The 43,830-nt window shown below is 66.7% G+C and carries 42 protein-coding genes and 1 pseudogene (1 of these 43 running past the window's edge); 29 read left to right on the plus strand and 14 right to left on the minus strand.

The window, feature by feature from the left end; genetic code table 11:
• From Q1W68_RS17565 to Q1W68_RS17600, 8 genes and pseudogenes are all read left to right on the plus strand, one after another.
• A protein-coding gene (locus Q1W68_RS17565) for a pseudouridine synthase (protein WP_366146722.1) crosses the window boundary here: on the plus strand, positions 1-249 show its final stretch. Its footprint begins 954 nt before the window's first position; only the last 249 of its 1,203 coding nucleotides appear in the window; the start codon falls outside the window, past its left edge; its stop codon occupies positions 247-249.
• 103 nt (positions 250-352) lie between these two features.
• Positions 353-1,624 carry an alpha/beta hydrolase gene (locus tag Q1W68_RS17570; protein ID WP_300654305.1) on the plus strand — a complete coding sequence of 424 codons (1,272 nt, stop codon included), beginning with the start codon at positions 353-355 and terminating at the stop codon, positions 1,622-1,624.
• A gap of 101 nt (positions 1,625-1,725) precedes the next feature.
• Entirely contained in the window at positions 1,726-3,588 is a 1,863-nt protein-coding gene (htpG, locus tag Q1W68_RS17575) for a molecular chaperone HtpG (protein ID WP_300717190.1), read from the plus strand.
• 113 nt (positions 3,589-3,701) lie between these two features.
• Positions 3,702-5,108, plus strand: a complete 1,407-nt coding sequence (locus Q1W68_RS17580) for a class I SAM-dependent methyltransferase (protein ID WP_300649163.1) — start codon at positions 3,702-3,704, stop codon at positions 5,106-5,108.
• Between the two features lie 14 nt (positions 5,109-5,122).
• Complete coding sequence (locus Q1W68_RS17585; protein ID WP_300649165.1) at positions 5,123-6,448, plus strand: ATP-binding protein; 1,326 nt, start codon at positions 5,123-5,125, stop codon at positions 6,446-6,448.
• The gene (locus Q1W68_RS17590) at positions 6,445-7,653 is read left to right on the plus strand and encodes a hybrid sensor histidine kinase/response regulator (protein ID WP_300649166.1); all 1,209 of its coding nucleotides are present in this window, start codon (positions 6,445-6,447) and stop codon (positions 7,651-7,653) included. The genes Q1W68_RS17585 and Q1W68_RS17590 overlap by 4 nt, the downstream gene beginning before the upstream one ends.
• Positions 7,650-8,606, plus strand: a complete 957-nt coding sequence (locus tag Q1W68_RS17595; RefSeq protein WP_300649168.1) for a response regulator — start codon at positions 7,650-7,652, stop codon at positions 8,604-8,606. The genes Q1W68_RS17590 and Q1W68_RS17595 overlap by 4 nt, the downstream gene beginning before the upstream one ends.
• 116 nt (positions 8,607-8,722) lie before the next feature.
• Positions 8,723-9,055, plus strand: a pseudogene (locus Q1W68_RS17600) (hypothetical protein); the annotation flags it as partial.
• An 84-nt stretch (positions 9,056-9,139) separates the two neighbouring features.
• On the opposite strand, the gene Q1W68_RS17605 reads toward Q1W68_RS17600, so the two are convergent.
• The 3 genes from Q1W68_RS17605 to Q1W68_RS17615 all read right to left on the minus strand — a co-directional run bounded on the left by Q1W68_RS17605 (position 9,140) and on the right by Q1W68_RS17615 (position 11,224).
• Positions 9,140-9,568 carry an organic hydroperoxide resistance protein gene (locus Q1W68_RS17605; protein WP_300649170.1) on the minus strand — a complete coding sequence of 143 codons (429 nt, stop codon included), beginning with the start codon at positions 9,566-9,568 and terminating at the stop codon, positions 9,140-9,142.
• A gap of 71 nt (positions 9,569-9,639) precedes the next feature.
• Positions 9,640-10,089, minus strand: coding sequence for a MarR family transcriptional regulator (locus Q1W68_RS17610; RefSeq protein WP_300649171.1), 450 nt, complete (start codon positions 10,087-10,089; stop codon positions 9,640-9,642).
• 94 nt (positions 10,090-10,183) lie between these two features.
• Positions 10,184-11,224, minus strand: a complete 1,041-nt coding sequence (locus Q1W68_RS17615; RefSeq protein ID WP_300717191.1) for a serine/threonine protein kinase — start codon at positions 11,222-11,224, stop codon at positions 10,184-10,186.
• A gap of 57 nt (positions 11,225-11,281) precedes the next feature.
• Between Q1W68_RS17615 and Q1W68_RS17620 the strand changes: the two genes are divergently transcribed.
• From Q1W68_RS17620 to Q1W68_RS17630, 3 genes are all read left to right on the plus strand, one after another.
• Positions 11,282-12,184 carry an SAM-dependent methyltransferase gene (locus Q1W68_RS17620; protein ID WP_300717192.1) on the plus strand — a complete coding sequence of 301 codons (903 nt, stop codon included), beginning with the start codon at positions 11,282-11,284 and terminating at the stop codon, positions 12,182-12,184.
• Positions 12,185-12,330: 146 nt separating this feature from the next.
• On the plus strand, positions 12,331-13,518 hold the full coding sequence (locus Q1W68_RS17625) for a cation:proton antiporter (RefSeq protein ID WP_300717193.1): 1,188 nt from the start codon (positions 12,331-12,333) through the stop codon (positions 13,516-13,518).
• Positions 13,519-13,521: 3 nt separating this feature from the next.
• Positions 13,522-14,652 (plus strand): YbdK family carboxylate-amine ligase, encoded by a 1,131-nt coding sequence (locus tag Q1W68_RS17630; protein ID WP_300662428.1) that lies wholly within the window; start codon positions 13,522-13,524, stop codon positions 14,650-14,652.
• 19 nt (positions 14,653-14,671) lie between these two features.
• On the opposite strand, the gene Q1W68_RS17635 is transcribed toward Q1W68_RS17630, so the two are convergent.
• The gene (locus tag Q1W68_RS17635; RefSeq protein ID WP_300653623.1) at positions 14,672-16,639 is read right to left on the minus strand and encodes a hypothetical protein; all 1,968 of its coding nucleotides are present in this window, start codon (positions 16,637-16,639) and stop codon (positions 14,672-14,674) included.
• A 264-nt stretch (positions 16,640-16,903) separates the two neighbouring features.
• Between Q1W68_RS17635 and Q1W68_RS17640 the strand changes: the two genes are divergently transcribed.
• Positions 16,904-17,158 (plus strand): hypothetical protein, encoded by a 255-nt coding sequence (locus tag Q1W68_RS17640; protein ID WP_300653621.1) that lies wholly within the window; start codon positions 16,904-16,906, stop codon positions 17,156-17,158.
• A gap of 3 nt (positions 17,159-17,161) precedes the next feature.
• Here Q1W68_RS17640 and Q1W68_RS17645 read toward each other — a convergent pair whose 3' ends face one another.
• Complete coding sequence (locus tag Q1W68_RS17645) at positions 17,162-17,980, minus strand: ABC transporter permease (RefSeq protein WP_300717194.1); 819 nt, start codon at positions 17,978-17,980, stop codon at positions 17,162-17,164.
• A 2-nt stretch (positions 17,981-17,982) separates the two neighbouring features.
• Positions 17,983-18,909 carry an ATP-binding cassette domain-containing protein gene (locus Q1W68_RS17650; protein ID WP_300717195.1) on the minus strand — a complete coding sequence of 309 codons (927 nt, stop codon included), beginning with the start codon at positions 18,907-18,909 and terminating at the stop codon, positions 17,983-17,985.
• Positions 18,910-19,007: 98 nt separating this feature from the next.
• Between Q1W68_RS17650 and asd the strand changes: the two genes are divergently transcribed.
• Together asd and purT are read left to right on the plus strand one after the other, a co-directional pair.
• Positions 19,008-19,859 carry an archaetidylserine decarboxylase gene (gene asd, locus Q1W68_RS17655; protein WP_300717196.1) on the plus strand — a complete coding sequence of 284 codons (852 nt, stop codon included), beginning with the start codon at positions 19,008-19,010 and terminating at the stop codon, positions 19,857-19,859.
• Positions 19,860-19,884: 25 nt separating this feature from the next.
• Positions 19,885-21,087: a formate-dependent phosphoribosylglycinamide formyltransferase gene (gene purT, locus Q1W68_RS17660; protein ID WP_300717197.1), complete on the plus strand. Its 1,203-nt coding sequence runs from the start codon at positions 19,885-19,887 to the stop codon at positions 21,085-21,087.
• Between the two features lie 10 nt (positions 21,088-21,097).
• On the opposite strand, the gene Q1W68_RS17665 is transcribed toward purT, so the two are convergent.
• On the minus strand, positions 21,098-21,865 hold the full coding sequence (locus Q1W68_RS17665; RefSeq protein ID WP_300653610.1) for an ABC transporter ATP-binding protein: 768 nt from the start codon (positions 21,863-21,865) through the stop codon (positions 21,098-21,100).
• 166 nt (positions 21,866-22,031) lie between these two features.
• Here Q1W68_RS17665 and Q1W68_RS17670 point away from each other — a divergent pair, with 166 nt between their 5' ends.
• The 3 genes from Q1W68_RS17670 (at position 22,032) to Q1W68_RS17680 (ending at position 23,979) form a co-directional block, all read left to right on the plus strand.
• Positions 22,032-22,574, plus strand: coding sequence for a DUF3455 domain-containing protein (locus tag Q1W68_RS17670; protein ID WP_300653608.1), 543 nt, complete (start codon positions 22,032-22,034; stop codon positions 22,572-22,574).
• A 137-nt stretch (positions 22,575-22,711) separates the two neighbouring features.
• Positions 22,712-23,278 (plus strand): sigma-70 family RNA polymerase sigma factor, encoded by a 567-nt coding sequence (locus tag Q1W68_RS17675; RefSeq protein ID WP_300717198.1) that lies wholly within the window; start codon positions 22,712-22,714, stop codon positions 23,276-23,278.
• On the plus strand, positions 23,275-23,979 hold the full coding sequence (locus Q1W68_RS17680) for an anti-sigma factor (RefSeq protein WP_300653604.1): 705 nt from the start codon (positions 23,275-23,277) through the stop codon (positions 23,977-23,979). Before Q1W68_RS17675 ends, Q1W68_RS17680 begins: the two co-directional genes overlap by 4 nt.
• Before the next feature lie 25 nt (positions 23,980-24,004).
• On the opposite strand, the gene Q1W68_RS17685 is transcribed toward Q1W68_RS17680, so the two are convergent.
• Positions 24,005-25,507 carry an AMP nucleosidase gene (locus Q1W68_RS17685; RefSeq protein ID WP_300717199.1) on the minus strand — a complete coding sequence of 501 codons (1,503 nt, stop codon included), beginning with the start codon at positions 25,505-25,507 and terminating at the stop codon, positions 24,005-24,007.
• 42 nt (positions 25,508-25,549) lie between these two features.
• Between Q1W68_RS17685 and Q1W68_RS17690 the strand changes: the two genes are divergently transcribed.
• Positions 25,550-26,791: a DUF4010 domain-containing protein gene (locus tag Q1W68_RS17690; protein WP_300717200.1), complete on the plus strand. Its 1,242-nt coding sequence runs from the start codon at positions 25,550-25,552 to the stop codon at positions 26,789-26,791.
• A gap of 88 nt (positions 26,792-26,879) precedes the next feature.
• Here Q1W68_RS17690 and gorA read toward each other — a convergent pair whose 3' ends face one another.
• Positions 26,880-28,289, minus strand: a complete 1,410-nt coding sequence (gene gorA / locus Q1W68_RS17695) for a glutathione-disulfide reductase (RefSeq protein WP_300717201.1) — start codon at positions 28,287-28,289, stop codon at positions 26,880-26,882.
• On the minus strand, positions 28,286-29,188 hold the full coding sequence (locus tag Q1W68_RS17700) for a LysR family transcriptional regulator (protein WP_300717202.1): 903 nt from the start codon (positions 29,186-29,188) through the stop codon (positions 28,286-28,288). Before Q1W68_RS17700 ends, gorA begins: the two co-directional genes overlap by 4 nt.
• Positions 29,189-29,289: 101 nt before the next feature.
• Here Q1W68_RS17700 and Q1W68_RS17705 point away from each other — a divergent pair, with 101 nt between their 5' ends.
• From Q1W68_RS17705 to Q1W68_RS17735, 7 genes are all read left to right on the plus strand, one after another.
• Complete coding sequence (locus Q1W68_RS17705; protein WP_300662518.1) at positions 29,290-29,913, plus strand: glutathione S-transferase family protein; 624 nt, start codon at positions 29,290-29,292, stop codon at positions 29,911-29,913.
• Entirely contained in the window at positions 29,910-30,851 is a 942-nt protein-coding gene (locus Q1W68_RS17710; protein WP_300717203.1) for a pyridoxamine 5'-phosphate oxidase family protein, read from the plus strand. The genes Q1W68_RS17705 and Q1W68_RS17710 overlap by 4 nt, the downstream gene beginning before the upstream one ends.
• A gap of 7 nt (positions 30,852-30,858) precedes the next feature.
• Entirely contained in the window at positions 30,859-31,605 is a 747-nt protein-coding gene (locus tag Q1W68_RS17715; protein ID WP_300717204.1) for an SDR family NAD(P)-dependent oxidoreductase, read from the plus strand.
• Between the two features lie 611 nt (positions 31,606-32,216).
• Positions 32,217-33,083, plus strand: coding sequence for a hypothetical protein (locus Q1W68_RS17720; protein WP_300654822.1), 867 nt, complete (start codon positions 32,217-32,219; stop codon positions 33,081-33,083).
• A gap of 23 nt (positions 33,084-33,106) precedes the next feature.
• Entirely contained in the window at positions 33,107-33,739 is a 633-nt protein-coding gene (locus tag Q1W68_RS17725; RefSeq protein WP_300654820.1) for a hypothetical protein, read from the plus strand.
• A gap of 13 nt (positions 33,740-33,752) precedes the next feature.
• Positions 33,753-34,301 (plus strand): hypothetical protein, encoded by a 549-nt coding sequence (locus Q1W68_RS17730; protein WP_300654823.1) that lies wholly within the window; start codon positions 33,753-33,755, stop codon positions 34,299-34,301.
• 472 nt (positions 34,302-34,773) lie between these two features.
• Positions 34,774-35,232: a hypothetical protein gene (locus Q1W68_RS17735; protein WP_300654818.1), complete on the plus strand. Its 459-nt coding sequence runs from the start codon at positions 34,774-34,776 to the stop codon at positions 35,230-35,232.
• 18 nt (positions 35,233-35,250) lie between these two features.
• On the opposite strand, the gene Q1W68_RS17740 is transcribed toward Q1W68_RS17735, so the two are convergent.
• Positions 35,251-36,102, minus strand: coding sequence for a 3-hydroxybutyryl-CoA dehydrogenase (locus tag Q1W68_RS17740; RefSeq protein ID WP_300717205.1), 852 nt, complete (start codon positions 36,100-36,102; stop codon positions 35,251-35,253).
• A 180-nt stretch (positions 36,103-36,282) separates the two neighbouring features.
• Between Q1W68_RS17740 and Q1W68_RS17745 the strand changes: the two genes are divergently transcribed.
• Together Q1W68_RS17745 and Q1W68_RS17750 are read left to right on the plus strand one after the other, a co-directional pair.
• Positions 36,283-37,983 carry a choline dehydrogenase gene (locus Q1W68_RS17745; RefSeq protein WP_300654814.1) on the plus strand — a complete coding sequence of 567 codons (1,701 nt, stop codon included), beginning with the start codon at positions 36,283-36,285 and terminating at the stop codon, positions 37,981-37,983.
• On the plus strand, positions 37,928-38,227 hold the full coding sequence (locus tag Q1W68_RS17750; protein WP_300654812.1) for an antibiotic biosynthesis monooxygenase: 300 nt from the start codon (positions 37,928-37,930) through the stop codon (positions 38,225-38,227). Before Q1W68_RS17745 ends, Q1W68_RS17750 begins: the two co-directional genes overlap by 56 nt.
• On the opposite strand, the gene rocF is transcribed toward Q1W68_RS17750, so the two are convergent.
• Entirely contained in the window at positions 38,228-39,145 is a 918-nt protein-coding gene (gene rocF / locus Q1W68_RS17755; RefSeq protein ID WP_300654809.1) for an arginase, read from the minus strand.
• 236 nt (positions 39,146-39,381) lie between these two features.
• On the opposite strand from rocF, the gene Q1W68_RS17760 reads away from it, so the two are divergent.
• Positions 39,382-40,650, plus strand: a complete 1,269-nt coding sequence (locus Q1W68_RS17760; RefSeq protein ID WP_300654806.1) for a hypothetical protein — start codon at positions 39,382-39,384, stop codon at positions 40,648-40,650.
• A gap of 109 nt (positions 40,651-40,759) precedes the next feature.
• On the plus strand, positions 40,760-41,842 hold the full coding sequence (locus Q1W68_RS17765) for a DUF6352 family protein (RefSeq protein ID WP_300659057.1): 1,083 nt from the start codon (positions 40,760-40,762) through the stop codon (positions 41,840-41,842).
• Here Q1W68_RS17765 and Q1W68_RS17770 read toward each other — a convergent pair.
• Positions 41,839-42,720 (minus strand): diacylglycerol kinase family protein, encoded by an 882-nt coding sequence (locus Q1W68_RS17770; protein ID WP_300659056.1) that lies wholly within the window; start codon positions 42,718-42,720, stop codon positions 41,839-41,841. The genes Q1W68_RS17765 and Q1W68_RS17770 overlap by 4 nt on opposite strands.
• Before the next feature lie 31 nt (positions 42,721-42,751).
• Positions 42,752-43,830 (minus strand): methylmalonyl-CoA mutase family protein (locus tag Q1W68_RS17775; RefSeq protein ID WP_300717206.1); only part of this gene is annotated, 1,079 nt, incomplete at its 5' end.

Raw genomic sequence — 43,830 nt, forward strand, 5'->3', positions numbered from 1 at the left:
CAGCTGGCCCGGCTGCGCCACGGTCTGAGCCTGGACGACCAGCCTTTGAAGCCCGCGCAGGTCGAGTGGCAGAACCCGGAGCAGTTGCGCTTTGTGCTGGTGGAGGGCAAGAAGCGCCAGATCCGCCGCATGTGCGAGCAGGTGGGCTTGCACGTGGTGGGTTTGAAGCGGGTGCGCATCGGGCAGGTGGTGCTGGGCAACCTGCCGGTGGGGCAGTGGCGGTACTTGCGGGCCGACGAGGGCTTCTGAGCCTCCAGGTTTCGCTGCGAGACCTCGCCGGGACATCGGCGCGAATCCCGAGCAAGCCGATCTCTTTCACGCAAAAGGTGGGACACCGGGGCCACAATGCCCCATGACCCGCGCCAAACCCTCCACCACCCGACAGGCCGTGCTGCGCCACCTGCGGCCCAGCGACCTTCAAGCCGCGGTTCGGCTGGCCACGCAGGCCACCACCGGCGTGATCGGCATCGCCGAGGGGGTGCACCAGTCGGTGCGCCGCAAGCTGGGCCTGTCGGCAGGCACCGAGCCCGACCGCACGGGGGGGTTCACCGGTCAGATCTACCGCGGCATCCGTGGCGTCACCGAACTGGTCGGCCATGGGCTGGACGGGGCGCTCGCCACCCTGCTGCCGCTGCTGGACGACCCCTCCACGCACCCCGAAGCCTCGCCGGGACGCGAAGCCGTGCTGGCCGCGCTCAACGGCGTGATGGGCGACCGCCTGCTGGCGCAGGACAACCCCCTGGCCCAGCGCATGGAACTGCGCCTGGCCGGACAAGCTTTGCCGATGGAACGCCCCGCGCCCTTGCGCGAGCGGCTGGCGGGCGCCTCGCCCCACCTGCTGCTGCTGGCCCACGGCCTGTGCATGAACGACACGCAGTGGCTGCGCAACGGCCACGACCACGGTGCCCATCTGTCCCAGGCGCTGGGCTGCACGCCGGTTTACCTGCGCTACAACAGCGGGCTGCACACCTCCATCAATGGCCGCGAACTTGCCGGTCAGCTCGAACGCCTGGTGGTCCAGTGGCCCGCCATCGAGTCCATCACCGTGCTGGGCCACAGCATGGGCGGTTTGCTCGCGCGTGCGGCCGTGTTCTACGGCCGCCAGATGGGCCATCGCTGGCCCGCACAGCTCAAGCACCTGGTGTTTCTGGGCACGCCGCACCACGGCGCGCCGCTGGAGCGCGCGGGCCACGGGGTGGACGTGTTGCTCGCCGCCTCGCCTTTCACCTTGCCGTTCACGCGCCTGGGCATGCTGCGCAGCGCCGGCATCACCGACCTGCGCCACGGCCATGTGCTGGACGACGACTGGCAGGGCAGGGGCCGGTTCGACTCCCCGCACGACCACCGCGTGCCGCTGCCCTTGCCCGAGGGTGTGGCCTGCTTCGCCGTGGCCGCCACGCTGGCGCCCCAGCGCGGGCTGCTGGCCGACCGCCTCACGGGCGACGGCCTGGTGCCCTTGCGCAGCGCGCTGGGTCAGCACGACGAGGCCGCGCGCCGGTTGGTGTTTGCCAAGGACAGCCAGCGCACGGTCTACCGCACCGGGCATCTGGAGCTGCTCTCCAGCCCGGTGGTGGCGCAGCAGCTGGTGCAGTGGTTGGCACCATCGGTGGTGGAAGTCGACTGAGGTCCACACCCGGCGCGGCTTGAAATCGCCGCGCCCGCCCATAATTCCGCCTCGCGACCGCCCCTCCAGGGCTTCCCCGTCTTTCTTTTTCACGAACTCCCATGAGCAAACAAACCCTGTCGTTCCAGGCCGAGGTGGCGCAGCTGCTGCACCTGGTCACCCATTCGCTGTACTCCAACCCCGACATCTTTTTGCGCGAGCTGGTTTCCAACGCATCGGACGCCTGCGACAAGCTGCGGTTTGAAGGCCTGAACAACGCCGCCTTGTTTGAAGACGCGCCCAACCTCGACGTGCGCGTGGCCTTCGACACCGAGGCCCGCACCATCACCATCACCGACAACGGCATCGGCATGAGCGCGCAGGAGGCCATCGACCACCTGGGCACCATCGCCAAGAGCGGCACCAAGGATTTCATGGGCCGCCTCAGTGGCGACCAGAAACAGGACGCCCAGCTCATCGGCCAGTTCGGCGTGGGCTTCTACTCGGGCTTCATCGTGGCCGACAAGATCACGGTGGAAAGCCGCCGCGCCGGCTTGCCAGCCGCCGAGGGCGTGCGCTGGGTCAGTGGCGGCACGGGTGACTTCGAGGTGGAGACCATCGAGCGCGCCGCGCGCGGCACCAGCGTCATCCTGCACCTGCGCGAGGATGCGGGCGACTACCTCGACCGCTGGAAGCTCAAGTCCATCATCGCCAAGTACTCCGACCACATCAGCCTGCCCATCCTGATGCAGAAAGAGGAATGGGACGCCGAGAAGAGCGCGTATGTGAAGCAGGACGAGTGGGAAGCGGTGAACTCGGCCAACGCGCTGTGGGCGCGCAGCAAGAAGGACATCAGCGACGAGCAGTACGCCGAGTTCTACAAGAACCTGAGCTACGACACCCAGGCCCCGCTGGCCTGGAGCCACAACCGGGTCGAGGGCAGCACCGAATACACCCAGTTGCTCTTCATTCCGGCCAAGGCGCCGCAGGACCTCTGGAACCGCGACCGCAAGGCCGGCATCAAGCTGTATGTGAAGCGCGTGTTCATCATGGACGAGGCCGAGGCGCTCATGCCGGCCTACCTGCGCTGGGTCAAGGGCGTGGTGGATTCGGCCGACCTGCCGCTCAACGTGAGCCGCGAACTGCTGCAGGAAAGCCGCGACGTGAAGGCGATCCGCGAAGGCAACACGCGCCGCGTGCTGGCCATGCTGGACGAGATGAGCAAGGACGTGGAGAAGTACACCGGCTTCTACGCCGAGTTCGGCGCGGTGCTCAAGGAAGGCCTGGGCGAAGACTTCGCCAACCGCGACAAGCTGGCCAAGCTGCTGCGTTTTGCCAGCACCGCCGGCAGCGAGCTGACCTCGCTGGCCGACTACAAGACCCGCATGAAGGACGGCCAGGCCACGATTTACTTCATCACCGCCGACAGCCTGGCCGCGGCGAAAAACAGTCCGCAGCTGGAGGTGTTCCGCAAGAAGGGCATCGAGGTGCTCCTGATGACCGACCGCGTGGACGAGTGGGCCTTGAGCTTCCTCACCGAGTTCGATGGCACGCCGCTGCAAAGCGTGGCCAAGGGCGCGGTGGATCTGGGCAGTCTGCAGGACGAGGATGAAAAGAAGGCCGCCGAAGCCGCTGCGGAAGTCTTCAAGCCGGTGCTGGAGCGCCTGAAGGACAGCCTGAAAGACAAGGCCAAGGATGTGCGTGTGACCTCGCGGCTGGTGGATTCGCCGGCCTGTCTGGTGGTGGAAGACGGTGACCTGTCCACGCAACTGGCGCGCATGCTCAAGCAGGCCGGCCAGCCCGCGCCCGATGTCAAGCCCATCCTGGAGGTGAACGCCGAGCACGCGCTGGTGAAGAAGCTGGAGACCAGCGAACACTTCGACGACCTGGCCCACATCCTGTTTGACCAGGCGCTACTGGCGGAAGGCGGGTTGCCGGACGACCCGGCGGCTTATGTCAAGCGGGTGAACAGCCTCTTGATTTGATCGAGTGACCCCCGGACGGAGGGCGGGGGGTTGGTTGACTACACTGTGCCCCGGGGGTTCTTCCAGGGACAGGGCACTGCCCCGGTTCCTCAACACAGTCAACCGGTCCTACCGTGTACCTTCAGCGTCCATTCGATCACGTCGTCACCTTCCGCAACAGCCAGGGCGAGAGCGCTCGCGGAACCCTGACCAGCCTGCAGCGCCGCTCTCTGGTGATGGAGATCTACAACCCGTACTCCATCGTGCAGGTCAGCGAGGTGCTCGGCGAGCTGACCATCCGCTCCGGCGACAGCAACCTCTACAAGGGCAAGGCGGTGGTGGTGAGCCTGCTCAACACCGGGCTCATGGCGGTGGTGTCGGTGGCACTCATCGACGAGTGGTCCGACCTCAACGCGATTCGCGGCGACGTCAGCAAGGTGCATGACGAGGCCATGCGTTTTGTCGCCGATTGGGAGTCGCGCTTCAAGGTCAAACAGAGCTACCAGGTCACGATCAGCGAATTCCGCGCTTTTCTCGCCGAGACCGCCCGCTGGGCGGACCAGGCAGACATGTCATCTGTCTTGCCCCGTGAAGCAGATGGGCGACTGCGATCCGATGTCTTCGACGAGCTTGCCGAGCCGATCATGAAGAAGGGCGCAGAGTATTTCGTCTGGCTGGAGGAAGAGGGCTCGCGCATACCGGAAGAAGATGCCGTTGCCCACCGCAACTTTGCGCAGACGGCGCTGCACCCGTTGCTGTTGCGGGCGCCTTTCGTGTACCGAACCTTTGCCAAGCCGCTGGGGTACGCTGGCGACTACGAGATGGTCAATCAGATCCTGGCCGATCCGCGTCAGGGCAACAGCACCTATTTCCAGATCATCAACGCCTTTTTCCTGAAGGCGGCGGTCGCGCAGGCGCACCGCAACCGGATCGACATTCTGGTCGAATACCTGGGCCGCGTTGCTGCCGATGCAAAGCAGGCGGGGCGCAAGGCGCGTGTGCTCAACGTCGCCTGCGGGCCCGCAGTCGAGATTCAGCGCTTCATCGCGTCAGATCCCAACGCCGAGAGCCTGTCATTCACCCTCCTGGACTTCAGTGAGCCTACGTTGGAATACACCCGGTCCTGCATTGAGCGCGCGGGCAAAGAGGGTGGAAAGAAGGTCGAGGTCGAGTACGTGCAGGAGTCCGTGCACCAATTGCTCAAGAGGGCGTCCAAGCGCGAGGACGGGCTGGATGAAGGTGTCTTCGATTTCGTCTACTGCGCGGGACTCTTTGACTACCTCTCCGACAAGGTCTGCTCACGGTTGCTGGAGTACTTCGTCGCGCGAACACGTCCGGGTGGCTTGGTGATGGTCACCAACGTTCATTCGTCCAATCCCCAGAAGAATGTGATGGAGCATCTCCTGGAGTGGCATCTCATTTACCGCGACGAGGCTGGCCTCGAAGCGGTGTTGCCGCCGCTGCGAGAAGAGACCCGCCTTTTCACGGACGCCACGGGCGTCAATGTCTTTGCCGAGTTCCGCGTCCCGGGGTCGACGTGAGCGATCAATCGCCGATGAATCCACCCCAGCTGTCTCACTACCACCAGGAACTCAGCGAGTTCCGGCTTTCTTACAGCAAAGCCGGTGCGGTTGTTTCCATCGTGCTGGTGTTGATGGGCCTTGGGCTGGACTACACGCTGTATCCCGAAGCCTTCTCCACCCTGGCGCCCGCGCGCTTCGTGATTGCCGCCCTGACGCTGGCCATCCTGGCGTTGTTGCACTCCAGCAAGGGGCTGGGCTGGGTTCGCCCGCTCACGTTGGTGTGGCTCGCGCTGCCGCAGGCGATGATCGCCTGGATGATCGGGGTCACCGATGGCGTGAATTCCATTTACTTCGTCGGGTTGCATCTCGCCTTGTACGCCACCGGTATCATCCTTCCCATTGCGTTCATCGAGAGCCTCGCCTTCGGACTGTTCACCTACGCGCTGTACGCCATTGCCTGTTACTTCCACCCCTTGGGACTGCAGGACTTCAACCGGTTTGCAGGCGTCTCGCTCTTCATTTTGTTTTCGGCCACGATCAGTTCTTTCTGTACCTACTTCAATGAGCGCGGGCGCTACAACATGTTCGCGCTGCAGCGGCAGGTGGCGGAGAAGAACGAAGCCTTGCTGAAGACAAACGCGGCGTTGGCCGAAGTCAAGGGCCAACTGATCCAGCGCGAAAAAATGGCCGCCATCGGCACGTTGTCCGCCGGCCTGCTGCACGAGCTCAACAACCCGGTGAACTACAGCCTGATGGCGATCGACATGGGCCTGACCTGCCCCGGCGTGGAGGTCGATCCCATGCTCAAGGAGAGCCTCGGCGATGCGCGCGAAGGCATGCAGCGCATCCAGAACATCGTCTCCGACCTCAAGACCTTTGCCTATCAGAAGCCGGGGCAGGACGCACAGCGCCCATTTTTGCTGGGCAACGCCCTGCGTTCGGCCTTGCGGCTGGCCGGCTACGAGCTCAACGGCATCGACGTGCCGGTGGAGCTGCCGCAAGACACCCATGTGCTGGGCGACGAGCCCGCCATCATCGGTGTGCTGATCAACTTGCTGAGCAACGCCGCCCATGCCCTGCAGGCGGTCAAGCGCGACCAACCGCAGATCGCGGTGACCGTGGTGCCGCTGGACCAACGCCTGCTGGTGAAGGTGCGAGACAACGGAACCGGCATTGCACCCGAGAACCTGGGTCGGGTGTTCGAGCCCTTTTTCACCACACGCGATGTGGGTGCCGGCCTCGGGCTGGGCCTGAGCGTGAGTTACGGCATCGTCCAGCGTCACGGCGGCACCCTGGCGGTGGACAGCGAGCCGGGCGCGTGGACCGAGTTCAGTTTTGATTTGCCGAGACCACCATGAGCATGCAAGCCCCCGACGCGCACCGGGGTCCCCGGGGACCCCACGCGATCCTGATGGTGGACGACGAGCCGCAGGCGTGCAAATGGTTTGCCCGCCTGTACGGCACGGAATTCAACGTGTTCACCGCCGCCAGCGTGGACGAAGCGCTGATGTTGTTGCGCGAGCGCGGCCACGAAGTGGCCGTGCTGCTCACCGACTACTCGATGCCGGTGCGCGATGGCGTGGCCCTGCTCAGCGAAGTGCGGCGGCTTTATCCGCATGTGGCGCGCTTGCTGGTGTCGGCTTATGCCGACAAAGACGTGGCCATGTCGGCGGTGAATGAAGGCCATGTCGAGAAGATTCTGGAGAAACCACTGGACGACGCGATCACGCGCCGCGCCCTGCGCGAGGCGCTGGAAGCCAGCGTGCGCCGCTGGCGCGACCAGTCGGTGGTTGCGCGGCGCGAGTCGGCCTTGCGCGAGACGCTGGGTTTTCTGGCGCACGAGGTCACCTCCCCGCTGGCCACGGTGCGTGGTTACCTCTCGGCCATGCGCGAGAACCACCGCTCTAGCCCGGAGAACAGTGAGGGCATGGCCCACATCGCACAGCAGAAGCCCGGCGATGTGTTGTTCATGATCGAAGCCGCGCAGCGGCGTGCCGAGTACGCGCAGTCGCTGGTGTCCACCTTCGTGCAGACGGCGCGTGACGCGACCCAGGGTGATGCGTCGGCCAGTCTGTGCGCCAGCGATCTCGTGCGCGCGGTGCAGGCCGAGTATCCGTTTGAAGCGGCTGAGGCCGGCTGGTTGTCGACTGAACTGGCGGCCGATTTCACGCTCCCCGGACGGCGCGACCTGCTCTATCTCGTGCTGTGCACACTGGTCAAGAATGCCCTCATCGCCCTGCGTGCCGAGCCACCACCACACCCCCAGGTGCACATGACGCTGGACCGCCTGGCCATGTTGCCTGGCCTGAGCCCGCAGCCGTCGTTGCGCGTGCGTGACAACGGCCCAGGCATTCCGCCCGAGGTGCTCATGAAGCTCACCCGCGAGCCCGTGACCACGCGCGCCGGCAGCGGCGGCAGCGGCATGGGCCTGTTGTTTTGTCAGCGCGTGATGACCACCCTGGGTGGCGACATTGCCGTGCACTCCACCCCGGGCCAGGGCACGGTCGTGACCCTTTATTTCCCACCGTCGTCCGACGACACCCCGGCCGAGGAGAACCGATGACCCCCACGAAAATTCTGTATGTCGACGACGAGGCCATGGCGCTGAAGTATTTCGAGCGCCTCGTCAGCCCGCTGGCGCCGGTGCTCACGGCGGGCTCGGTCGAGGAAGGCCGTGCCGTCCTGCTGGCGCACGGAGCCGACGTGGCCGTGCTGGTGTGCGACCAGCGCATGCCCGGCGAGCGCGGCAACGAGCTGCTGCGCCACGCCCGCGAGTACTACCCCGGCGTTGTGCGCATGCTGACCACCGCCTATTCGGAACTGGGCGATGCGATAGAAGCCATCAACACCGGTGAGATTTACCGCTACATCAACAAGCCCTGGGAGCTGGAGAGCCTGCGGGCCGACCTGAAAAACGCCCTGGAGCTGGCCGTCTTGCGCAGCGAGCGCGACAGCCTGATGCGCGACCGCTTGCTGGCGCAGCAAAGCCGCCTGCTGGCCAACCGTCTGTCGGCCTTGTACATGGTGAGTTCGGCCGTGCACGCCGGTGGCCATGAGCAGGCGATCCACCGTTTTGCCGAGGCCGCGTGCGCGGTGGGTGGCGCCGAGCCTCTGGTGGACTGGAACCGATGGGACCACGCCGATCTGCTGCAAGCCGAAGCCCAGCGCGGCGCGGCCATTGCGTCGCACCTGCGCGATGCCTTGCAGGCCTTCGGTCCCCGGGGCGAGAGCGGCGACGCCTGGGCGGCGCTGGCGCGGGCCTTGGGCGGCGAGCCGCACGGTGACGGGGTGCTCGTGGCCGATGCCACCGTGTTCACCGCGTTGCTGGTCTCACCCGCTGGTGAATCGCCCACCGCGGCCCAGGTTGCGTGGCTGGCCTGGCTGCTGTGGCAGGACGGCTGCGCCCGTGTGACGCCGGCTCAGGGCGGGTGGTGGGTGGGGGCTGCCGAGCCCGACGCGCTGCGCGCCGACTGGCTCGCCGATGCGATGGAGCGGCTGGGCAAGGACCCGGCTTGAGGCCTGGGTCTTGTTTTGCATGCCTCGGCCCGCGCCGTGGAACCCCGGCGTATGAAAATGGTCTGTCCACGAGGGGCTTGAATTCACCCTGCCCCTGCATCACCCGGAGCCACCTCATGAACGCACCACGATCCCTTTCCCCTCTGTCCCGGCACGCCGCTCGCCTGGCCGCCTGTCTGTGCGCGGCAGCCTTGCTCGCCGGCTGCTCCGCGGGCGTTGGGGTGGGCATTCCGATCGGTCCGTTTTCCATTGGCGTGGGCGTGGGCACGGGCGGTGTGAACGCCGGCATCAGCACCGGTGTGGGCCCCGTGGGCGTGGGCGTCGGGGTCAACCAGCGCGGTGCGGTGAGTGCCGGTGCCGGCGTGGGCACCAGCACCCCGATCGGCAACAGCAACGCGCGGGTGGGTGTCGGTGTGGGCACCAGCACCACCATTTACGATCCCGATCGCGTTCCCCGGTGAGCACCGATTGCCAGAATGAAAAAAGCCCGTCCGGCTCGCGCCGGACGGGCTTTTTGCCTGGTGAGCCGAGGCTCAGACCAGCGTGATGGTCACGTTGATGTTGCCGCGGGTGGCGTTGGAGTACGGGCACACCTGGTGGGCGGTGTCCACCAGATCCTGTGCCACGGCGCGGTCCATGCCGGGCAGGCTCACGTTCAGGCGGGCCGCGATGCCGAAGCCGGCCGGGATGGGGCCGATGTCCACTTCGGCATCGATGGCGGCATCGGCCGGGACAGCGATTTTCTTCATGCCGGCCACGTGTTTCATGGCGCCCATGAAGCACGCCGAGTAACCGGCAGCAAACAGCTGCTCGGGGTTGGTGGCCGCGCCCGAGCCGCCCATGGCCTTGGGTGGCGAGAGCTTGACGTCGAGCATGCCGTCGTCGGAACGCGAGGTGCCTTCGCGGCCGCCGGTGGTGTGGGCGCGGGCGGTGTAGACGACTTTGTCGAGGGAAGTGGGCATGGTGTGGCTCCTGGGGGTTGAATCGCTTGCGGGAAGCGGGTGGGTGAAATGGGCTGAACTTGACATCGGGATCAGGCGGTCAGTCGGTCGCGCAGGGCCTGCACCTGCCGCGTGAGCGCGAGCACCTCGGCCACGTCGCATTGGGTGGCTTGCAGCACACAGCCGGGAATGCGCGCGGCGCGTGTTTTGAGTTTTCGACCTGCCGCCGTGAGGCGGATCAGCACGCGGCGTTCGTCTTGCACGTCGCGCAGGCGGGTCACGAGTTCGGCGGCCTCCAGCCGTTTGAGCAGCGGGGTGAGGGTGCCCGAATCAAGGTGCAGGCGTTCCCCGAGCTCGGAGACGGCCACGCCGTCGTGTTCCCACAGCACCAGCATGGCCAGGTACTGCGGGTAGGTCAGTCCGATCTCCTCGAGCAGCGGCTTGTAGAGCTTGGTCATGGCCAGCGAGGCCGAGTACAGGGCAAAGCAGAGCTGGTGGTCAAGCTGCAGGGCCTGGTCGCTGGAGAGGCGTGGGCTGTTCATGGGTATGGACTGTAGCGATCAATTAAATTGTGTGCAATTTAATCGCGAGCAGCCACATTGCCGTCAAGGACATCGCGAGCCCGTTGGACAGGGTTCAAGCCATCAGGGGTTCGCCCTGCATCTCTTCGATCTGCTCCACCAGCATGTCCACCTGCCCCTGCCAGTAGTCGCGGCTGCCGAACCAGGGGAAGTTGATCGGGAAGGCCGGGTCGTCCCAGCGCCGCGCGACCCAGGCGCTGTAGTGGATGAGCCGCAGCGTGCGCAAGGGTTCGATCAGCGCGAGCTCGCGCCGGTCAAACGCACGGAACTGTTCGTAGCCGTCGACCAGCGCACCGAGTTGCTGCGTCTGCTGGCGGCGATCGCCGCTGAGCAGCATCCAGAGGTCTTGCACGGCCGGGCCGGTGCGTGCGTCGTCCAGGTCCACAAAATGCGGGCCGGCACCGGGCTGGCCCTCGGGTGTCCAGAGGATGTTGCCGGGGTGGCAGTCCCCGTGCAGGCGGATGCGCCGGATGCTGTCTTCGTCCAGCACCGCGCCGGGTTTGAGCACCGGGTGCGCTTCGATCAGGGCCAGCGCTTCTTCCAATGCGGCCGACCAGGCGGTGCGCACCTCGGGCGCCACGGCGGCGTGTTCCATCAACCAGTCGCGCGGCTCATGCGCAAAGCTCGCACTGTCCAGTGCTGGGCGCACCTGAAACGGCTGGCTGGCGCCCACGCTGTGGATGCGTGCGAGAAAGCGACCAATCCACTCCAGCACCTCGAAGTTGTCGAGCTCGGGGCGGCGCCCGCCGCGGCGCGGGCTCACCGCGAAGCTGAAGCCGCCGAAGTGGTGCAGCGTCTCGCCTTGCACACGCAGCGGTGGCACGGCCGGTATCTCGGCGGCCACCAGCTCTTCGGCGAAGGCGTGTTCTTCGGCAATCTGCGCGTCGCTCCAGCGGCCGGGGCGGTAGAACTTGGCGACCACCTGGTCCACGCCGTCCAGGGGCGACTCCAGGTGGATCTGGTACACGCGGTTCTCGAAGCTGTTGAGCGCGGCCATGCGCCCGTCGCCCCACAGGCCGATGCTGGCCAGCGCGTCCTGCACCACGTCGGGGGTGAGGGCGCTGTAGGGATGGGTGCTGGTGGGATCGGAAGTCATGGTGGATTGTCACTGCTGCCGGGCCGCGCGCGAGGGGCACGCACCTATCATCGGGAGATGGCCAAACACAAATCACCCGCTCGCCCGGCGCCCACGCTGCAGGAGCAACTGCCGGAGCTGCGCGAAGGCCAGTCGGTGGCTCTGCTGCAGGAGCTGCACATCCTCACCCGCGAGGGCAAGCTCAACCAGGACACACGCCGCAAGCTCAAGCAGGTCTACCACCTGGTGCAGTTCATCGAGCCGCTGCTGGCCGAGGTGCTGGCCGCGCGCGGCGATGTGACCCTGGCCGACCACGGCGCGGGCAAGTCCTACCTGGGATTCATCCTGTACGACCTGTTCTTCAAGTCGAAAACCGTGGGCCGTGTGATCGGCGTGGAGACCCGGGCCGAGCTGGTGGCGAAATCGCGCGCGCTGGCGGCCAAGCTGGGCTTCGAACGCATGGACTTTCTGGCCACCACGGTGCAGGAAGCGCTCACGCACCCGGGCTTGCCCGCGCGCATCGATGTGGTGACTGCGCTGCACGCCTGCGACACCGCCACCGACGACGCGATTGCGTTTGGCCTGGCCAAACACGCCAGCCACATGGTGCTGGTGCCGTGCTGCCAGGCCGAGGTGGCCGGTGTGCTGCGGCAGCACAAGGCGCTGAGCCTGTCCCGCTCGCCGCTGGCCGAACTCTGGCGCCACCCGCTGCACACGCGCGAGTTCGGCAGCCAGATCACCAATGTGCTGAGGTGCCTGCAGCTCGAAGCCAGCGGCTACAGCGTGACCGTGACCGAGCTGGTGGGCTGGGAACATTCCATGAAGAACGAGTTGATCCTCGCCCGTAGAATGGCCGACGACCGACACGGGGCCCGCGAGCGGGCCCGGCAGCGGTTGACACAGGTGCTCGACGAGCTGGGCCTGCCGGAACTCCAGTCGCGTTTTGCGGTCGACTCCGGTGCGTCCCCCGTGACGGCCTGATTGTTCGTGGTGGCCCTTCGGGCCACCGGTTTGCCATTTTCCCGGTGTACAAGTCAGCGCCACGCTGATGCCGGTTTGCCTGGTGGTTCCAAGGTGCTTCGCACCCGGGAGCGCCATCCCACAGACCCCATCCTGGAGAGCCTGCCATGGTCACCGATTTCGCTTTTTTGTTGCAGTCCATCGCCTGGCCCCTGGTGCTGCTGCTGGCCTGGTTCACGGCCGAGTGGTTGTTCGAGCGCTGGCACATTCCGCGCGTGAGCAGCTACGTGGCGGTGGGCCTGATCGGCGGGCTGGTGAACCTGCCAGGCCTCACCACCGACGTGCCTGGTTTGCCGTTTCTGGCCAACGTCGCGCTGTCCCTGGTGCTGTTCGAGCTCGGCTACCGCATCAACCTGCGCTGGTTCCGCCACAACCCGTGGATGCTGGCGCTCGGCGTGGTGGAGTCCTTCGTGACCTTCGGCCTCATCTACTGGGTCAGCGGTTACTTTGACTTGCCGGTGGACCACCGCCTGATCATTGCGGCACTCTCCATCTCGGCCTCACCCGCCGGCGTGGTGCGCGTGGCCAACGAGCTGCGCAGCGCGGGCCAGGTGACCGAGCGGGTTCTGCACCTGTGTGCCATCAACTGCATCCTGTCGGTGGTGGCGCTCAAGCTGGTGGTGGGCTACTGGTACCTCAGCACCTCGGGCGATCTGGTGCTCGCCGCATTCGGCAGCATGTACGTGGTGGCCACCTCGGTGGCCATCGGAGCCCTGCTGGGCGTGGCCGTGCCCTGGCTGCTGCGCCAGCGCAACACGCATGAGCGCGGGGTCACGGTGGTGTTTGCCCTGGCGGTGCTGTTGCTCACCACCGCCGCCTACGGGCTGAAGCTCTCGCCGCTGCTGGCCGCGCTCTCGTTCGGCATCGTGGCGCGCGAGCGGCGGGTGCACCTCACCAACGCGCAGCGCGACTTCGGCACCGCGGGCGATCTGCTCTCGGTGTTCCTGTTCGTCTACATCGCTTCGCTGCTGAACTGGGCAGACGTCGGCGCCGGCATGCTCATGGGCCTGCTGCTGATCGCCGTGCGCGCCGCGTCCAAGGTGGGTTGCAACCTCGTGGCTGCGCGCCTCTCGGGCATCACGGAGCGCAAAGGTTTGCTCACGGGGCTGGCGCTCACACCGATGTCGGCGTTTGCCATCCTGTTGCTGGAGCAGAGCCGCCTCTACGGTTTCGCGCCGGCGGTGGCGGTGCTGTCGGCCATGGCCGGGATGATGGTGGTGCAGGAACTGCTGGGGCCCCTCGTCACGCAGCGGGCACTGATGACCGCCCACGAAACCCACGTCACGAAGGAGTAAGCCATGCCGTTGGAAACGTTCAAGTCATCCGATTCGCTGACCATGGGTGTGGAGCTCGAGCTGCAGCTCGTCAACACCTACGACCTCGACCTCTCCAGCAGCGCCAACGACCTGCTCGAATTGCTCAAGCGCAAGCCGTTCCCGGGTGTGGTCACGCCCGAGATGACGCAAAGCATGATCGAGATCGCCACCGACGTGCAGCGCGAGCACGGCCCGCTGCTGGCGCAGCTGCAGCAGATCCGCGACACCTTGGTGCACGCGGGTGACCGGCTCAACATCGAGATCGCGGGCGGTGGCACACACCCGTTTCAGCGCTGGTTCGAACAGCGCATCTTTTCCAAACCGCGCTTCCAGGAGCTCTCGGGCCTGTACGGATACCTGGCCAAGCAGTTCACCGTGTTCGGGCAACACGTGCACATCGGTTGCTCCAACGCCGACGAGGCGCTGTTTTTGCTGCACTCGCTCAACCGCTACGTGCCGCACTTCATTGCGCTGTCGGCCTCGTCGCCGTTTTCCCAGGGGGTGGACACGCTGTTCGACTCGGCGCGCCTCAACTCGGTTTTCGCGTTTCCGCTCAGCGGGCGCGCGCCCTTCGTGTTGAGCTGGGACGAATTCGCCAACGTGTACTTCACCAAGATGGAGAGCACCGGCGTGGTCAAGTCCATGAAGGACTTTTACTGGGACATCCGGCCCAAGCCCGAGTACGGCACCATCGAACTGCGTGTGTGCGACACGCCGTTGACGGTGGAGCGCGCCGCGGGCCTCGCGTGTTATCTGCAGGCGCTGTGCCGCCACCTGCTGGAGCGCAGCGAACCACCGCCCGAAGAAGACGACTACCTCGTCTACACCTACAACCGTTTTCAGGCCTGCCGCTTCGGGCTCGACGGCATGATGGTCAACCCCAAGACGCGCGAACAGATCAGCATCCGCGAAGACATCCTGGCCACGCTGCGCAAGATCGCGCCGCACGGGCAGGCGCTCAACTCGATGGCCGCGCTGGACGAAATCGAGCGCACCGCCGGCCGCGTGGGCAACCACGCCACTTTCCTGCGCAACCAGTACCGGGAGAGCGGCAGTGTGCAGGCGGTGGTGCGGGCCAGTGTGGAGGCGCTGCGGCAGGGACCCGTCCTGTAGGCTGCGCCAGGCGGCCGCCTCAGCCCCTGGGCACGTGCAGCACACAGCAGCTGCGGTAGGTGTCGAACCAGGCGTCGGTGTCCATGGGTGGCCAGTGCCCATTCACGGTACTGGGGAGGCCGGTCTTGCCGTGATCGCGTTGCCAAAGGTGCACCGACACATTGAACACGTAGGCCTCGCGGCTGCGGCTGCTGCCCGTCACGTGCAGGGCCAGTGCCTCGTCGTTGTCCAGCTGCCTGCGCACGCCGTCCACCACGATGTGCCGCACACCGTTGAGCCAGCGGCGGTGGCATTGCTCTGCCACCCACCCCCAGTCCGTGGGCTGCAGCGGGCAGGGCACCACGCCGCCGTCGCGGCGGTCCAGCCGAAGCGCCTCCTTGGCCAGCGCGGCGCTCAGCGCGCTCGTGAACTGGGCCTTGCGTTGAACGCTTTGCTTCTGGCGCGCCAGCTGCTCGCGCAACGCGGTGAGCCCCGCGTCGGCCCGGGAGAGTTCAAGCTGAGTGGCTTCTTCGTCGAAGGCATCCTGGGCGATGTCCAGCGCGGCACACAGCCGATCCAGGTTGTCTGCCAGGCTGGTGGCCTCGCTGATCACGTCGGTGGCCATCTTGAGTTGCTCGGCAATGGGCAACATGTCGCGGACCTCGTCTCGGAGAAAGGCCGCGGTGGCGGCATAGCCCTGAGCGGCGACAGCGGCAATGTCCTGAACCGAGGGCTCGGGATCAACCCGCTCCTCGCGGCGGGGCGTGGCCTCGCCGGGCGGCGGATGGTTCAGCGGCGGGACGCGTGGTGCCGGCATCGCCCTGGCCTTGGTCAACGCTGCTTCGCGGTCCAGCGGGCGCCGACGCGGTCCTGTCACCGGGCCATCGATCCAGCGCAGCAGCTGGCTCAGCGACAGGCGTTGCAGGGTGTCCCGTTCTGCGGCATCCAACCCGGCTTCATGGCCGGCGGACAGGGCGATCGACGGTGCCGCGGACCGCTGTCGGGCTTCTTCCGCCTGGCGGTTGCGCTCGCGCTGACCCAGCCGCAACAGGGTCTGCAGTGCGTTCTCTTCGGTGGCCAGGCGCGCCGCCTTGACCCGCTCAAGGGCCTTCCGACTGGACTCGGTGAACTCGCCCACCGACTGCCCCCTCTCGATGGCCTCCACCGACAGCCGGATGATCAAGGCGTCGTCCACATCGAGGCGCGCGCTTGCGCGCGCCAGCGCTTCCTGTGCCACCGCAGCGCCGGTGAGACCGGTGTCTGCGGCGGCCATGGCGACCGCATCGCGCAAGGCTGCTGCCCGGTTGGGCGCTGGCAGGCGGTTCGCGGCGAAAGCCTTGTCCAGTTCCGCGATGACCGATCCCCCCTTGACTTTCGACATGACGGTCTGGAACGCCTCTTGCAGCGCGGCAACCTCGCTCGGGCGCGCGCTGGTCAGCGAGGTGGTGGCCACGCCTTTGAGCGAGGCCTGGATGGCAGGGTCCTTGACGCGTGATGCGATGCCGTTGAGCACTTGCATGGCCTTTTTGAGAGGCTGGAGCACCGCCAGCTTGGGATCGAACAATTCCTCGCGCACCCTGGTGCACCAATGCTGGACAAACATGTCCAGCTCCGGCCCCGAGCGCAGGTAGCCGACCGCCTTGAGGCACTTCACGATCCCGCCGATCCCGACGTGCGCCTTCACATCCGCAGCGTCGAACTCGGCGTCCACGAGCGTCTGGATCTCGCGGTTGCGTTGTTCAATTTCGGCGTCGGGCAGGTCGAAGTACGCCATCCCGATATCGATCGCGTAGTCGACGAAGTCGTCGGGCACACAGGGCAGGGCCGAGGCAATGCCCATGTAGAGGCGGTTGCGGCGCTCTCCGATGGGGATGGATCCCGCCCGTTGGATCAAGGTCGCCCGTTTGAGGCGGCCCGCCTCGGCAATGACGACCGGCTCGCGAAGGTTCCATTTCGGGTACTCAACGAGCAAAAAACCATCGGGATTGATCGACAGATGTCCGTACATGTGACCTCCTGCTTGGGCGCCGTGGAGCGGATCGTTGGCCTGAGGTCAGTGTGGTGGGGGTGCGGCCGTTCGGGAATCGCCTGGGCAGCCCAGCGGCCCGACCGTTGGCTTGTCCGCTTGTCAGCGCCAGGGACGGTGTTGTAAGGCAACTTCTGACAGACGGAATGGGGCTGCGCCGACTTAACGTCCTGAAGACCCCCCGATACAGTTTGTTTCATCGACACCCGATCTGAAACATTTCTGTATTTCCCCCAGGAGCCCAACATGTCCACCCCTTCCAGCCGCCTCAATCCCTTCGTCCTCATGCTCGATCCGGAAGCCGTGATCCACGCCATGGAAACCAGCGCCAACCTGCGCGGCCTGCGCCAGCGCATCTGCCGCCCGCTGGACAAGCCGCTGATCCCCAAGATTTTTGATGCCGCCCGCGACTTCGATGCCGTGATCGAAGCCGAAGAGTTCATGGACTCCGGCGCGGAGTTGTACGTTGAAGCGCAGCCTGCGCTCCACACCGTCCACTGAAAACTACCTTGAAAAGCGCTTGCGCGTGAGCGCGAGGGCCAGCCAGAACGCTGCCACGGTGTAGACCAGCAGCACGCCCGCATGCAGCCAGGGCTGCGCAGGCCACTGGTCCATGAACAAGGGTCGCACCAGTTCCACCGCGTTGGTGAGCGGCAGCCAGTCGGAGATGTGGCGCACCACCAGAGGCAGTTGCTCACGCGGAAAGAACACACCCGAGAGAAACATCATCGGTGTGAGGAACAGCGTGAAGTAGTAGGTGAAGAAGTCATAGCCCTGGGCCAGGGCGTTGAACACCAGGGCAATGCACGAGAACGTGATGCCCACCCCCAGCAGCACCGGCCAGGCCAGCAGCAGCTTGGGTGAATGGCTGATGCCCAGCGCAAGCATCACCACCATGATGGCCGTCACCGAGAACAAGGCCTTGAAGCCGGCCCACAACATTTCGGCCAGCACCACATCGTCCAGGCTCACCGGCGCGTTCATGATGCCGTCCCAGGTTTTCTGCACGTGCATGCGCGAGAACGCCGAGTACAGCGCCTCGAAGCTGGCCGCGTTCATCGCGCTCATGCAGATGCTGCCGCTGGCGAGAAACAGGATGTACGGCACGGCCACACCGCCCTGCGGCGTGTGGATGGTGACTTGCCCGACCAGCGCGCCCATGCCGTAGCCAAACGCCACCAGCCACATCAGCGGCTCGGCGATGTTGCCCACCAGGCTGGGGATGGCGAGTTTCTTCCAGACCAGCCAGTTGCGCTGGAACACGGGCCACCAGCGCATGGACAGGCGGGGCGCGGCCCAGATGTTGTTTTGAATTTGGCTCATGGTCAGCCTTCCTCCCGGATCTGGCGTCCGGTCAATTTCAAAAACAGATCTTCCAAATTAGAAGGTCGGTGCAAGGTGCGCAGCGCGGGCCAGGCCTCCAGGGCGTGCATCAAGGCGCGGCTGTCCTCGGTGTAGAAGAACACCGTTTCGCCGCTGACCTCAACGCGCCCGGCCAGGGCTTTCAAGCTGGCTTCGTGCGCCAACGCCACCGCGCCTTGGCCAAACACTTCCACCACTTCTGGCTCCAGGTGCTCGGCGATCAGGTCACGGGGTTTGCCTTCGGCGATCTTGCGGCCCTGGTCCAGCACCAACAGGCGACTGCACAGGCGCTCGGCTTCGTCCATGAAGTGGGTGGTCAGCAAGATGGACTTGCCCTCTTGCAGCAGCACCTGCAGGCGCTCCCACATCAGGTGGCGCGCCTGCGGGTCCAGGCCGGTGGTGGGCTCGTCCAGCATGAGCAGGCGTGGGTCGTTCACCAGCGCACGCGCCAGCGACAGGCGCCGCTTCATGCCGCCCGAGAGTTCGCCCGGTTTGGCCTGCGCCTTGTGCGAGAGTGCGGCGAATTCGAGCAGCTGCGGGATGCGCTCGCGCACGGTGGCCGTCGGCAGGCCAAAGTAGCGGCCGTACACCAGCAGGTTCTCGGCGCAGTCGAAGTCCGGGTCCAGCGTGTCCATCTGGCTCACCACGCCCAGTTGTGCCTTGATGGCCAGCGCGTCGCGCGGCATGTCCAGCCCAAAGGCGGTGATGCGGCCGGCGTCGGGCGTGGTGAGGCCCAGGCACATGCGGATGGTGGTGGTCTTGCCGGCGCCGTTGGGCCCGATCACGCCCAGGCATTCACCGGGGTGGATGTTGAAACTCAGGTCGTTCACCACGGTGGTCTCGCCGTAGCGTTTGACGAGGTGCCGGCATTCAAACAAGGCGGGTGTCATGGTGCGGGATTGTGCCCGCCTGCCCGGGGGCCAAGGGGGGTGGCCCCTACAATGCGGGGCTGCCCGCCAGGGTCTTGTCTTTCCAGTTGCACCCATCCATGTCCCTCGCCGTTTCACTGCAATACCTGTTCCCGAAGCGCGCGCTCACCGAGTTTGGCGGCTGGGTGGCCAACGGCCGCTGGGGCGCCGTCACGCAGTGGATCATTCGCCGTTTCATTCGCAAATACGGCGTGAACATGGCCGAGGCCGCGAACCCGGACCCCACCGCCTACGCCAACTTCAACGAGTTCTTCACCCGCGCCCTGCGCGCCGATGCGAGGCCACTGGCCGACGCGGCGTTTGTGTGTCCGGTGGACGGTGCGATCAGCCAGTTTGGTGCGATCACGCGCGACCAGATCTACCAGGCCAAGGGTCACACCTACAGCACGCGCGCGCTGGTGGGCGGCGACGCCGAGCTGGCGGGCCTGTTCGACGACGGATCGTTTGCCACCATTTACCTCAGCCCCAAGGACTACCACCGCATCCACATGCCGGCCGCTGGACGCCTGCGCCGCATGATCCACGTGCCCGGTGACCTGTTTTCGGTGAACCCGGCCACCGCGCAGGGCGTGCCTGGCCTGTTCGCGCGCAACGAGCGTGTGGTGTGCGTGTTCGACCTGCAGGTGGGCGAGACCACCGTGCCGTTTGTGCAGGTGCTGGTGGGCGCCACCATCGTCGGCAGCATGGCCACCACCTGGCACGGCGTGGTGAACCCGCCGCGCCCGGGCGAGGTGCGCACCTGGAACTACGACGATGCACCGGTGGTGTTCCAGCGCGGCGACGAGATGGGCCGCTTCCTGCTCGGCTCGACCGTTGTGCTGCTCTGGCCTCGCGACACCATCGCCTTCAACCCCGACTGGGCACCCGGCAATGCCGTGCGCCTGGGCGAGGCCATGGGCAGCGCCCTCTGATCCTTTCTTTTTTCTGGAGCTTCACATGACCACGCTGGGCACCCCTTTGTCTCCTTCGGCCACCAAGGTCATGCTGCTGGGCTCGGGTGAGCTGGGCAAAGAGGTGCTCATTGCGCTGCAGCGCCTGGGTGTGGAAACCACGGCGGTGGACCGCTACGACAACGCGCCGGGTCAGCAGGTGGCGCACCATGCCCGCACCATCACCATGAGCGATCCAGCGCAGCTCAAAGCGCTGATCGAGGCCGAGCGCCCGCACCTGGTGGTGCCCGAGATCGAGGCGATTGCCACGCCCATGCTGCAGGAGCTGGAAGCCGCCGGCGTGGTGCGCGTGATCCCCACGGCGCGCGCCGCGCGCCTGACCATGGACCGCGAGGGCATCCGCCGCCTCGCCGCCGAGACCCTCGGTTTGCCGACCAGCCCGTACAAGTTCTGCGATTCGCTGGACGAGCTGCAGGCCGCCGTTGATGGCGGGATCGGTTACCCCTGCATCGTCAAGCCGGTCATGAGCAGCAGCGGCAAGGGCCAGAGCAAGATCGACGGCCCGGCCGATGTGCAGAAGGCGTGGGACCACGCCATGTCGGGCGGCCGCGTCGGCCCGGGCCGCATCATCGTGGAAGGCTTCATCGACTTCGACTACGAGATCACCCAGCTCACCGTGCGCGCGCTGGGCGCCGACGGCCAGATCGAAACCCACTTCTGCGACCCGATCGGCCATGTTCAGGTGAGCGGCGACTACGTGGAGAGCTGGCAGCCGCACCCCATGACACCGGCTGCGCTGGCCGAGTCGCGCCGCGTGGCCAAGGCCGTGACCGACGACCTCGGTGGCCAGGGCCTGTACGGCGTGGAGCTGTTCGTCAAAGGCGACCAGGTCTGGTTCAGCGAAGTGAGCCCGCGCCCGCACGACACCGGCATGGTGACCATGATCACGCAGTGGCAGAACGAATTTGAACTGCACGCGCGCGCCATCCTGGGCCTGCCGGTCTCCACCGCGCTCAAGAGCCCGGGCGCCAGCGCCGTGATCTACGGTGGCGTGGACGCCACCGGGATCGCGTTCGACGGTGTGGACGAGGCCCTGCGCGTGCCGCAGACCGAGGTTCGCCTGTTCGGCAAACCCGAGAGTTTCATCAAGCGCCGCATGGGCGTGGCGCTGGCATTCGATGCCGATGTGGAGCTGGCCCGCACGCGTGCCAAGCAGGCCGCTGCGCGGGTGAAACCGCGCGCCGCCTGACGCATCCACCTCAGTGCAGGGCGCCGGCCGCTGCGCGGCTGATGTCCTGTTCCACCGCACCGCCGTTGAGCGACACCGTGCGCTGCGCCCAGTGACCGGCACTGGCCTGCTGGGTGACCAGCACCACGGTGATCCGGTGCTCGGTGTTCAGTGTGCGCAGCAGACCGCCGATGTGGGGGCACAGGGGTTGGTCTGACGTCGGGCCGGTGCTGTCGACCAGCAGCACGCTCGGGTTGCACACCAGAGCGCGCGCGATGGCGGCCTTGCCCTGCTGGGTGCTGTCCAGTTCGTCGGGCATCTTGTGACCCTGGTCCTCCAGCCCGGCCACCGCCAGCGCGCGCATGGCGGCCGACTGGCAGCGCTCGGCCGACAGACCGCGGTACATCAGTGGCAACGCCACGTTGCCCTGCAGCGAGGTGCTGCGCAGCAGGTTGAAGGCTTGCGGCACGAAGCCAAAGAAGCGCCGCCGCAGCCACAGGCGCTGCTCGGTCGAGAGCGATTGTTCCGGCACACCTTGGAACTGGTAGCCACCGCTGGTGGGTGCTTCGAGCAGGCCCAGCATCTTCATCAGGGCCGATTTGCCCGAGCCGCTGGGGCCCACGATGGCCGCGAACTCGCCGCGGTGGATGTCCAGATCCACCGAGCGCAGCGCCTCACGCACGCTGTCGCCTTGGTCGTACCGCTTGCTGGCGCCGGTCAGGCGCATGAGCGGCAGCGACGCCGGTGGCCTGGCAGCGGGCGTTCGGCCCATGTCCGAGAGGTTGATGTCCAGGTTCATGAGACCGCAGCTTACGCAGAGCCTTCCGTTGGCACCGTTCGCAGCCGTACGCATGCGCGAATTTTTTTTCGGTCCGCCTGCATCCAGAAGCCGCTCTCGGGCGTAGTGGTGGTAGTGGCGCTGAACTTGCGCCGCTGCCCACAAACCACCTCCGAGGAGTTTTCCCATGATGATCAAGTCCACCCTGGCCGCTGCGGCCGCCCTTGCCCTGACCGCCTGCGCCACCGGCCCAGCGCCCATGATGTATTCGCAAGCCATGCTGCCCGCCTCGGTGCAGGTGCCCATGGGCCACAAAGTGGTCCTGGAAACCGTGGGCGCCGGCGACATCACCTACGAATGCCGTGCCAAGAAAGACATGGCCGGCCAGTTCGAATGGGTGTTCGTCGGTCCCGACGCCAAGCTGATGGACCGCGCCGGCAAACAAGTGGGCACCTACTACGGCCCACCCGCCACCTGGCAGAGCAACGACGGCTCCAAATTCACCGGCACGCAAGTGGCTGTGGCCCCGGCCGGCGCAGGCGCGATCCCCCTGCAACTGGTGAAAGCCAACCCCGCCATGGGCACCGGCGCCATGACCGGCGTGACCTATGTGCAGCGCGTGGCCACCGTGGGTGGTGTTGCTCCGGCCATGGCCTGCGGTGCTGCCAACATGGGCGCCAAGCAGATCGTGAAGTACCAGGCCGACTACATCTTCTACAAGGCGGTGTGATGCCCGCTGGCCGGCGTCGTGTGGCGCCGGCCAGCCGGTTGAGGCAGACCCTCGGGTACCATCGGCGGCAACCCTGCCGGGTACCTCATCGTCGAGGTGCCTGGTGTCCGATCGATCCGCTGGTCCGACCGACGCCCGTGCCCTCCAACGATCCCACGCCCTTCGATCACAACGCCGCGCTGGCAGCCTGTGCGCGCGGCGACCAGAGCGCCTTGCGGCGCCTCTACGAACGCGAAAACCGGTTCCTGATGGGCGTGGCCTTGCGCATCGTGCGCGACCGCGCCGCCGCCGAAGACGTGTTGCACGACGCCTTCATGGCGATCTGGAACCGTGCCTCCACCTTTGATCCCGCCCGCGGCGAAGGCCGTGGCTGGATGTGCAGCATCGTGCGCAACGGCGCACTCAGCGCGGTGCGCGCCAGTGCCCGCACCGTGTCGGTGGACGAAGAACTTCTCGATGATTTGCAGGACGCCGAACCCCAGGTCGCACCCGACATGCTCGACGCCTTTTCCATGCGCTCCACGCTGGGGCAGCTCGACCATTGCCTCGAAAGGCTCGACGTGGCCAAGCGCAATTGCGTGCTGCTGGCCTACCTCGATGGCTGCACCCACACCGAAATCGCCGAGCGCCTGAGCGCACCGCTGGGCTCGGTGAAAGCCTGGATCCGCCGTGGCATGGCTTCGCTCAAGGAGTGCCTGGCATGAGCTTGGATGAGACTCAGCAACTGGCTGCCGACTACGTGCTCGGCACGCTGTCCGCTGGCCAGCGCATCGAGGTCGAGGAGCGCCTGCCCAGAGACGCCATGCTGCGCACCGCCGTGCAGCAGTGGGAAGCGAAACTGCAGCCCCTGACCCAACTGGTGCAGCCGGTTGAACCGTCACCCGCGCTGTGGCAGCGCATTGAAAACAGCCTGCCTGCGAAGCCGCGTGCCGTGCCCGCCACCAAGCCGGGCGGCCTCAGCCATTGGTGGAACAGCGTGGCTTTCTGGCGCTTTGCTGCCGCCACCGGTTTTGCCGCCGCCAGCGTGATGGCCATTGCTCCCACGGTGGGCCTGTTCGCGCCCGCGCGCCCGCAATTCATGGTGGTGCTGGTGGCCCCGCAAGGCACGTCGCCCGGCTGGGTGGTGCAGACCAGCAGCGCTCAGCGCCTGAAGCTGATACCGGTGGCGCCCGAGCCGGTGCCCGCGCAACGTTCGCTGCAGTTCTGGACCAAGGCCGACAGCTGGAGCGCGCCGGTGTCGCTGGGCCTGGTGGAGCCGGGCAAACCGATCGAGATCCCGCTCGATAAGCTGCCTCCGATCCAGCCCAACCAGCTGTTCGAGATCACCGTGGAGCCCTACAACGGCTCACCCACCGGCCGACCCACCGGGCCGATCCAGTTCATCGGGCGGTCGGTTCAGCTGTGACCTGAGCCGCACCACCGCCGGGTCATCACTGGAACGCCACTTCCGAAAAACTCCGCAGCTTGCGGCTGTGCAGCTGGTCCGGTCCGCCTTCGCGCAGGAGGTCGATGGCGCGGATGCCGATGCGCAGGTGCTGGTCGACCCGCTCGCGGTAGAAGTGGTTGGCCATGCCGGGCAGCTTGATCTCGCCGTGCAGCGGTTTGTCGCTCACGCAGAGCAGGGTGCCGTAGGGCACGCGGAAGCGGAAGCCGTTGGCGGCGATGGTGGCGCTCTCCATGTCGAGCGCCACGGCGCGCGATTGTGAAAACCGGCGCTGCGGCTTGTTGTCGGGCAGCAGTTCCCAGTTGCGGTTGTCGGTGCTGGCCACGGTGCCGGTGCGCATGATGCGTTTGACCTCGGCCGGGGGGACACCGGTCACGTCGGCCACGGCGGCTTCCAGCGCCAGCTGGATCTCGGCCAGCGCCGGGATCGGCACCCACAGCGGCAGCTCTTCGTCGAGCACATGGTCTTCGCGCACATACGCGTGGGCCAGCACGTAGTCGCCCAGCTGCTGGCTGGTGCGCAGGCCGGCGCAGTGACCGAGCATGAGCCAGGCGTGCGGGCGCAGCACGGCGATGTGGTCGGTGATGGTCTTGGCGTTGGCCGGGCCCACGCCGATGTTGACCATGGTGATGCCGCTGCGGTCGGCGCGCATGAGGTGGTAGCCCGGCATCTGCGGCAGGCGCGGCGGCGCGTGGCCGAGCTCGTCGCCCGGCTCGGCGGCCAGGCCGGTGCGGCGCATCACCACGTTGCCCGGCTCCACGAAGGCGACGTACTCGCTGTCGGGCTTGGCCATCTCGGCGTGGCCGAGCTTGATGAACTCGTCGATGTAGAACTGGTAGTTGGTGAACAGCACGAAGTTCTGGAACCACTCGGGCGCGGTGCCGGTGTAGTGGCGCAGGCGCTGCAGCGAATAGTCCACCCGTGGCGCGGTGAACAGGGAGAGCGGGTGCGCCTCGCCGGGCTTGGGTTCGTGCGTGCCGTTGGCGATGCCGTCGTCCATGGCGGTGAGGTCGGGCAGATCGAACACGTCGCGCATGAAGGCACGGCGCTCGGCGCTCAGGCTGCCTTCCACATGGTCGTGTTCGGCGAACGAAAAATGGATCGGGATGGGCTGCGTGCTGGTGCCCACCTCCAGCTCGCCGCCGTGGTTGGCCAGCAGCAGGCGGAACTGCTCCAGGTAGTAGTCGCTGTAGAGGTCGGGGCGGGTGAGCGTGGTCTCGAAGCGGCCCGGGCCGGCCACGAAGCCGTAGCTCAGGCGGCTGATCGGCAAACTGCTGCTGCCCTGGCGCGACACGCTGTGGGTGTGCAGCCTCACGTAGGGGTAGCAGGCGCGCACGCGGGCGTGGGTGAAGTCGCCACCGCCCACAAAGTCGCGCATGGCCTGGCGCAAGAATGCCACGTTGTCGTGGTAGATGCGTTGCACCTGGCGCAGGGCGGCGGCCGGGTCGTTGAGAAAAATCGGCGCAGTAAAGTCGGGTGTCTTGTGCATGGGGCTTATTGTGGCTCTGCACCGTTGACGCCGCATGACACCATGACCCTGGCCCCCACCGATTTACCCCAGGCTGCCGCCACGCTGGCCGCGGCGCTGGGCTGTGGCCTGCTGATCGGCATCGAGCGCGAGCGCCGCAAGGGCGAGGGGCCGGGCAGGGCGCTGGCGGGTTTGCGCACCTTTGCACTGGCCTGCGTCACCGGCGCGGCCGCGGCGCTCACGCAGATCGACGGTGTGGTCGTGGCGGGTGCGGTGTTCGTCGCCGCGCTGGCCGTGGTGGCCTACTGGCGCGACCGCTCCGACGATCCCGGCGTGACCACCGAGGTGGCGCTGTTGCTCACCTACCTCATCGGCGTGTTGTGCCACTGGAGCCTGCCGCTGGCCGCCGGTCTGGCGGTGGGGCTCACCGCCATGCTGGCCGGGCGCGAGCGCCTGCACGGGTTTGCGCGCCAGTGGTTGCGGCCGGCCGAGGTGCGCGACGGCATCGTGCTGGCGGCGCTGGTGCTGCTGGCCTTGCCGCTGGTGCCCGACCGGCCCCTCTGGGGCAACACGCTCAACCCGCACGTCATCGTGCAATTGCTCGCCTTGCTGTTGGGGGTGCAGGCCGCGGCCCACCTGGCGCGCCGGCTGCTGCAGGCGCGGCACGCGGTGGCGCTCTCGGCCTTGGCTTCGGGCTTTGTGTCGAGCACGGCCACCATCGCCACGCTCGGCCTGGCCGTGCGCGAAGGCCGCAGTGGCGCGCGGCTGATGGCGGGCGGCGCGCTGCTCAGCTGTGTGTCGACGCTGCTGCAGCTCCTGCTGGTGGCGGCGGCTGTGCAGCCGGCATGGCTGGCGCACCTGGCGCTGCCGGCGCTGGGCGGCGCGGTGCTGGCGCTGGCCTGGGGCTTCTGGCTGGTGCGCGGCGCGCCGGCCGAAGCGGCGCCTGTGGCGGTGGAACCAGACGAACGCATGTTCAGCCTGAAGGGCGCTGTGGCGGTGGCGGCTTTGCTGGCGGGCATTCAGGTGCTGGTGCACGTGCTCACGCTGTGGCTGGGCGAGGCGGGCCTCATCGTGGGCAGCCTGCTGGGTGCGCTGGCCGATCTGCACTCGGCGCTGGCCGCGGTCTTCAACACGGGCCTGCCCGCGCCCATTGGCCACCAGGCGGTGATGGGGGCGCTGGCGGTGCACGCCCTGAGCAAGAGCGTGACCGCTGCGCTGGTGGGCGGGCCGTCTTACGCGCTCTGGTTCTTGCCGGGGCTGTGGGCGCACACGGCGCTGGTGATGGGCTTGCTCTGGGTGCTTTGAGGAAGGGCTTCAGGCGCACAGATGGGTGAACCCTTCGATCCTTCGACAAGCTCAGGACAGGCCAAGCTCAGGGTGAACGGAATCTTCTTCAGGTCTTGACGGGTTCGCGCATGGTCACGAACTCTTCGGCCGCGGTGGGGTGGATGCCGATGGTGCTGTCGAACACCGCCTTGGTCGCGCCCGCTTTCATGGCCACCGCAAAGCCCTGCACGATCTCGCCCGCTTCGGCGCCCACCATGTGCAGGCCCACCACCCGGTCGCTCGCGGTGTCCACCACCAGCTTCATGAGCGTGCGCTCGGTGCTGCCCGAGAGCGTGTGCTTGAGCGCCTTGAACTCGCTGCGGAAGATGGTGATGGCGCCAAACTTTTCGCGCGCCGCTTGTTCGCTCAAGCCTACGGTGCCGATGCTCGGGTGGGTGAACACGGCGGTGGGGATGAACTCGTAGCTCATGTCGCGCGGCGGTTTGCCGGCGGCGGGGCCAAACAGCTGGTCCACCACCACCATGGCTTCGCCGAGCGCCACCGGTGTGAGCTGCACGCGGTTGGTCACGTCGCCCACGGCGAAGATCGAGGGCACGTTGGTGCGGTAGTGCGCGTCCACCACCACCTCGCCCTGCGCGCCCTGGGCAACGCCCACCGCCTCAAGACCGAGGTCTTTCACGTTGGGCACACGCCCAGTGGCGTAGAGCACCGCGTCGGCCATCACCACGCCCCCGCCTTCGCACTCCACGCGCAGGCCGTCGGCGGTTTTTCGTATGTCGACCACGTCGGCGTTCAGGCGCAGGTCCACACCGGCTTTGCGCATCTCGCCCGCCACAAAGTGGCGGATCTCGTCATCGAAGCCGCGCAGGATCTGTTCGCCCCGGTAGAGCTGGGTGACTTTCGAGCCCAGGCCGTTGAAGATCGAGGCGAACTCGCTGGCGATGTAGCCGCCGCCCACCACCAGCAGGCGCTGGGGAAAGGGCTCCAGGTCGAAGATGTCGTTGGAGGTGATGGCGTGTTCGCGCCCCACAAAATGCGGCACGTGCGGTGTGCCGCCGGTGGCGATCAGGATGTGTTTCGCGGTGAAGGCCTGGTGGCCCGCAGAGCCATCGGCGTTGAGCGTGGCCAGGGCGATGCCGTGCGGGCCGGTGATGCGCGCGAAGGCGTCGAACACGGTGACGCCCGAGCCGCGCAACAGGTTGCCGTAGACGCCATTGAGGCGCGTGATCTCTTTCGCGCGGTTGGCTTTGAGGGTGCTCCAGTTCAGTGTGGGCTTTTCACCCTCCCAGCCGAAGCCGTGTGATTCCTCAAAGCCCTCGCCGTAGTGCGCCGCGTAGCTGTAGAGCTTTTTGGGGATGCAGCCCACGTTCACGCAGGTGCCGCCCAGGCCGTCGGTGCCCAGCACCTCGGCCAGCGCCACGCGCGCGCCGCGTTGTGCCGCCATGCGCGCGGCGCGCACGCCGCCGCTGCCACCGCCGATCACGAAAAGGTCAAAGTCAAAAGTTGGGTTGGTCATGGTGTGTTCCCGGGCGCAAAGCCCTTGAGTTCCTGGCGGATGAAATCGATGAAGGCCCGCGTGCGCGTGGGCAGCAGGCGGGCGTGGGGGTAGACCACATGGATCGGGCGGGGCGCGTCTTCAAAGTCCTCCAGCACGGTCTGCAATTCTCCGTTTTTCAGCTGCGGCGCGACCTGGTACCAGAGGAATTGGCCGAAACCCGAGCCCGCCGCGCACGCCTGCACGGCCGGGGCGATGTGGTTGAACTCGAGGTTGCCACTCACGCTGAGCTTGAGGCGTTTGCTCCCGTCGCGAAACGTGCCCCAGGTGGGCGTGTGGTCGGCCACGCGCACGCAGTTGGCCGCCAGCAGGTCGTTGGGGTGGCTGGGTCGGCCGTGCTCGCGCAGAAACGCCGGACTGGCCACCACCACCCGACGCATGTCGCCCAGGGGCAGAGCGACGAGGCTGGAGTCCTCCAGCTGGCCGATGCGGATGCCCACATCGATGCCTTCCTCCAGCAGGTTCACCACCCGGTCCACCAGCATCACGCGGCAGCGTATCTGGCGGTGCTGCTGCACAAAGCGCGTGACGATGGGTGCCACGTGCATCTGGCCGAACAGCACCGGTGCGGTGATGGTGAGGTGGCCGGTGGGCTCGGCGGCGTCGTCCTTCAACTCGGCCTCGGCGTCTTTCACCGCGGCCAGCAGCTGGCGGCAGCTCTCCAGGTGGCGCCGGCCTTCCTCGGTGAGCGAGATGCGGCGCGTGGTGCGGTTGAACAGGCGCACACCGAGATCGGCCTCGTAGGCCGCGAGCAGACGCACCACGGCGGGCAGTGACGCGCCCATGGCCCAGGCCGCTGCCGTGAGGCTGCCGGCGTCGGCGATCTGCACAAAGGTGTCCATGGCGCGGAATTTGTCCATGCGCCATTAAACCGATTTGTGGAGCAGTCATGTGCGTCAGGGGGCATTGGTGAATCGGCTCGCAGCAAAGAAGATCGCACCACCCCAACCCAGGAGCCCCCATGAAGCCCACCCTCCAGCTGTATCGCAACGCCGTCTCGGGCCATTGCCACCGCGTCGAACTCTTTCTCTCGCTGCTCGGCCTGCCCTTTGAGAGCATCGACGTCGACCTCGCGCAGAAGCAGCACAAGTCGCCCGGGTTCCTCGCCATGAACCCGCTGGGCCAGATCCCGGTGCTGCGCGACGGCGAGCTGACGCTGGCCGATTCGAACGCCATCCTGGTCTACCTGGAGGCCCGCCATGCGCCGGGCGAGTGGCTGCCGCGCGATCCGGTGGGCGCGGCGCGCGTGCAGCGCTGGCTGTCGCTGGCCGCCGGCCCGCTGGCCTTTGGTCCGGCCGCCGCCCGCGTGGTGCAGCTGTTCAAGTTGCCGACCGACCCGAAGGATGCGATCGCTCGCGCCGAAGCCCTGTTCGGTTTGATGGAGTCGGAGCTCGGGCGCACGCCGTTTCTGGTGGGCGATCGCGCCACGCTGGCCGACGTGGCGCACTACGCCTACGTGGCGCGCGCACCCGAGGGCCTGGTGTCGCTGCAACCCTGGCCCGCCATCCGTGGCTGGCTGGCGCGCATCGAGGCGCTGCCGGGCTTTGTGCCCATGGTCAAGTCGCCCGTGGGTTTGGAAGCATGAGCGCGTTTCACCCGGGTGAACAAGCCTTGCAGGCGCGCGCCGGCGTGCAGGCGCAGATGGCGCAGATCGGCCCGCGCGTGATGCGCGACCACATGCCCGATCAGCACCGCGAGTTCTTCGGCCTGCTGCCTTTTGTGGTGGTGGGCAGCATGGACAACCAGGGACAGCCTTGGGCCAGCGTGCTCGCGGGTGCGCCGGGCTTCATGCACGCGCCCGATCCCACGCACCTGCACATCCGCGCGCAGCCGTTGCCGCACGACCCCCTGCAACGCACGCTGCACGAAGGCGCCGCGCTGGGCCTGCTCGGCATGCAGCCGCACACGCGCCGGCGCAACCGCATGAACGGCACGGCGCACCTGCAAGACGGTGCGCTGGTGGTCGAGGTGGGTCAGAGCTTTGGCAACTGTCCCAAGTACATCCAGGCGCGTGAACCGTCGTGGACGCCGGACGCGTCTGCCACTCAAGTGATTCACCAGGGGGCGGCGCTGGACGAAGCCGCGCGCGACATGATCCGCACGGCCGACACCTTCTTTATCGCCACCGCCCACCCCCAAGCCGCTGCAGCGACCGAGGCGCGCCATGGGGTGGACGTGTCGCACCGCGGCGGCGCACCGGGGTTTGTGAAAGTCGAAGGCCAGCGCCTCACCGTGCCCGACTTCGTGGGCAACCAGTTTTTCAACACGCTGGGCAACATCGCGGTGCAGCCGCTGGCGGGTCTGCTGTTCATGGACTTCGAGCGCGGCGACCGGCTCTACCTGGCGGCCCGCGCCAGCGTGGTGTGGGACGGTGCCGAGCTCGCCAGCTTTGCGGGTGCGCAGCGCCTGCTGCGGATGGAGGTCACGCAGGTGGTCCACGTGCAAGGCGGCCTGCCGCTGCGCTGGGGGCCGGCCGAGCGATCGCCGCACCTCGCCGGCACGGGTTATTGGCCATCCCGATAATCGTTGGATGACGTTTGCCCCACCGCCCAAACCCTCCCCAAAACCCGCTGGCATGGCGGTGGTGATCGGCGGCACAGGCGGTATTGGCGCAGCGCTGGTGGCCGGTTTGCAGGCGCAAGGTTTTGAGGTGCTGGCACTGGGCCGGCGCACGCAGCCCGCGCTGGATTACACCGATGAAGCAACGGTGGCCGCCTGTGCACAGCACGTGGCCGCGCGCTTGGTTGAGACGGACTTGCCGCTGGTGCGCCTGATCGTGGCCACCGGCTTCTTGCATGGCCAAACGGCGGGTGGCCATAACGCCGAGCCCGAGCGTTCATGGCAACACCTGAACGCCGATGCGCTGCAACACAACTTCCTGATCAACGCGATCGGCCCGGCGCTGGTGGTGCGCCACTGTCTGCCGCTGCTGCCCAGACAGGGCTGCTGCGTGGCGGCCTTTCTCTCGGCGCGCGTGGGCAGCATCGGTGACAACGCGCTCGGCGGCTGGTACGCCTACCGCGCGTCCAAGGCCGCGCTCAACCAGCTGGTGCACACCTCGGCCATTGAACTGGCGCGGCGCAACAAGGAAGCCCTGTGTGTGGCGCTGCACCCGGGCACGGTGGACACGGGTTTGTCGCAGCCGTTCGCCAAGACCGGCTTGCAGGTGCGCCCCGCCCATGAGGCCGCGAGCGATCTGCTGGCCGTCATCGACACGCTGCCGGCCGGCAGCAGCGGGCAGTTCTTCGATCACAAGGGACTGCCCATTCCCTGGTAAGCGGTGCTTCCTGACCGGTCTGGGCGCGGTGCCCCCTGGGGGTATGGAGTTCTGCGGTTGTCTATCCTTTTGCAGGTGGCGTTGGCCCACAACCTGTGAGGGAGAAAGCGATGAGAGCCCAAGAATGGCTGATGTTGTTGTGTGTGTTCCATGTCGGCGGCCTTGCCGCACAAGCCCTGCCCAATCAGATATGCCTCAACGCAGAGGTGTCGGAACGGCAGTCCATCGAAACCAATTACCGCTATCCACCGAGGCCAGAGCAGCGGACCGTCGTTGACAGGCATCGGTTCGAATGCACGTCACCAGACCCAGTGGGTGACTGCTTTGTTCGACTCCTTGCCTGCGGCATCGACGACCAGGTAGAGCAGGACGCGTGTGGGGACACGCGCGGGTGGTGGTTCGACTTGATGGTGCTGCGCAGCCGCCTGCTCGATCCGCAAGGCCAGCCCGTCTACGAAGCGTGGCCGTCCAACCCAGCGGTGCGGAGGCTGGTTGGCCATCCTTACCGGGTGGTTGAGGATGTGTACCGCACGTGGCCCCACGGCGGAGGTCCCGCCACCGTCTATCAGCTCAGGGACAACCGTGAGTCCCACTTTCACACAGACCAGTCCATGCCCGTTTGTTACACCATGGCCCACCTGCTGGGCTTCTTCAACGGGGTGTGGAACACGAAAAGAGAGGCTGAGCAATCGCTGGAGGAAATGAAGAAGCAGAGCTTTCTCGGCCCCGACTGGCGCGGCGCACCCATCCGCTACGAGCTGTTCTACAACCAGAGTTGCAAGAGCGTCACCGGTGGCGCGTGCCTGCAGGACGTGGCCGAGGTGTTCCGCCAGCGCAGTGCCGAAATCGACGGCCTGCTGGGCCGGCGCTGGGAGTACTTCTGGGAGCAGGTGACCGGCCAGCACACCCAGGCCGGCTCCTTCACCCAGCGCCTGGTGGCCCGCGTGGTGCGCGCCGACAACGCGCTGGCCAACTGGTTCGACGCACTGGGCAACGCGGTGCTGGCCAAGATCACCGCACTCAGCACCGCGCTGCTTGAGAACCCGCCCACCGCGCAAGACACCGCTGGGCACACCGCGCGACTTGTTCGTGCTGGTCAGCGAGCCGAGCGTGCGGTGCTGGTGGCCCACTCACAAGGCAACCTGTTCGTCAACGCTGCCTACGACGCTTTCCTGGCCCACTCGCGCCAGGCCGGTGCGCTGGTGGGGGAAGACACCGGTTACGTTGCCGCCAAGGTGGTGCACATTGCCCCCGCTTCGCCCACACTGCGGGGCCCCTACGTGCTGGCCAACACCGACTTGGTCATCAACGGTCTGCGCCGTGTCGATGGCACCTATCTGCCCGTGTCCAACGCGACCCTGTCCTTCGATAAAAAAGACCCCTCTGGCCACAAGCTGCTAGACACCTACCTCGACGAGGCCCGCCCGCTGCGCGCCCGCATCCGCCAACTTGTCACCGACGCGCTGGACGCGCTGTGACACCCGCCACCAGGAGCCTGCCCATGCAACCCCAATTCAACCGAGAGTCGCTTCCATTGATCCGTGCCACACGCCAGCGGTGTGCGCACCTGACAGCCCTGGCGCTGAGCCTGGCGCTGGCCGCGTGCGGCGGCAATACTGCGACGCCAGCAGCCGCACCAACCTCAGGCGCGAGCGCGGCCAGCGAGCCCGGCATGAAGCAGCAGCTGGAAGACCTGGAGCGCCGGGGCGAATTGCCGGCGCTCGACCGATCCACCGACATCGCCGGGCCGGACACCGATCGCAACGGCATCCGCGACGACATCGACGCTTACATCGCGGCGTTGCCGGTGAATGAGGCGGTCAAGAAGGCGTCACGCCAGGTGGCCCGTGTGCAGCAGAAATCGTTGTTGATTGACCTCAATGACCGGGGTGCACTGCTGGCGCTGTCCGATGCCAGCATGGCGTCCACGGCGTGCATGTCGGAGACCGTGGAGGCCGGGTTGCCATTGGAGCAACACATCAGAGTGCGACGAGACGGGCATGCGATCGCTCTCAAGATCGAAGCCATCACCGCCAACACCCCCGAGCGCGCCGAGCGCTACATGGCCTACATGCGTGCGCTGCACGGCACCACGACCACCTACCCGGAGGGCAAGGTGTGTGAAGACGAATAAGTCGGCCGTGCTGATGCTGCTGGCCGTAGCCCTTATGGCTTGCGACGGCGAGAAAACGGCCGCACCCGCATCGGCACCGACCGCGGCCAGCGAGCCCGGCATGAAGCAGCAGCTGGAAGACCTGGAGCGCCGGGGCGAATTGCCCGTGCTCGACCGATCCACCGACATCGCCGGGCTGGACACCGACCGCAATGGCATTCGTGACGACATCGATGCCTACATAGTCGCGCTTCCTGTGAGCGATGCGATGAAGAAGGCGACGCGACAAGTTGCACGTGTGCAACAAAAGGCGTTGACGATCGACCTCAACGACCAAATCACTCTGCTTGCGCTGTCAGACGCCAGCATGGCATCCACAGCGTGCATGTCGCAAACGGCCGAGGCCGGATTACCAGCGGTTCAGCGAAACAAGGCGAGCATCGATGGATACGCCATCACGCTGAAGATTGAAGCCATCACCGCCAACACTCCCGAGCGAGCAGATCGCTACATGGCCTACATGCGAGCCCTTCATGGCACCACCACCACCTACCCTGAAGGAAAGGCCTGTGAAGACGAATAGGGTGCTGGCGCAACAGCACTGCGCTAGCCTAGAACCCACCCACCGCGCAGGACACGGCCGGGCACATCGCACAACTCATCGCCGCCGGCCAGTGGGTCGATCGGGCGGTGCTTTTGACCCATTCGCAAGGCAACCTGTTCGTCAACGCTACCTACGACGCTTACCTGGTCCGTCCTGTCTCTCGACTGCAAAGACCCCTCCGGCCACAAGCCGCTCGATACCTACCTCGACGATACCCGCCCGCTGCGCGCCCAGATCCGCCAGCTCATCGCCGAAGCGCTGGACGCGCTTTAAACCGCCAACCACCAGGGGCCGCCCGATGCATTCCAGAAGCAAAACCAATCAACCCACCGCCGCATCCCGCAGGCACATCGCCCGATGGCTTTGCCTGTCGATCGCTGTGCTGGCACTTACGGCCTGTGGTGGAGGCAAATCGTCCGAATCGCCAACAGCTCCAACTGCGGAGCGCGGCATGAAAGAGCAACTGGCAGAGTTGGAAAGTGCCGGCGAGTTGCCCGCGCTTGACCGATCCTCCAGCATTCCCGGGCCAGATGCTGACAGCAATGGCATTCGAGACGACATTGATGCCTACATCACTGCGTTGCCAGTGAGCGATGCGATGAAGAGGGCCACGCGACAAGTCGCGCGTGTACAGCAAAAGGCGCTGACGATTGGTCTCAATGACCGCGTCGCTCTGCTGGCACTGTCCGATGCCAGCATGGCATCCACCGCATGCATGTTAGAAATGGCAGAGAGGGGTGTTCCTTTGGAGCAGCACAGCAAGGTACGACGCGCTGGCCATGCCATCGCCCTCAAGATCGAAGCCATCACCGCCAACACCCCCGAGCGGGCCGATCGTTACATGGCCTACCTGGGAGCACTTCATGGCACAACCACCACGTACCCTGAGGGAAAGGTCTGCGAAGACTGAACTCGTGTGTACGGGGGGTCAGTACGTGTACACGCCACGCCCGGTCTTGCGACCGAGCCACCCAGCCGCGACCATTTCCTTGAGCAAGGGCGCCGGGCGGTATTTGCTGTCGTTGTACTCGGCCACGTAGACGTTCATCACGGCCAGGCACACGTCCAGGCCGATCATGTCGGCCAGCGCCAGCGGGCCGATGGGCTGGTTGGTGCCGAGCTTCATGCCGGCGTCGATGTCTTCCGGCGTGGCCAGGCCTTCGGCCAGCACGAAGAAGGCCTCGTTGATCATGGGCACCAGGATGCGGTTGACCACAAAGCCGGGCGCGTTCTTCACCGTGATCGGCGTTTTGCCCAGCGCCAGCGCCAGGGCTTTCACCGCGTCGTGCGTGGCGTCGCTGGTCTGCAGGCCGCGGATGATCTCCACCAGCGCCATCATGGGCACGGGGTTGAAGAAGTGCATGCCGATGAAGCGGTCGGGGCGTTTCGTGGCGGCGGCCAGCTTGGTGATGCTGATCGAGCTGGTGTTGGTCGCCACGATCACGTCGGCGGCGAGCAGGCCGTCGAGCTGCTGCAGGATCTTGACCTTGAGGCCTTCGCTCTCCGTAGCCGCTTCGATGACGAGTTGCGCGCCTTTGAGATCGTCGTAGCTCGTGGAGCCGGTGATGAGCGACAGCGCCTGGTCCTTGTCGGCGGCAGTGATCTTTTCCTTCTTGATCAAACGGTCCAGGCTGCCGGCCACGGTGGCCAGGCCCTTGTCGACGGCGGCCTGCGCGATGTCGACCATGACCACGCGGATGCCGCTGGTGGCGCAGGCTTGCGCGATGCCGTTGCCCATGGTGCCCGAGCCGATGATGCCGACGGTCTGGATGCTGTTCATGACGTGATTTCTCCTGCGGATGAAGGTGATGGGTGTGGGGGTTTTCCCGGCGTCGCGATGGCGTCGCCGGAGGCAGTTTCCTAGGCGCCGCAGCCTACCTGGGCTGTGGCCCCTGTGCTAACTTGCTGCTGGATTGTCGCGCACGGTTTGACGGGCGCCACAACACGACGGAGACACACCATGTTCGACTACATCATCGTTGGCGGCGGCTCGGCCGGCAGCGTGCTGGCCGGCCGCCTGAGCGAAGACCCTGCCATTCGCGTGGCCCTGATCGAAGCCGGCCCGCCCGACCGCAGCGTGTTGATCCACTGCCCGGCCGGTCTGGCGGTGATCGCCAAGTTCGAAATGAACGGCTGGGGTTACAACACCACGCCACAGCCCGGCTTGAACGGCCGGCGCGGCTACCAGCCGCGCGGCAAGGTGCTGGGCGGTTCCAGCTCGATCAACGCCATGATCTACGCGCGCGGCCACGCGGCCGATTACGACGGCTGGGCCGCGCAGGGCAACCCAGGCTGGTCGTACGCCGATGTGCTGCCGTATTTCAAACGCGCCGAGCACAACGAGCGTGGCGCCGACACCCTGCACGGCCAGGGCGGCCCGCTCAACGTGATGGATCTGCGCAGCCCCAACCCCTTCCTCGCGTCGTTCATCGAAGCCGGTCAGCAGGCGGGCCAGCGGCACAACACCGACTTCAACGGGGCGGAGCAAGAAGGTGTGGGCGCCTACCAGGTCACGCACAAGAACGGCGAACGCTTCAGCGCCGCCAAGGCCTACCTCACGCCGCACCTGCAGCGGTCCAACCTGCAGGTGATCACGAACGCACTCACCACCCGGGTGGTGATGGACGCCGACGGTCCGGCGCCGCGCGCAGTGGGCGTCGAATACCGCAGCAACGGCGGTCGCGGGCCCATGCAGACCCTGCGCCTCAAGCCCGGTGGCGAGGTGGTGCTGAGTGCCGGGGCCTTCGGCTCGCCGCAGTTGCTCATGCTCTCGGGCCTGGGGCCGGCCGCGCATTTGCGCGAGCACGGCATCGAGCCGGTGCTGGACCTGCCCGGCGTGGGCGCGAACCTGCACGACCACGTGGACGTGGTGATCGTGGTCAACGCGCCCAAGGTGAAGGCGTTGCTGGGCCTCACGCCGGGTGGGTTGTGGAAAGCGGTGCGCGGCATCTTCGAATGGCGGCGCCAGCGCAGCGGCATGCTCACCACCAACTTTGCCGAGGCCGGGGGCTTCATCAAGAGTTCGCCCGACGAGGCGATTCCCGACCTGCAATTGCACTTTGTGGTGGGCAAGCTGGTGGACCACGGGCGCAAGTCGGTGCTGGGCAACGGCTATTCATGCCATGTGTGCCTGCTGCGCCCCAAGAGCCGCGGCAGCCTGCGCCTGGCCAGTGCCGACCCGCAGGTGGCGCCGCTCATCGATCCCGCGTTCCTGCAAGACCCCGACGACACCGCGCGCCTGGTGCGCGGCTTCAAGGTGATGCGCGAGCTGTTGCAGCAACCGGCCCTGACGCGGTACGGTGGCTCCGAGTCGGCCACTTCCGCGCTGGCCCAGAGCGATGCGGAGATCGAGCAGTTCGTGCGCAACCATGCAGACACCATCTACCACCCGGTGGGCACGTGTCGCATGGGCCCGGGCCCGAACGACGTGGTGGACGCCCGTCTGCGGGTGCACGGCGTGGCGGGTTTGCGGGTGGTGGACGCATCGGTGATGCCGGCGGTGGTGGGTGGCAACACCAACGCGCCGGTGATCATGATGGCCGAGAAGGCGGTCGATATGATGCGGGCGGACCGCCTTGCTGCGCTGTCTCAACAGGAACCCCACCATGATTCTCGAACACGCGGATATCCGCATCGATCCCCTCAAGCGCTCGGCGTTTGAGGAGGCCATCGTTCAAGGCGTGACCACGGTCATTGCCCATGCCCAAGGCTTCAAGGGCTACAAGGTCAACCGCAGCATCGAGACGCCGGGTCGTTATCTGCTGATGATTTACTGGGACACGCTGGAAGACCACACCGTGGGCTTTCGCGGCTCCGACCTCTTCCCCCAGTGGCGCGCCATCGTCGGTCCGTTCTTCGCCCAACCACCGGTGGTCGAACACCTGGAATTGGTCGGCAAGAGCTGATCAGGCCTTGCGCATCAGGGTCGACTTGCCGAACAGGCTTTCGATCAGGTCCACCGCCAGCACCGCCGTGCGGTTGCGCACGTCGAGTGCCGGGTTGAGTTCCATCACGTCCATCGATGCCATGCGTCCGGTGTCCGCGATCATTTCCATGCACAGCTGCGCTTCTCGGTAGGTCGGGCCGCCGGGCACCGTGGTGCCCACACCGGGTGCGATGTCCGGGTCGAGGAAGTCCACGTCGAAACTCACGTGCAGGTGGGTGTTGTCGTCCATCCCGGCGAGCGCCTGTTCCATGGTGTGGCGCATGCCCTTCTCGTCGATGTAGCGCATGTCGAACACCTCCAGCCCTTCCTCGTGCACCATGCGCTTTTCGCCGGCGTCGACGCTGCGGATGCCGATCTGGCGCACCACACTCGCATCGATGGCCGGCGTGGTGCCGCCGATGCCGGTCAGCAGCGCCGGTCCGTGGCCGCACAGCAGCGCCACCGGCATGCCGTGAATGTTGCCGCTGGGGGTGAGCGCGGCGGTGTTGAAGTCGGCGTGGGCGTCGAGCCACAACACGCGCAGCTGTTTGCCGGTGTCCCGGCAGTGGCGCGCCACCGCGCTGATGGAGCCCAGGCCCAGGCAGTGGTCGCCCCCGAGCACGATGGGCAGGCGGCCCAGCGCCAGTTCGGCGTGCACCGCGTGGTGCAGGGTTTCGTTCCAGGCCGCCACCTCGGGCAGGTGGCGGTAACCGTCGGTGGGCGGCTGCCAGGGGTTGGCCGGGCCGCTCAGGTTGCCGCGGTCGATCACGTGAAGGCCGTGGCCCGCCAGCACGCTGGCGAGACCCGCCACGCGCAGGGCTTCGGGACCCATGGAGGCGCCGCGTGCGCCGGCACCGATGTCGGTGGGCACGCCGATGAGACTGATGTTTTTCTGCATGGCACCATTCTGCTTGAGATGGTGGCTCCCGAGGTGCCGGCGCGCAGGGTGGCAGGCCTGCGTATCCGTTGGTATGAGCTGTGTCCGAATGCCGTGCGCCGTGGCGTGCGATGGCCGGGCGCTGGCGTGTCCAGAGCGAGCCGCCATCGTTACATCAGCAAACCTCCTGTCGCAATGGCGAACGGCGCGTCACCCAGACTGCGTTGCTCCTCCCTGCAACACGAGCCACCTTCCCCATGAACATGCCCAACCTTTCCATTTGTCTGTTCTCCGCCGCCCTCGGGCTGAGCGCCTGTGGTGGCGGGGGTGACGGTGCGGAAGCCGCTGCGCCCCCCACTGCCGCGGTGGTCCAGCCAGCGAGTGTGGTCACACCCGCTGCGATACCCACCGGCAGCACGGCATGCGATGCGGCCACCGGCCGGGTGCTCAACGTGGGTGCCGGCCAGACCTACAGCGTGCCCAGCGCCGCCGCGGCCATGGCCCGCGACGGTGACGTGATCCGCATCGCGGCCGCCGACTACCGGGGAGACGTCGCCACCTGGCGCCACAACAACCTCACCATCTGCGGCGTTGGTGGGCGTGCGCGCTTGTTTGCCGACGGCAACAGCGCGGGCGGCAAGGCCATCTGGGTGATTGCGGGCACCAACGTCACCGTCGACAGCGTCGAGTTCCGCAATGCCAAGGTGGCTTCCCGCAACGGAGCCGGCATCCGCGCCGAGCACGGTGGCTGGCTGCGCGTGCGCAACAGCGGCTTCTTCGACAACGAAAACGGCATCCTGACGCACAACACCGCCGGCACCAGCCTGGTGATCGAAGGCTCCGAGTTCGCGCGCAGCGTGGTGGCCGGGGGCCTGGGCCACAACCTGTACGTGGGGCGCATCGACAGTCTCACGGTGACGGGCAGCTATTTCCACGAAGCCACGGTGGGCCACAACCTCAAGACCCGTGCGCGCGAATCGGTGATCGAGAACAGCTACTTCATGGACGGACCCACCGGAAGCTCCAGCTACCTGGCAGACTTTGCCGAAGGTGGGCGCGTGGTGCTGCGTGGCAACCTCTTCCACAAAGGCCCCGCTGCGCAGAACCCCAGCGCCATCAGCTACGGCTCCGAGGGATTCACGCACACCACCAACACGCTGGAACTCACCCACAACACGATGGCCATCACCCGCTCCGGGGGCGCGTTCCTGCAGATCCGCACCGGCACCCAGTCGGTGGTGCTCAAGGCCAACCTCTTCGCCGGCACCGGCAACCAGACGCTGATGGTGGGTTCCTACGCCAGCGGCAACGCGGTGCAGAGCGGCAATGTCAATGGACTGGCCAGCCAGATACCCGGTGCCAGCAACATCACCAGCCCGAACTTCTGGCCCAACGCCGACTTGCAGGCTTTGCTGGACCTGGGCGGCGTGTTGGACGCGTCCTACCTGCGCGACGCACCCCGGCCGTTTCAGCTGCGTTCCCTGAGCGCCGCACGCAAGGCGGGGGCCTTGCAGTCGGCTCCCTGAGAAGGCCCTGGCTGGGCGGCCCTGTGCCGGCGCGGGCTTGTGCTCGTGAACGACAATGCAGGCCCCCAGTGTTTCTGCGAAACCCGCCCACGCACGGCGGGTGCCTGCCATGCCTTCCCAAGCTTCTCCCCTGTGGACCCCCTGCGGCTTCGACCACCTGATGCGCAACCCGCGCGGCTGGCTGGTGCCGACCGACGATTACTGGCGCCTGTGGTTGCAGCGACCCGAGCTGGCGCTGGTGGAGGAGTCGTGCGCCGCCGAGCAGGCGCTGCACGCCTCGCTCATGGCGTCGCCCACACGCGCCGTGGCCTCCAACGAGCTCGATGCGTTCGAAGACGATGACGCGCGCGCCAACCACCGCCTGTTCCTCGGTTTTCGCGACGCGGTCATCGCGGCCGGTTCGCTCGAATCGGCCTACGCCGGCTTTTTCAAGGCGGGCTCGGTGCAGATCCCGCCGCTGTTCCTCGACCTCGTGGTGCAGGCCCTGGTGTGCAACCTGCTCGATGGCTCGGACGACGCGTGGCAGTGGCGCGCCGCCGAGATGCTGTTTCGCCGTCAGCGCGTGCGCGTGCAGGACGGGCGTGTGCTCAGCGGTGACAGCGAGGTGCTGGACATGCTCAACGAGACCGGTGGCCTGGGTGCGGTGGGTCGGTTGCTCATGCAGAGCGGCGCGGCCATTCCGGAGGTGAACATCGAGGTGTTGAGTGACGACAACGCCGCGCGCTACTTGCTGAGCCGCGCGGGCCAGGGGCGCTTCAACTTCGTGCTCGACCTCACGCACGAGATCCAGCGCGAGCTCTCGCACGGCCTCACGCTCACCATGAACCGTTCGCAGTCGGGCCTGAAGGCGCTGGCACAGGTGCTGCAGCGGTGGGTGCGGCATTTCCACGGTGTGGTGGTGCAGGTGCAGCCCGAGGCGCGGGTGGATGATGAAGCCTGGCGCTGGCACCTGGGGCTGGACGCCGAGTCCACCGCTTTGCTCAACGACCTGTACCGGGGCGTGGCGGTGGAGCCCGAGCGGCAACAGCGTCTGATCAGCCTTTTTCGCCTGACGTTTGACGACCCCCAGGACATGCAGCTGGATGTGCGCGGCAAGCCGGTCTATCTCGGCCTGGCCATGAACGCCGAGGGCTTGCTGAAGATCAAGCCGCAGAACCTGCTGCTCAATCTCCCGCTGGCGCGATCGATCTAGATGCCCACCACCGCCAGCGCGCTTGGCAAAACGCTCAACTTGAGCTGTCGCGCATAGCCGAGAAACTCCCCGTCGGCCGCCAGCGGCAGGTCGGGGTCGCTGCTGACCGTGAGGCTGTCGAAGGCGCGGGTGCGGATGCGGCTGTGGCCCAGGTGGGTGCCGGTGAGCAAGCGCGGCAGCATGGCCAGCGCGCCCAGCCGGGTGAACCGCCCGGCCAGCAACAGGTTGAGCAGACCGTCGTTGGTGCGTGCAGCGGGCGTGGCCGGCATGCCGCTGCCGAACGTGGGCGTGTTCAGGCTGGAGGCGAACAGGGCCGGGCCGCTGTGCAGGTGTTTGCCGTTGGCCATCACATCAAGTCGCCAGGTCTGCAGGTGGGCGAGTTCGACCAGCGTGGCCCACACATAGCGCGGCAGGCCGCTGAGCCATCGCGGCCCGCTCAGGGTGCGCAGCACCACCGCCGAATCAAAGCCGGCGGTGAAGCTGGAGAGGAACAGCACCCGGTACTCGCGCCCCTGCGGGTCCATCCACTCGGCGCAGCCCACGTCCATCGGGCGCGGGTCGGCGTTGAGGGCGTGGACCAGCGAGGCCAGTGGTGCGCGTCCGTGCAGGCCGAGCGAACGCGCCACGTCGTTGCCGGTGCCCATGGCCACCACGCCGAGTTCGTGGCCACGCTGCAGCACGGCGGGCAACCAGCGGTTGAGCGTGCCGTCGCCACCCACCGCCACCACGCGGCTGCGTTCGGGCAGCGTCTGCAGCAAGGCGAGGGCGTCCACCAGGTCGCGCGGGGCGTGCAGCACCACATCGGGCGGCAAGGCCGCCTGCAACCGCGGCAACCAGGCCGCCGCCCGCCCGCCCTGGGCGTGCGGGTTGAGCAGCACGCAGCGCTGCGGACCCGACCTCAACGCCCGCTCACATGTTGCGGCGGTACTGGCCGCCCACCTCGAACAGGGCCGAGGTGATCTGGCCCAGCGAGCACACCCGCACCGCCTGCATCAGCACCTCGAACACATTGCCGTTTTCAATCACCGCCTGTTTCAGGCGTTGCAGCATGGCGGGCGATTCGCTCGCGTGCTTGGCGTGGAACTCGGCCAGGCGCTTGAGCTGGCTTTGTTTCTCATCGTCCGTGGAGCGGGCCAGCTCCAGTGTGTCGGGCGTCACGTCGCCGTGCGGGTTGCGGAAGGTGTTCACGCCCACGATCGGGTACTCGCCGGTGTGCTTGAGCATCTCGTAGTGCATCGACTCGTCCTGGATCTTGCCGCGCTGGTAGCCGGTTTCCATGGCGCCCAGCACGCCGCCGCGCTCGGCGATCTTCTCGAACTCCTGCAGCACGGCTTCTTCCACCAGCTCGGTCAGCTCGTCGATGATGAAGGCGCCCTGGTTGGGGTTCTCGTTCTTGGCCAGGCCCCACTCGCGGTTGATGATGAGCTGGATCGCCATGGCGCGGCGCACCGAGTCTTCGGTGGGCGTGGTGATGGCCTCGTCAAACGCGTTGGTGTGCAGGCTGTTGCAGTTGTCGTAGATCGCGATCAGCGCCTGCAGCGTGGTGCGGATGTCGTTGAACTGGATCTCCTGCGCGTGCAGGCTGCGGCCGCTGGTCTGCACGTGGTATTTGAGTTTCTGGCTGCGCTCGTTCGCACCATACCGGTCGCGCAGGGCCACGGCCCAGATGCGCCGCGCCACGCGGCCGAGCACCGTGTACTCCGGGTCCATGCCGTTGCTGAAGAAGAACGACAGGTTGGGCGCAAAGTCGTCGATGTGCATCCCACGCGCCAGATACGCCTCCACAAAGGTGAATCCGTTGGAGAGCGTGAACGCGAGCTGGCTGATCGGGTTGGCGCCGGCCTCCGCGATGTGGTACCCCGAGATCGACACCGAGTAGAAGTTGCGCACATCGTGGTGCACGAAGTACTCGGCGATGTCGCCCATCACCTTGAGCGAGAACTCGGTGGAGAAGATGCAGGTGTTCTGGCCCTGGTCTTCTTTCAGGA

The organism is Hydrogenophaga sp. (assembly GCF_030158645.1).
In the GTDB taxonomy this organism is placed as follows: Bacteria; Pseudomonadota; Gammaproteobacteria; order Burkholderiales; family Burkholderiaceae_C; genus Hydrogenophaga.

Excerpts from the sequence above, each read along its gene's own strand:
- Q1W68_RS17570 (WP_300654305.1), top strand. The coding sequence starts at position 353 with ATGACCCGCGCCAAACCCTCCACCACCCGACAGGCCGTGCTGCGCCAC.
- htpG (WP_300717190.1), top strand. The coding sequence starts at position 1,726 with ATGAGCAAACAAACCCTGTCGTTCCAGGCCGAGGTGGCGCAGCTGCTG.
- Q1W68_RS17585 (WP_300649165.1), top strand. The coding sequence starts at position 5,123 with ATGAATCCACCCCAGCTGTCTCACTACCACCAGGAACTCAGCGAGTTC.
- Q1W68_RS17590 (WP_300649166.1), top strand. The coding sequence starts at position 6,445 with ATGAGCATGCAAGCCCCCGACGCGCACCGGGGTCCCCGGGGACCCCAC.
- Q1W68_RS17595 (WP_300649168.1), top strand. The coding sequence starts at position 7,650 with ATGACCCCCACGAAAATTCTGTATGTCGACGACGAGGCCATGGCGCTG.
- Q1W68_RS17605 (WP_300649170.1), bottom strand. The coding sequence starts at position 9,568 with ATGCCCACTTCCCTCGACAAAGTCGTCTACACCGCCCGCGCCCACACC.
- Q1W68_RS17610 (WP_300649171.1), bottom strand. The coding sequence starts at position 10,089 with ATGAACAGCCCACGCCTCTCCAGCGACCAGGCCCTGCAGCTTGACCAC.
- Q1W68_RS17615 (WP_300717191.1), bottom strand. The coding sequence starts at position 11,224 with ATGACTTCCGATCCCACCAGCACCCATCCCTACAGCGCCCTCACCCCC.
- Q1W68_RS17620 (WP_300717192.1), top strand. The coding sequence starts at position 11,282 with ATGGCCAAACACAAATCACCCGCTCGCCCGGCGCCCACGCTGCAGGAG.
- Q1W68_RS17625 (WP_300717193.1), top strand. The coding sequence starts at position 12,331 with ATGGTCACCGATTTCGCTTTTTTGTTGCAGTCCATCGCCTGGCCCCTG.
- Q1W68_RS17630 (WP_300662428.1), top strand. The coding sequence starts at position 13,522 with ATGCCGTTGGAAACGTTCAAGTCATCCGATTCGCTGACCATGGGTGTG.
- Q1W68_RS17635 (WP_300653623.1), bottom strand. The coding sequence starts at position 16,639 with ATGTACGGACATCTGTCGATCAATCCCGATGGTTTTTTGCTCGTTGAG.
- Q1W68_RS17640 (WP_300653621.1), top strand. The coding sequence starts at position 16,904 with ATGTCCACCCCTTCCAGCCGCCTCAATCCCTTCGTCCTCATGCTCGAT.
- Q1W68_RS17645 (WP_300717194.1), bottom strand. The coding sequence starts at position 17,980 with ATGAGCCAAATTCAAAACAACATCTGGGCCGCGCCCCGCCTGTCCATG.
- Q1W68_RS17650 (WP_300717195.1), bottom strand. The coding sequence starts at position 18,909 with ATGACACCCGCCTTGTTTGAATGCCGGCACCTCGTCAAACGCTACGGC.
- asd (WP_300717196.1), top strand. The coding sequence starts at position 19,008 with ATGTCCCTCGCCGTTTCACTGCAATACCTGTTCCCGAAGCGCGCGCTC.
- purT (WP_300717197.1), top strand. The coding sequence starts at position 19,885 with ATGACCACGCTGGGCACCCCTTTGTCTCCTTCGGCCACCAAGGTCATG.
- Q1W68_RS17665 (WP_300653610.1), bottom strand. The coding sequence starts at position 21,865 with ATGAACCTGGACATCAACCTCTCGGACATGGGCCGAACGCCCGCTGCC.
- Q1W68_RS17670 (WP_300653608.1), top strand. The coding sequence starts at position 22,032 with ATGATGATCAAGTCCACCCTGGCCGCTGCGGCCGCCCTTGCCCTGACC.
- Q1W68_RS17680 (WP_300653604.1), top strand. The coding sequence starts at position 23,275 with ATGAGCTTGGATGAGACTCAGCAACTGGCTGCCGACTACGTGCTCGGC.
- Q1W68_RS17685 (WP_300717199.1), bottom strand. The coding sequence starts at position 25,507 with ATGCACAAGACACCCGACTTTACTGCGCCGATTTTTCTCAACGACCCG.
- Q1W68_RS17690 (WP_300717200.1), top strand. The coding sequence starts at position 25,550 with ATGACCCTGGCCCCCACCGATTTACCCCAGGCTGCCGCCACGCTGGCC.
- gorA (WP_300717201.1), bottom strand. The coding sequence starts at position 28,289 with ATGACCAACCCAACTTTTGACTTTGACCTTTTCGTGATCGGCGGTGGC.
- Q1W68_RS17700 (WP_300717202.1), bottom strand. The coding sequence starts at position 29,188 with ATGGACAAATTCCGCGCCATGGACACCTTTGTGCAGATCGCCGACGCC.
- Q1W68_RS17705 (WP_300662518.1), top strand. The coding sequence starts at position 29,290 with ATGAAGCCCACCCTCCAGCTGTATCGCAACGCCGTCTCGGGCCATTGC.
- Q1W68_RS17710 (WP_300717203.1), top strand. The coding sequence starts at position 29,910 with ATGAGCGCGTTTCACCCGGGTGAACAAGCCTTGCAGGCGCGCGCCGGC.
- Q1W68_RS17715 (WP_300717204.1), top strand. The coding sequence starts at position 30,859 with ATGACGTTTGCCCCACCGCCCAAACCCTCCCCAAAACCCGCTGGCATG.
- Q1W68_RS17720 (WP_300654822.1), top strand. The coding sequence starts at position 32,217 with ATGCCCGTTTGTTACACCATGGCCCACCTGCTGGGCTTCTTCAACGGG.
- Q1W68_RS17725 (WP_300654820.1), top strand. The coding sequence starts at position 33,107 with ATGCAACCCCAATTCAACCGAGAGTCGCTTCCATTGATCCGTGCCACA.
- Q1W68_RS17730 (WP_300654823.1), top strand. The coding sequence starts at position 33,753 with ATGCTGCTGGCCGTAGCCCTTATGGCTTGCGACGGCGAGAAAACGGCC.
- Q1W68_RS17735 (WP_300654818.1), top strand. The coding sequence starts at position 34,774 with ATGAAAGAGCAACTGGCAGAGTTGGAAAGTGCCGGCGAGTTGCCCGCG.
- Q1W68_RS17740 (WP_300717205.1), bottom strand. The coding sequence starts at position 36,102 with ATGAACAGCATCCAGACCGTCGGCATCATCGGCTCGGGCACCATGGGC.
- Q1W68_RS17745 (WP_300654814.1), top strand. The coding sequence starts at position 36,283 with ATGTTCGACTACATCATCGTTGGCGGCGGCTCGGCCGGCAGCGTGCTG.
- Q1W68_RS17750 (WP_300654812.1), top strand. The coding sequence starts at position 37,928 with ATGATTCTCGAACACGCGGATATCCGCATCGATCCCCTCAAGCGCTCG.
- rocF (WP_300654809.1), bottom strand. The coding sequence starts at position 39,145 with ATGCAGAAAAACATCAGTCTCATCGGCGTGCCCACCGACATCGGTGCC.
- Q1W68_RS17760 (WP_300654806.1), top strand. The coding sequence starts at position 39,382 with ATGAACATGCCCAACCTTTCCATTTGTCTGTTCTCCGCCGCCCTCGGG.
- Q1W68_RS17765 (WP_300659057.1), top strand. The coding sequence starts at position 40,760 with ATGCCTTCCCAAGCTTCTCCCCTGTGGACCCCCTGCGGCTTCGACCAC.